This window comes from Mesorhizobium sp. M1006 (assembly GCF_040318825.1).
Lineage (GTDB): Bacteria > Pseudomonadota > Alphaproteobacteria > Rhizobiales > Rhizobiaceae > Mesorhizobium.
On the sequence record NZ_JAMYMZ010000037.1, the window covers coordinates 1 to 56576 of the forward strand.

Sequence of the window (56576 nt, forward strand, 5' to 3'; positions counted from 1 at the left end):
CCCCCCCCCCCCCCCCCCCCCCCCCCCCCCCCCCCCCCCCCCCCCCCCCCCCCCCCCCCCCCCCCCCCCCCCCCCCCCAAAAGACGGGCGCGGCGACCGACGGTCGCCCGCTCGTCTTCGGAATTCGCCCTGAAGACGTCTATCTCGAGACCGGCGCGCCGGTCGAGGCGCGGGTCCACGATGTCGAGAACCATGGCGTCGAAAAGATCCTGACGCTGCGGGTCGGCGACACCATGCTGCGCGCCACCGTGCCGGCCAGGACCGACGTGCAGATAGAGCAGCCGGTGCGCTTTGCCTGGAACCCGGACAAGGTGGTGCTGTTCGACAAGGGCAGCGGAATAAGCCTGCGTCACGCCGGCTAAGTACAAGCCTCTTTGCTGCAGCTAGAACGGATGCGTTCAAATCGAGCCGTGCATACCGCTCTAAACCATGTGTTTTAGCCGCATTTGTGCGACGTCGAGTGATTCCCTTGGCTGCTAAATGCTCGAGTCTTCCCGTCATCCCCCATACGGGGGATGCGGATGCTCCGATTTGTCGAATAGGCTGATCCTTTGGTCCCAAACGGGCTTTGCAAGCCCAATTTGGAGGCCCAAAACGGAGGGTTGGCTATGGGAACTCTATTTCGCGGTTTTGCGACGATCCTACTCGTCGCCGGTATGGGATTGTCGGCGGCGCATCTGGGCGAGGCGCAGGCAGCCAAGAAAGTTGTCGCCGGCGCGAAGGTCGACGCCAAGAGGATCAAGGATCTCAACGGCACGGTCAATCTGTCCACCAGCGACTGCAAGCTGTTGTTGAGCGGCACCGTCGTGGAAGTCTCGGATGGCAGGTGCGGGGCTTCCGGCAAATATTGCAAGAGCAGCGCCGGCTCGGCCTGCATCACCGAGCAATAACCCGGCCAACGTTTAGCCGGCCTGGCGGATATCAGCCTGTTCCTCGGCCCGGAAATGGCTAGGCGGCGATCCGATGACCCGTTTGAAGGCGCGGCTGAAGGAGGCGTCGGATTCGTAGCCGAGACGAGCCGCGACGACGGAAATCTTGAGCCGGTCGCGGACCAGCCATTGCCTCGCCTGGTGCATCCGCACCTGCGTGACGTACTTTGCCGGTGTTTCGCCGACAATGGTTGCGAAGCGCTCGGCGAAACCTGATCGCGAGGCACCCATCATCTTCGCCAGAGCTTCCACCGTCCAGTCGCGGTTCGGTTCCAGATGGATCGCGGCCAGCACCCGGCCGATCTCGCGGTCCCTGACCGCCGCAATCCAACCGGAAGAGTCGCCGCAGCCGCGCTCGACCCATGAGCGGATGACGGTCGCGGCGAGCACATCGGCCAGCCGCGCCAGGATGCCGCCGGAGCCGACGCGCTCCATCGTCACCTCGCGGGCCATCGCTTCCAGCAAATGCGGGATACCTGGCTCATAGGCCTCCAACTCATGTGCGCGCATCACGTCCGGCATCATGCCGAGCAAGGGGTGCAAGCCATCGAGATTGAAATACATGCTGCCGAAAAACAGCAAGGTCCCCGGACGGCAGCCGGGCATGCCGTCATTCGACATGCAATAGACACCCTTGCAGATTTCCTCGACCTCATAGCCGTGGATCGGCGCCGCCTCGGTACCCGGCTCGCTCGCCAGCGTGTGGGCTGAGCCGCGCGGCAACAATACCGCGTCGCCAGCCTTCAGTTCCACCCATTCGCCGGACGGCTGCAGCAACCAGCAGCCTTTGCGGCCGATGAAATGAAACCGTGCCGCCGCCTGAGCCGGAAAATGGATGCCCCAGGGTTCCTTCATCTCGCAACGGCCGTAATCGACGCCTTCGAGGCGCAATCCGCGCAATATGTCTGTCAGCGGATCACCGGTGACGGGGATTTTGGACGAACGGTCAAGCATAATGGTGTTTCTAGCATGGAAACTCCAGACAGTCACTCCCTATGTTGCACTGCAGCCAGATGCTGCGCTGCAACCAGATCGGAGATCCCTCATGACCGAACCCGCGACAGGCGTCATGGACGCCGTTCTCGACCCATCGGAAACCGGCGAACGATCCGAGCCCGCATGGGGGGCAGTGGTCTCCCTGGCGCTCGGAGTCTTCGGCCTGGTGACCGCGGAATTTCTGCCTGCCAGCCTGCTGACGCCGCTTGCGCAGGATCTCGGCATCACCGAAGGCGCCGCCGGGCAGGCGGTAACGGCAACCGCCGTCATCGGCGCGATTGCGGCGCCGACCATGGCCATTGTCACCAAGCGGCTGGACCGCAGGTTGGTCATGTGGGCGCTGACGGTGCTGCTTGTGCTGTCAAACCTGGTGGCCGCGTTTGCGTCCTCGCTTCCCGTTCTTCTGATTGCCCGCATCATGCTCGGGATCAGTCTTGGCGGCTTCTGGTCGATGTCGGCAGCCATGGCGATGCGGCTCGTTCCGATGCGGCTGATGCCGCGCGCCATGTCGATCATTCTCACCGGCGTTTCGGTGGCAACGGTCTGCGCGGCTCCGGTCGGCGCCTATGTCGGCGACATCTGGGGCTGGCGGACGGCGTTCATGATCGCCGCCGTGGTCGGAGCGCTGGCGCTGCTGGTGCAGGTGGCTACCATTCCGAAGCTGCCGCCTGCAGGTACGGCAGGTTTTCGCACGCTGCTGGAGGTGATGAAGCGGCCGATGATCAGGGTGGCACTGCTGGTGGTACTACTGGTCGCCTCGGGACATTTTGCCGGCTTCACCTATGTCCGCCCGTTTCTCGAGAAGGTGCCCGCGCTGGACATCGAGACGATCTCGCTTGTGCTGCTCGCCTACGGCATTGGTGGCTTCTTCGGCAATTTTGCCGGCGGCTTCATTGCCGAACGCAGCCTCAAGGCAGCCGTCAGCCTGGCGCCCCTGCTGATCGCGTTTTCGGCGCTCCTGCTGCTGGTGGTCGGAGGTTCACCCGTCGTGGCTGCAATAGCAGTGGCCAGCTGGGGCTTTGCCTTCGGCGCCGTCCCAGTCGGGCTGCAGACCTGGCTGGTGCGGGCCGCCCCCGATCAGGCGGAAAGCGCCGGTGGGCTCATGGTTATGACGTTCCAGGTCGCCATTGCGTTGGGCGCCGTCTTCGGCGGCCTGCTTGTCGACAATACCGGCGTTGCCACCGCCTTCGCCTATTGCGCGGCGGCGACGTTGCTTGCGGCACTGGCGGCGTTCTTCCTTGGCCCCAAGCCGATCGACGACCCCAAGGCCTAAACGGAACGGCCGTCGAAGTCGAAGACCGGCACGGCGGCGACGTCCAACGCCTCGATGCAATTAATATTGATATAGGCACTTCGCCCGCTCCCTTCGCCGACATCCTCGGCGAAGGGGTGAATGCCGCAGCTGCGGCAGAAGCGGTGGGCGATGACATGGTTGCCGAAGCTGTAGCGGCCGAGATCATCGCCCCAGGCAAGCACCCGCATGCTCTCATGCGGAACTGCCGATAGCAGTGCACCCTTGCGCGAGCAGATCGAGCAATTGCACCGAACGGCTCCGGTCAGCTCGCCTTCGACCTCGAACGCGACCTTGCCGCAGTGGCAGCTGCCTTGGTAGAGCATCGCGCCTTCCTCCTTCGGTTCGACAGGTGCAAATCCGACCGCGCCGGGCTATGTCTCCTGCGGCCAGTTTCTGGCTGCTACCTTAAGACGTTGCAAGCGCGCGGAGTCCGACACCGAAAAATGCAATCAGCCCGCGATCACCTCGAAGCAATTCTTTCGTCTCTTGCCGCTCGCGTCGACGATGAGAGGGTTTTCGTAAAGCTCTACCCGGAAGCCGCCCGGGCGGCGGCGGACGCCACCGATGCGCGGCGAAAAGCCGGCGTCACGCTCGGGCCGCTCGATGGGGCGATCGTCTCGATCAAGGATCTGTTCGATGTCGCCGGCGAGCCGACCACGGCGGGCTCTCTGCTGCTCGCCAACGCAGCGCCGGCGCTGCGGGATGCCATTGTCGTGCAAAAGTTGCGCCAGGCCGGTGCAATCATCCTCGGCAAGACCAACATGACCGAGTTCGCCTTTACTGCGATCGGCGTCAATCCACATTATGGCACGCCCGGCAATGCTAGCGATGCCAGCCGTATTCCGGGCGGCTCCTCCTCAGGCGCCGGCGTTTCGGTGGGCGAAGGCACCAGCGAAATCTCCATCGGTTCCGATACCGGTGGTTCGGTGCGCATTCCGGCATCGCTGAATGGCGTCGTCGGTTTCAAGCCGACTGCGCGGCGCGTGCCGCTTGCGGGTGCGTTTCCGCTGTCAGCCACGCTGGACTCGATCGGTCCGCTGGCCCGCACCGTCGCCGAATGTGCGGCGGCCGATGCAGTGATGTCGGGCGAAAACCTGGCGGCACTGTTGCCGCTGCCGCTGGACGGCCTGCGCATCGGTATTGCGCGCGGCGTGCTGTTCGATGATACGCACGAAGAGGTCGCGACGACGTTCGACCGGTGTCTGCGCAAGATGGAGCTTAGCGGCGCACGGCTTGTGGAGCTGTCGATCGACGACCTGCTTGCCGATCTGCGCGTGGCAACCCAACGCGCGTCTATCGCGGCGATGGAAGGGGCGGAGATCCATGCCGACTGGCTGGCGGCGGGAGCGACGAGGCCGGTCGATCCGCGGGTAAGCGGGCCATTGTCGCGCGCCGCCGCCATTCCGGCCACGGTCTATATCAGGGCAATGCGCCGCCGCACGGCGCTGGCCGCCGCGATGGATGACCGGCTGGCGTCGGTCGACGTGCTGGCCCTGCCGACCACACCGGTGACGGCGCCGACGATCGTGTCGATGACCAGCGACGAGGCGCTGTGCAACAGGATGGAAGGCCTTCTGCTGCGCAACACGCAGGTCGCCAACCAGTTCGATCTATCAGCCATCTCGCTGCCGATGCCGGGAATGACGCGTCCGGCCGGGCTGATGCTGGTGGCGCGCAATGGCCATGACCACCACCTGCTGCGCATCGCAGCCGGCGTGGAGGGGCTGCTTGCAAATTGATCGCACAGCGCGTGTCAGCGCGACGAGCAGTGGCCGCGTTCGCTGTCCTTGGCGGCGCGTTCGATGCTGGTGGCGACCAGCCAAGGCAGGGTGTACCGCTTGCCGTTGAAGGTCCGGGTACGGTTCTCGATCGAGCCGACAACAACGACCTTGCCGGCATAGAGCTTGTCTGAAAGATCGAGCGCCTTGTCTTGTTGCGGCAGGCGATCGATGTCGATTGAAACGCCTTTGATGAGCTTCCCAGCAGCAAGGTCGAGTGCGCTGTTCGATGGACAGGGCGCCGCCAGGCAGCGTATGCCGTTGTCGCAGAACACGTAGCTACCCTGTTCGTTGGCGAAGGCTTGCGCCGTCGCCACGCAGAAGCCGGCGGTCAGCAGGAATTTTGTGACGCTTGCCATGCCGGCACCATCGCCGGCGAATTCGGGAAAATTGGGGCGCTTTCAGAAATCGGCAGGGAACCGCCGCCGGTAGTGCTCGACCACTTCGGGGTTGCGCAGATTGACCGGCAATCTGTTGGCCAGCACCAGCAAGGCTTCGCCAGCCGCGCCGACGCCCATGCGCATCATCGACTGCTCGGTAATCCCAGCCATGTGCGGGGTGACGATGACGTTGTCGAAGCCAAAATAAGGATGGTTGGGCGGTAGCGGTTGTGTAGCAAAAACATCGAGCGCAGCGCCGCCGATGCGCCCCTTCTGCAAGGCCTCGATCAGCGCGTCGTCATCGATCACCGGCCCGCGCGAAACATTGATCAGCAGCGCATCCGGCTTCATCCGCTCAATGCGCTCGCGGCTGATCAGCCCCCGTGTTTCGGGCGTCAGCGGGCAGCACAGAACGATGATGTCGCTCTGCTCGATGAGTGCATCGATCGACAGGAAGCCGACCCTGTCCGGCGCCGGCCGCATGCTGCGCGTCGTCGCCACCACATTCAGATCGAACCCATGGGCGGCGATGTGGCCAACCGCCTGACCGATCGCGCCGAGGCCGACAATGCCGATCATCTTGCCCGCGAGCTCGCTGGCTACCACCGTGTGTTCGCGGCCCGCCAGCCAGCCCTTCGCACGCAAGTCGCGGTCCAACACACGGAAGCGCCTAAGCAGCGCCAGCGCCGCGAACATCACATATTCGGCGACAGATCGCGCGTTCACCCCCGGCACATTCGCCACCAGCACGCCGGCCGCATTGGCCGCTTCCATCGGTACCATGTCCAGCCCGGCGCCGTGGCGGATCGCGGCCCTGAGCTTCTTCGCGCCTTCGAAAAGCGCCGCAGGCAAGGGAGCGCGAACGATGATGACATCGGCGTTCCTTGCCTCGGCGGCCAGCGTGGCCGCATCGAGGGCGGAAGCAACGACGAGTTCGCCGGCCCCGGTCAGCATGGAAGCGGCACGAGGGTGCAGTCTGTGTGTTGACAGGATCTTGGGCATTTCAGGCCTTTTCGAGCGCAGGGCTTTCCGGTTCCGCCCCACGCCCCTCGATCAGCCCCTTCCAGTAGCTTTCCGCGCCTTGCAGGTGGGCGCTCATCAGCGCCTGGGCGAGATTGCCGTCGCGGCGCAGCAGCGCCTCGTAGATCTGGATATGCTCGGCATGGGAGCGCACGCTGCGTTCGGGATCGTTGAAATAGATCGGCAGGCGCAGTTCACCCATCATGTAGTAGACGCTGCAGATATTGTGGAAGACGCTGTTCTTGGTCGCCCGCACGATCTCGAGGTGGAACTCGCGGTCTTCCCGGGCAAGCCCTTCACCGGCGGCGATGCGATCCTCGGAGGCCTTCAGGATCTCGCGCAGCCGCTCGAAATTCTCCTCGGTGGCGCGTGAACAGGCAAGTTCGGCGGCCTTGATCTCGTGGATCTTGCGCAACTCGACCGTCTCGTAGATCTGGACGGGATCGAGCGGCAGGCCGGCGCGGGCGAACAGCGCCATCGCCTCGACGCTCGCCTGCTTCGTATCGATGTAGATGCCGGATTTCGCCCGTCGCTCGACGATGCGCATGGCCTCGAGAATGGCCAGCGCCTCGCGGATCTGGCCGCGGCTGACGCTGAAATGCTCTGCCAGTTCGCGCTCCGACGGCGTGCGGCCCGTCTCCTTGTCCGAATGGGAGAACAGATAGGCGGCGAGTTCCGCGAGAAGGTTCTTTTCTTTCATGTCAGCCGTGTTGCGCGTGCGCCTCCAGGAACCGCTCCGAAATGGTGAATCCCAGCCCGGGTCTATCAGGGATCGCTACCATACCGTCCTTTGCTTCGACAGTCTCTTCGATCAGATCGTGGATCATCGGGTTGGCGCCGAGCGAATATTCGACGGTGAAGCTCGCCGGCGAAGCGGCGCAGACATGCAGCCCGGCAAAGAAGCAGGGCGCGCCGGCCCAAAGATGCGGCGCAAAGCGCAGATTGAAGGCGCTGGCGATGGTGCCGATCTTCATCGCCTCGCTGATGCCACCGCAAAAGGCCGGATCCGGCTGGAAGATATCGGCGGATTTGAGCACGGCGAGGTCGCGGAAGGCATAGCGCGTCGCCTCGCTTTCGCCGGTGGCGATCGGGATCGAACCGCAGGCGCGCACCTCGGCCATGCCGGGCTTGTCGTCGGCGATCACCGGCTCCTCGAACCAGGCGAGATCGAGGTCGCCGGCGAGATGGATAAAGCGCTTGGCTTCGGCCACCGTGTAGGTGCCGTGCGCGTCGACCATCAGGTCGATATCGGGACCGAGCGCCCGTCTGGCGGCACGGACGCGAGCGGCCGAGATATGTGGGGCGCCGTCCATGGCGCCGACGCGCATCTTCAGCGCCTTGAAACCGCCCTTGGCGATGTAGGACTGCAGCTGGTCGCCGATGGCTTCCGCAGTGGCCCAGCCGCCGGAAGCATAGGCCGGCATGCGGTCCAGCTTGCGGCCGCCGAGCAGCCGCCAGACCGGAACGCCGAGCGATTTGCCAAGAATGTCCCACAATGCGATGTCGACGGCGCTGATAGCCGCGATGCTCATGCCGCGTCGCGCCAATTGCGGCATGGCGTGGCCGGCGCGAGCGGCGCTGTCGTGGCGCGTGCCATTATAGAGCATCTCCCAGATGACGCCGATGTCAGCCGGGTCGCGGCCGACCAGCTGCGGGCCGACCTCGTAGTTCAGCAAATGGACAAGGGCGCCGTAGCTGCCGGCGCTGCCGGCGGCATTCTTGCCCTCGCCCCAGCCGACCAGCCCGTCGTCGGTCTCGATGCGCAGGATGGCGGCGTCGAACGTCGCCACCTGACCGAAGTCGCTGCGGTGCTGCTTCGCGGCTTCGATCGGTATGCGGACCCACCAGGCTTGGACCGTCTTGATGCGCATGTTCATCCTCGGCCCGGCCGCGGTGAGGCGGAAGGGCTCTTTCCAAACGGCTCGGCTACTTGATCAGCGGCAGCAGCGTTTCCGCGTTGATGCGCATCTGGTCGGTGTAGAATTTCTCCGTGAGCACGCTGGAGCCGTGGTCCTGAATGAATTTCAGCTGCTCCGGCGAGATGTCGACGGGGTTGCGTTCGACCATGTCGGGATAGGGGGCAGCCGGCGTGCGGTCGACGGGGGCGACGAATTCATTGGTCAGCGCGCCGTCATAGCCGATCTCCTTCAGCGTGCCGACGATCTTCGGCCAGTCGATCTGCCCGAGGCCGGCGGCGAAGCGGTTGTTGTCGGCGACATGGAAGTCGTACAGGCGCTTGCCTACCTGCCGGATGGCGTCGTAGACGTTAAATTCTTCCATGTGGATGTGGTAGGCGTCGAGGCAGACGCCGCATTCGGGGCTGACCGCATCGGCCAGCGCCAGTGCCTGGGCGCCGCGGTTGAACAGATAGGTCTCGAAGCGGTTGAGTGGCTCGACCGCGATCTTGACGCCGACCTTCTTGGCGTGGGTGAAGCATTCCCGGGTGGCGTCGACCACCCATTTCCACTCCTCTTCCTCGGTGCCGTCCGGCACCACCTTGCCGACGGTGGCCGGAACCAGCGTGATGATCTCGCCATCAAGTTCGCTGACCATGGTCAGCACGTCCTTGACATACTGCACCGAGCGCTCGCGTTGGCCCTGGTCCTTGGCGGCGAGATTTCGCTCGCCCAGCATCAGCGTCACCGCTCCCCAGCAGCGAATGCCGTACTCGTTCAACAGTGCGCGCGTCTCCTTGGGCTTGTACTGATCGGGTTCGCCGGAGATCTCGATCGACTCGTAGCCGAATTTCTTGATGCGCTTGAGCGTCGTTTCCAGCGGCTCCGCCCGCATCCAATTGTGCGTCGAAAGATGCATGGTCTATCCTTCCCAGAATCGCCTGTACCAGTTCGCCTGCGGCGCACTCTGCCGAAGCGTGCCGCATGATTCTTCCCCAAGGCGTCCCAGCATTTTTTGCAAACTGGTTCGACCAATTGGGCCTGATGGGAGGTCTACAGTAATTTCATCTGGACGGCAAGAAGTGCTGCCATCAAGCGTTGGCTCCTGTCTATGCTATTGATTATACTTAAACATGTGGCCTAACTCGGCATGGTTGCAGGACCGCGGCAGCGCGTCAAATGGCTTGACCGGATTTCGGCATTTGGTAATACCAGAATAGCGGCGCTGAGCGCGCTGTGCAAAGAGACCAAAGACGCTGGCCCTGTTTTCAATCGGCGCTATGCTTGGTCGTGAAACATAGGGAGATGCCGATGCCGACGACGATGAAGGGGCCTGGTCTGTTCCTGGCGCAGTTTGCGGGCGACGCCGCGCCGTTCAATTCGCTGGCCTCGATCACCAAATGGGCGGCTGGTCTGGGCTACAAGGGCGTGCAGATCCCGACATGGGACGCCCGATTGTTCGATCTCGAGAAGGCAGCCTCCTCCAAGGCCTATTGCGACGAGGTGAAGGGCATCTGCGCCGATGCCGGCGTCGAGATCACCGAACTGTCGACGCATCTGCAGGGGCAACTGGTGGCGGTGCATCCCGCCTATGACGCGCAGTTCGACGGCTTCGCGCCGGCTGCGGTGCACAACAATCCAAAAGCAAGGCAGCAATGGGCGGTCGAACAGATGAAGTTCGCCGCCAAGGCGTCGAAGAATCTCGGGCTCAAGGCGTCGGTGTCGTTTTGCGGCGCGTTGGCCTTCCCATACCTCTACCCCTGGCCGCAGCGGCCGGCGGGATTGATCGAGGAAGCGTTTGCCGAACTCGGCAAGCGCTGGAAGCCGATTCTCGACGTTTATGACGAGAACGGCGTCGATGTCGGCTACGAAATTCATCCGGGCGAGGACGTGTTCGACGGCGCGACATTCGAGATGTTCCTCGATGCGGTCGGCGGCCATAAGCGCTGCAACATCAACTACGACCCGTCGCACTTCCTGCTGCAGCAGCTCGATTATCTCGAATTCATCGACATCTACCACGAGCGGATCAAGGCGTTCCACGTCAAGGATGCCGAGTTCAATCCGACCGGGCGGCAAGGTGTCTATTCCGGTTACCAGAGCTGGACCAACCGTGCCGGGCGTTTCCGCTCGCTCGGCGACGGGCAGGTGGATTTCGGCGGCATCTTCTCCAAGCTCACTCAATACAATTACGATTCATGGGCGGTGCTGGAATGGGAATGCTGCCTCAAGCACCCGGAGGATGGTGCGGCCGAAGGCGCTCCCTTCATCCAGCACCACATCATCAGGGTGACGGAAAAAGCATTCGACGACTTCGCCGGCGGCACGACCGATAAAAAGATGCTGCGCGGCATGATGGGGATCTAGCACAGATATCCCTCCCCCTCGAAGGGAGGGTCGATCCACGCAGCGGATCGGGGTGGGGTCGCCGGGCGTAGAGCTCGGCATGAACCAACCCCACCCGGCCGTGCGGGCCACCTTCCCCTCAGCGGAGGGGTATTTCAGTGACGAGGGAGAAAATCATGGTTGGCGCATCGAAGACGGAAACGGGAGGCGGTCCGATCCGCTACGGCATGGTTGGCGGCGGACAAGGCGCCTTTATCGGCGCGGTGCACCGCATCGCGGCGCGCATTGATAACGAGTTCGTGCTGGTTGCCGGGGCCCTCTCGTCGAATCCGGAGCGCGCCAAGGCCTCGGCGGCCGAGCTTGGGCTCGATCCGGCACGCAGCTACGGCTCCTATGCCGAGATGGCCAAGGCGGAGGCCAAGCGGCCGGATGGCATCGAGGCGGTGGCCATCGTCACGCCGAACAATGTGCACGTGCCGGCAGCCAAGGCTTTTCTCGAGGCCGGCATCCATGTCATCTGCGACAAGCCGCTGGCGACGTCGCTGGCCGAGGCGAAGAGGTTGGCCGCGCTGGTCGAGAAGACCGGCAAGGTGTTCGTGCTGACGCATAACTACACCGCCTATCCGATGGTGCGGCAGGCACGCGAGATGGTGGCCAAGGGACAGCTCGGCGATATCCGTATCGTGCAGTCGGAATATCCGCAGGACTGGCTGACCGAAGACCTGGCCGCCACCGGCCAGAAGCAGGCTGCGTGGCGCTCTGACCCGAAGCAGGCGGGTGCCGGCGGTGCGCTGGGCGATATCGGCACGCATGCCTACAACCTTGCCCGTTTCGTCTCCGGGCTGGAGCTCGATTCGTTGTCGGCCGATCTCGATGCCTTCGTGCCGGGGAGGCTGCTCGACGACAACATCAATGTGCTGCTGCGCTTCAAGCCGGTCGGCGGGTCGCACCCGGCGAAGGGAATGATCTGGGCAAGCCAGGTGGCGCCCGGCCACGAGAACGGGTTGAAATTGCGCATCTACGGCTCGAAGGGCGGCCTCGAATGGGTGCAGGCCGACCCGAACTATCTCTGGTACACGCCGTTCGGCCAGCCGAAGCAGTTGATTACCCGTAATGGCGCCGGCGCGCTCCCCGTCGCCGGGCGCGTCAGCCGCGTTCCGCCAGGGCATCCGGAAGGCTATCTCGAAGGTTTCGCCAACATCTATCAGGAAGCCGCGCGGGCTATTCGTGCAGCGCGCCGGAAGGGCGGGAAGCCGGCCAAGGATGTCGTCTTCCCGACCGTGCAGGACGGCGTCGAGGGCATGGCCTTCATCGAGGCCTGCGTGAAGTCGTCGAAGAAGAACGGAGCGTGGACGAAGCTTTAATCGCTGCGCCCGGTTAATGGGAAGTCCCCGTCACCCGGATTGCCAGCCGAATTGCAAGGCAATTCGGGGCAATCCGACCTTTCCTCGTGGGGAGAGGAGATCGTTGGCGCTGGCGTTCACCTCTTTTCCCCGGCGGGGAGAAGGTGGCCACGAAGCGGCCGGATGAGGGGGCTTGTGGCGAAGTCGCCGGAGGAGCAAGCCCGGCCGTAAAAAGGGGAGGGGCGTCGATGAAAATCGGCATGTGCATGTTGTTGTGGACGACCAGTGTCTCAAAAAAACACGAGCCGTTGTTGAGGGACATCAAGGCGACCGGCTTCGACGGCGTCGAGATACCGGTCTTCTCCGGCACGCCGGACAACTACAGGAAACTCGGCGAGCTGCTCGACCGTATCGGGCTGCAACGCACCGCCGTCTCGGCGATGGGCGATCCGGCGATGAATTTGATCTCGCCGGATGCCTCGACGCGCAAGGCCGGTATCGACTACATGAAATCGACGATCGACTGCGCTCAGGCGCTTGGCGCGAACACGTTGAGCGGCCCGCTCCATTCGACACTCGGGGTCTTCTCCGGCAGCGGGCCGACGGCGGCCGAGAAAAAACGTTCGGTCGCTTCGCAGCGCGTCATCGGTGACCATGCCGGCAACAAGGGTGTCACCATCGGGCTGGAGGCGCTCAACCGCTTCGAATGCTATCTGCTCAACACGATGGACGATTTGTCGGCGCATATCGACGCGATCGACCGGCCGCACATCAAGGCGATGTACGACACGTTCCATGCCAACATCGAAGAGGCTGACCCGATCGGGGCCTATACGCGCAACCGCAAGAACATCGTCCATATCCACATTTCGGAGAACGATCGCGGCGTGCCGGGCCGCGGCCACGTCCCTTGGAAAGAGACGTTCTCTGCCATCCGCAAGAGCGGTTATGACGATTGGCTGACGATCGAGGCGTTCGGCCGCTCGCTGAAGGATCTGGCCGCGGCCACCAAGGTGTGGCGCGACTTTTCCGAAGGCCCGGAAGCCGTCTACCGCGACGGCTACAGGCATATCAGGAATGGATGGAGGAAGGCGCCCTAACCGCACGCCTGCGCAACGCCTCTGTCAGCCCTGGCCGGCCTGGATCCGGTTGTAGTCGTGGATCGTCCTGCTCAAGCGGCGGCGCAGGAAATTGGAAATGTTGTCGAAGATGAAAACGACGAGCAGGACCAAGAGCACCATGTAGAAGACATTGGCCCAGTTGGAATTGGTGCGCATCGCCTCCCAGAGCTTCAGGCCGATGCCACCGGCACCGACGGCGCCGATGATCGTCGCGCCCCTGGTGTTGGATTCCCACTGATAGAGTGTCTGGCTGATGAAGACCGGGATCACTTCCGGCAGCACGCCATAGCGCTGCACCAGCAAGCCGTTGGCGCCGGTCGACTGGATGCCCTCGCGTGGCTTGTCGTCGATGTTCTCGAGGCCCTCCGAATAGACTTTGCCGAGCGTGCCGATCTCGGTGAAGAAAATCGCGGCGCTGCCGGCAAGCGGGCCCGGGCCGAAGGCGCGGGTGAAGAACAGCGCCCAGATCAGCATGTCGACCGAACGCATGAAATCGAAGAACCGCTTTAGCACCTGGCTAAGCAGGCCGCTCGGGGTGATGTTGCGGGCGGCGAAGAAGGCGAGCGGGAAGGCAACGATGCCGCCGAGCAAGGTGCCGAGAAACGCCATGACGATGGTCTGGAACAGCTTCGTCCAGACGTCGCCATGCTGCCATTGGGCGTTGTTCCAGATATTGTCGGCGGCCAGCGCAATGTTTGATGTGCCCGGCTTGAGCTGGGGTCCGGACATCAGCAACGAGACCACCTCGCCGGGCGACTTGCCGAAGAAGGGCGAGCGTGTGTCGAAGACGAAATTCGCCCAGCCGAGGAAGCGTTTGCGGACCTTGACGCGATCGACGGTTATGCGGACCTCGCCGGCAAAGCCCATCCTGGCGACGATCTCATCGTCATGCGCGGTGATCCACTCCGGCACCGGGCCGGATATTACCGGTTTGCCGCTGGTCAACGACATCGGCACCGCCTGGCCATTGGCGACAAGCGTCGCTTCGGCCTTGTCGAAGGTGACCGATTTGGCCCGGCCGTCGATCAGGACGGTGTAGGAGCCGTTGGCGTTGGTGATGACCCAATCGGGATGCGGGTCTTCGCCGAGCGCCGAAAAACGCGGATATCTGGGTGTGATCTGAGGCTGGTCGAGACGGAATTCCGGCTGCAGATCGTAGCTGATCCATTGCGTCAGGAAGAGCGGCAGGCGCTCCCAGTGCGATTCCCTCAGCACTTGCGGCAGGCTGAAGAACCACAAGGCGTAGAGGAGATAGAGCAGGATGCCGGTGAACAGGACCAGCGGGCCGAAGCGTTTGTACAAGGGCCGCCGGAACACTTGGGGGAAGCGCTCCTCGATCGACCGCATCTCATCGGCGGTCATTGCGGCCATGGGCAGTCTTCTTGTTGATTTGCCATGATCTTTTCCAAAAACGGGAATCCACTTTTTGGGATCATGGTCAGGCACCCATCATGAATGCCTGCTCGCCGACGAGCTTGCGGCGTAGCCAGGCGGAAAACTGGTCGACGAGGAAGATCGTCGTGAACAGCAGCAGCACCAATGCCAGCGTCTTGGCGCCGAAGCCGCGCGAGATGGAGAGCTTCAGTTCCTCGCCGATGCCGCCACCGCCGACCGCGCCGATAATGGTCGAGATACGCACATTGATCTCGATCCTGAGCAGCGTGTAGGACATGAAATTGGGCAGCACTTGCGGCAGGCCGGCAAAGCGCACGCGCTCGAACCAGTTGGCGCCGACCGCGCGCAGGCCTTCTTCGGCGCGCATGTCGATGTTTTCGTTGATCTCGTAGAAGAGCTTGCCGAGAGCGCCGATGGAATGCAGGCCGATGGCGATGATGGCTGCGACCGGGCCGGTCGAGAGGATGGCTGCGAACAGGCCGGCAATGACGATCTCGGGGAAGGCGCGAAGCAGTTCCATGAAGCGCTTGACGACGAGCCTGAGCACCGGACTGGGCGTCAAGTTGCGCGCGGCGATGAAGGAAAAGGGCACCGCAAAGACAAAGCCGATGAAAGTGGAAACCAGCGCCACGTTAAGCGTGGTGAGCATCAGCTCGAAATATTCGGGTAGATAAAAACCGCCCCAGAGATAGACGCGGCCAAGCGGGAAGTTGAACTCTTGGCTGCCCTTGTCGTGCGGCGATGCGATGTCGAACAGCGCCCGCCAGACGTCGTTCCAGTCCTTGGGAACAAGCCAACTAAGGAAATCCAGTATGTGCGGCAGCCGATCGAAGAAATGTCCGGCATTGGCCTCGTCGGCGAACCACATGGCTGTGCACATGGCGACAAGCAGTGAGCCGATGCCGAGCGCCGTGTAGAACCGGCGCAAGGACGTCTGGCGTCGCCAGGCGTCTGCTGCCTGCCGGACCGCGTCTGAACGAATTGTAGCGGCGAAGGTCATACGGGGTCACGAGCGGACACGCAAAAAGGGCGGCGCTGAAGGACGCCGCCCTTTCCGCAATTGTCGTCAGCCGCCGATCGCGGCTTTGCGGGCTTCGACGATGACGCTGTAGAAGTCCGGCTTCACCGGAACGTAGCCGGTGAAATCGCCGCCTTCGATGGCCTCGAAGCAAGGCTTGTCCTTGGCCGGCAGGCTGGTGAAGAAGTTGGCGAGCTTGGCGCTCATGTCGCCGCCGAGTGCGGTGCGCACGACCAGCGGGCCGTTCGGGATCAAGCCGGAGCGCCAGACTTCAACGAAATCGTTGGGGTCCACGGCGCCCTTGGCGACTTCCTTGTGGAAGGTGCCGGAGGTGTAGCCGTTCTTGAAGTCGCCGATGCCCGAGGAGTCGTCAACCGCAACATCGACCTTGCCGTCGCGAACCGCGAGAAGGTTGTTCTCGTGGCCGCCATTGAACTGGGTCGAGGCGAAGAAGGTTTCGTTCGAAGCGCCGGTGTCCTTCGGGATCTGGGTCAGCGGGATCAGGTAGCCGGAGGTCGAATCCGGGTCGGCATAGCCGAGCTTCTTGCCCTTGGCCGACTTGATGTCGGTGATGCCGGACGACTTCAGCGCAAGGCCGATCGAATAATAGCCGGTCGCGCTGTCGGTCTGCTGGGTGGTGAGGATCGGGGTCACGGCGTTCGGATCCTTGAGGTAGACGCTGGCATAGCCCGACGCGCCAAGCTCTGCGAAATCGAGCGTGCCGCCGAGCAGGCCCTGGATAACGCCGTCATAGTCGGCGGCCGGGAACAGCGAGACCTTCTCGAAGCCGAATTCGGACTTCAGGTGATCGGCGAGGCACTGAAAGTTGCGCAGCCGGTCCGCTTCGTTTTCACCGCCAAGGATGCCGATGCGGAATTCCTTGATATCCTGGGCGTGAGCGGCGCTTGCCGCGATGGCGAGCAATGAAACGGCGCCAAAAACCATCTTCCTGAACATTATCTCTCTCCTGTTGGTCCCGGCCTCGCGCCGGTAGCGTTAGAATTTTTTGACAGGTGCCTTTGACGCGGGCGGGCGATCAGGCCGTTCTCAATATCCCGGGAATGCGGGCTCGAGCGGTCCGGCGGATGCAGCGATTTTCTGTTTGATGGCGACACTGGTGGAGGTGATGGCCTCGGAGATTTCGCCGCCATTGCTGTCGGTGCCGTAGACCATGCGCACGGCCTCGCGGTTGAGGGCTTCGGGCGAGCCGTCGAAGACGACCTTGCCGGCGGCCATGCCGATGATGCGGTTGCAGTAGGTGCGGGCCGTATCCAGCGTATGCAGATTTGTGATGACGGTGATGCCCTCGCGCAAATTGATGTCCTGCAGCGAATCCATCACCACCTTGGCGTTGAGCGGATCGAGCGAGGCAATCGGCTCATCCGCCAGCAACACCTTCGGCTGCTGCATCATGGCGCGCGCAATCGCAACGCGCTGCTGCTGGCCGCCGGAAAGCGTGCCGGCCGGCTGCAGGGCGGTGCGGGCGATGTCGAGGCGCTCGAGGGCTGCAACCGCCTCGGCGCATTCACCGCGGGAGAACATGCCAAATAGGTTGGACAGCGTCGAGCGGTGGTTGAGCCGGCCGAGCAGCACATTGGTCAGCACATCGAGGCGCGGCACGAGATTGAACTGCTGGAAGATCATGGCGCAGTCGCGCTGCCATCGCCGGAGCGGCGAGCCGCGCAACCCGGAGACCTCGACGCCGTTGAACAGGATGGATCCCTGGCTGGGATCGATGAGGCGGTTGATCATGCGCAGAAGCGTTGATTTGCCGGCGCCTGAACGGCCGATGATGCCGACCATCTGGCCCTGCGGAATCGCGATGTGAACATTGCTGACGGCGGTGTTCTTGCCGAACCGGCGGGTGACGCCGCGGATTTCGAGCGTAGCTGACATGGTGCAGGCTCCAGTCCAATCGCAATTGAAGGTCTGTTAACCCTGGCTAGCGCAGCCGCATGAACCTGCGGTGTCGGAACGATGTCAGTTTTGTTACTGCCCACAGCCTGGAGCGGGGCGGGATCAACTCGGCGCGAGAAGCTCGAATGGTGAATGGTGATAAGAACGGCTTCCCTGAGTCTCGAAACCTGTCCGCTGCCCCCATTCACATTCACCGTTCACCATTCACGATCCCTTAGCCGCCATATTTCTCCAGAAACGCCTCCGCCGACAGCTCCCGAAAATCGTCGAGCGCGGCGCGCAGCCTTGCATGATCCCAGTCCCACCAGGCGAGCGCCTGGTAGCGTTCCGCGGTGCGGCGGTCGAAGCGTTCGCGGATCGGCTTGGCCGGTACGCCGGCGACGATGGTGTAGGGCGCGACGTCCTTCGACACCACCGCACCGGCACCGACCGCCGCGCCATCGCCGACGATGACGCCGGGCAGGATGGTCGAGCCGTGGCCGAGCCAGGTGTCGTGGCCGATGGTGACGCGTTTGGCGCGGCGCTTGGCGAAGAATTCGCTCTCGTGCTCGGCGTCGTCCCAATAATCCGAGGCGCGATAGGTGAAATGGTGCAGCGTCGGCCGCCAGGTCGGATGGTTGGTAGCGTTGATGCGCACGCTTGCGGCGATGTTGGCGAATTTGCCGATCGTTGCGCACCAGACGCCGCAGTCCTGCATCATGTAGGAATAGTCGCCGAGCGTGCTTTCGGAAACCCGGCAGCGCTCGGTGATCTCGGTCCAGCGGCCAAGCGTCGAGTTCTCGACTTGCGCCGTCTCGTGGATCACCGGCGCCTCCGACAGTTTCCTTGTCATGCGGCAATTTTTCCGGCGGCGAAGGCGGTCACGTCGATGATACGGTCGGCCACCGCCTCACGCACGTCGTGGTCGTGGAAGATGCCGAGCAAAGCGACGCCCGCCGCCTTCTTGGCGGCGATCAGGGAAATCACCACGTCGCGGTTCCTGGCGTCGAGCGAAGCGGTCGGCTCGTCGAGCAGCAGGATCGGGTGCTCGGTGATGAAGCCGCGCGCGATGTTGACGCGCTGCTGTTCACCGCCGGAGAACGTCGCCGGCGGCAGCGCCCAGAGCTTTTCCGGCAGGTTGAGCTGCGCCAGCAAGGCACGTGCCTTGCCGTGCGCGACCTCGCGCTCCTCGCCGCGCTCGACCAGCGGTTCGGCCACGACATCGAGCGCAGAGACACGCGGCACGGTGCGCAGGAACTGGCTGACATAGCCGATGGTAAGCCGGCGCACGGCAAGCACGGTGCGCGGGCTGGCCGAGGCGAGATCGATGAGCCCGCCCTCGTGCTGGACGATGATCTGGCCTTCATCGGCGGCATAATTTCCGTAGAGCATTTTCAGGATCGAGCTCTTGCCGGCGCCGGACGGGCCGCCGAGCACGGCGCATTCGCCGGCCCTGATCGCGAACGAGACACCGGCGACCACCGGCAGTTTGATGCCGTCGCGCAGATGCATGGTGAAGCTCTTCGCGACATCGGAGACAACGAGCGGGGTTGCCATCAGAGCGTTCTCCAATCGTCATTCGTCTGCGGGCCAACACCCCCCTCTGGCCTGCCGGCCATCTCCCCCTCAGGGGGGAGATTGGCTGTCGCATTCGGTTTCGCCATTCTCCTGTGTCGCAGAACGGGCGGGACATAAAAGCTGCTGATCTCCCCCCTTGAGGGGGAGATGGCCGGCAGGCCAGAGGGGGGTACGCCGGAGCAATCATCGTCACACCTGCAGAATCGAGGAGACAAGCAACTGGGTATAAGGCGCGCGCGGATCGTCGAGGACGCGGTCGGTGAGGCCGCTTTCGACGACGCGGCCGTCCTTCATCACCATCATGCGCTGCGACAGCAGACGTGCCACTGCAAGGTCGTGGGTGACGACGATGGCCGCCAGGCCGAGATCGGTGACCAGGCCGCGCAACAGATCGAGCAGGCGCGCCTGCACCGAGACGTCGAGGCCGCCGGTTGGCTCGTCCATGAACACCAGCCGCGGCCCGGTGACGAGGTTGCGGGCGATCTGCAGGCGCTGGCGCATGCCTCCGGAAAAGGCGCGCGGCTCGTCGTCGATGCGGTCTTCGTCGATCTCGACACGCGACAACCAGTCGACCGCGGTGGCGCGGATTTTTCCATAGTGGCGGTCGCCGACCGCCATCAGCCGCTCGCCGACATTGGCGCCGGCCGACACCGTCATGCGCAGCCCGTCGGCCGGGTTCTGATGGACAAAACCCCAATCGGTGCGCATCAGGAAGCGGCGCTCGGCCTCGCTCATGCGGTAAAGTTCGCGAAACTGGCCGCCGCGCATCCGGTAGCTGGCGGTGCCGGAGCTGGGCAGCAGTCGAGTTGACAGGCAGTTGAGCAAAGTCGTCTTGCCGGAACCGGATTCGCCGACCACCGCCAGCACTTCGCCCGACCAGAGGTCGAATGTGACGTTCTCGCAGCCGACGCGCGAGCCGTAGAATTTGGACAGCGCCGAAACGCGCAGCAGCGGTTCGTCTGTCATTGCGCCGGCTCCGTTTTTCCTGGGGCAAGATGGGTCTCGGGCGCGAGATGGCCGCAGTGGCCTTCCGCGCGCCGCCTCTCGCAATGATCGGTATCGGAGCAGACGAACATGTGGCCGCCATGGTCGTCGAGGATGACCTCGTCGAGATAGACGTTCTCGGCCGCGCACAGCGCGCAGGGCTGGTCGAAGGTCTGCACCTCGAACGGATGGTCCTCGAAATCGAGGCTGACCACATCGGTGAAGGGCGGCAGCGCGTAGATGCGCTTTTCGCGGCCGGCGCCGAACAATTGCAAAGCCGGCGAACGGTGCATCTTCGGATTGTCGAATTTCGGCGTCGGCGAGGGATCCATCACATAGCGGCCCTCAACCTTGACCGGGTAGGCGTAGGTGGTGGCGATGCGGCCATGCCTGGCGATGTCTTCGTAGAGTTTTACATGCATCAGACCGTATTCCTCCAGCGCATGCATCTTGCGCGTCTCCGTCTCGCGTGGTTCGAGGAAGCGCAGCGGTTCGGGGATGGGCACCTGATAGACCAGCACCTGGCCGGCACTCAGCGGATATTCGGGAATGCGGTGGCGCGTCTGGATGATGGTCGCCTTGGCCGTCTCGGTGGTGACGGCGACATTGGCGACCTTCTTGAAGAAGGCGCGGATCGAAACCGCATTGGTGGTGTCGTCGGCGCCCTGGTCGATGACCTTGAGCACATCGTCCGGGCCAATGATCGAAGCGGTGACCTGCACGCCGCCGGTGCCCCAGCCATAGGGCATCGGCATTTCGCGCGAGGCAAACGGCACCTGGTAGCCGGGGATGGCAATGCCCTTGAGGATGGCGCGGCGGATCATCCGCTTGGTCTGCTCGTCAAGATAGGCGAAGTTGTAGGTGGCGATGTCCGCTGGTTGTGCACTCATTCCGCTGCCTCCCTCTTTTCTTCGGCCTTGCCGGCATTTTCGCGGGCATCATGCTCGGCGCGCATGCGGCGCACGAGGTCGAGCTCGGCCTGGAAGTCGACATAATGCGGCAGCTTCAGATGCTCGACGAAGCCGGTCGCCTGGACATTGTCGGAATGCGAGATGACGAACTCCTCGTCCTGCGCTGCGGCGATGACATCCTCACCCAACTCCGAGGCGCGCAGCGCGCGGTCGCATAGCGCCATGGCCATGGCCTTGCGCTCGCTCTGGCCGAAGACGAGGCCATAGCCGCGGGTGAATTGCGGCGGCGCCTTGGCCGAGCCCTTGAACTGGTTGACCATCTGGCATTCGGTGACGCGGATGCTGCCGAGCGGCACGGCAAAGGGCAGTTCCGGCACGTCCAGTTCCAGTTCGACCTCGCCGATGCGAACCTCGCCGACGAAGGGATGGTTGCGCGCGTAGCCGCGCTGGGTGGAATAGCCGAGCGCCAGCAGAAACCCCTCGTCGCCGCGCGACAGCGCCTGCAGGCGGATGTCGCGCGCCATCGGGAATTCGAGCGGCTCGCGGGTGATGTCGCCGAGGGTATGATCCCCAGGCATGTCGCCGTCGGGCTCGATCAGGCCTTCGCGGGCGAGGATGGCCGAGACGCGCGGCATGGCTTCCGCCTCGCCTGCGCGCTGCTCCGGTTCGGCGACATCGCCGCCGGCGGCGAGCTCGGGATCGAGCAGGCGGTGGGTGTAGTCGAAAGTCGGGCCGAGCAGCTGGCCGCCGGGCAGGTCCTTGTAGGTCGCCGACACCCGTCGCTCGACCAGCATCGTGCCGGTGTCGATCGCCCTTGTGTAGCCGAAACGCGGCAGCGTCGTGCGATAGGCGCGAACCAGGAAGATCGCCTCGATCATGTCGCCGCGCGCCTGGACGATGGCGAGTGCCGCCAATTCCCGGTCGTAGAGCGAACCTTCGCTCATCACCCGGTCGACGCCGAGCGCCAGCTGCTCGACGATCTGGTCGAGGCGAAGTGCGGGCACCGAGCGGTCGCCGCGCCGGCGGTCGGCGAGCAGTTTGTGGGCGTTGCGAATGGCCGCTTCGCCACCCTTTACCGCGACATACATCCTATGCCTCCATCGTCTTGATGCGCGTCGTGCGCGGCAGGCAGGCAATTGCTTCGGACGTGGCGAGGATGATGTCGACGCCACGCGGAAAACGCTGGTTGTTCTGCTTCCATTGCTCGACGAAATGGCGCGGCATTTGCGCCGGCGCGATCGTCGCCGTCTTCTCGATGCCCGGGCCTTCGAGCAGCAGCGGAGCGCCGGAGACAAGATCGCTGACCTCGAGGATCAGCGTCGTGGAGCGATCGGGATAATCCTGGGTGCCTTGCGAAAACCCGTCGAGCGCCATCATCTCGGCCGGCGTGGCGATCAGCGCGAAATGCGCGTCGGCCGGGGTGTTGGCCAGCGGCGCGCCGGTATGAAAGCCAAGCCAGGATTTCACCGTCGCTGAAGCCTGCAAGGCGTGGTCGAGCCAGAGCGGCGTGTCGTTATCGCACAGCGCCAGCGCAACGGCCCCGGCGGTGGCCGACAGCGGCACCGGGGGGTGGGCGAGGGCCGGCAGCGGCTGCACACTGCCTGGCCGCGCCATCGCGTCCATCACGGCACGGAATACGGTCTGGGCATTGAATACCGGATCGGCGAAGCCGCCTTCAATGGATTGAGTGGCGATATCCATCAGTCTTCTCCGCGCACCATGGTGAAGAAATCGACCTTGGTCGCCGCCGTCTCGGCGCGGCGCTGTTCACGCGCCTTGGCCAGTGCCGCCTGCAATGGCGCAACGATCCTGATCTCGACCTCATTGCGGTGGGCCGGGTCCTGCCACAGCGCATCGGCGATCGCCGCCAGCCTTGCCTTCTGCTTGTCGCGACCAAGTGCGTAGCAGTGGCCGACATGGCCGGACGCAAGCCGCACCGTGGCACGGGTGACCGTCGCCTCGCCGACATTGAAAGGGGCACCACCGCCGCCGATGCGGCCGCGTACCGTAACCAGGCCGGTTTCGGGGCCACGCAGAAGTTCCGCTTCGCAAGGCAGGCCGGTTTCGTCCCACAGGCGGACGATGTCTTCGCCGGCCGATTGCGCCAGCGTCGCCATCACGGCCTTGCGCTCGGCCTGCTCTCGCGCTTCCCGTCCTCGCATGGCCGTACTCCTCGTTTGCGTGAATTTGTCTATTGATATAGACAACTATACAAATTATACTCGTTATCTAGCGCGTGTCCATGACGGGCACGTGACACCGGCCAAAAGATCGGCGCAAAGAATTGGGGCGGGAGATGATCGGACAAGCCAACCGCATCGAGCGGCGCAGCGGTGTCGCGCTGTGGCGGCAGATCGCCGACCAGATACTGCATTCGATCGCCGTCGGCGATTTTCCCGAGAATGCCGCGCTGCCGCCGGAGATCGCGTTGGCCGGACGCTATGGCGTCAACCGCCATACGGTGCGTAGCGCTATCGCAGCGCTGGTGCAGGAGGGCGTGCTCAGGGCGGAGCAGGGGCGCGGCACCTTCGTGCTGTCGCGCAAGCGGCTGTCTTATCCGATCGGCGCTCGCACCCGCTTTTCCGAGGGATTGCAAGGACAGGCGTCCGAGCGGCATATCACCTTACTCGCGTCATCGGTCGAGCCGGCCAACCGTCGTGTCGCAGAGGGCTTAGGCCTTGCGACGGGCGCCGATGTGATACGCCTGGAAACGCGCGGCGAAGCCGATGGAATGCCGGTGTCCCGCGCTGCCGGCTGGTTCGATGCCAAGCGCTTTGCCGGCATCGATGCCGCCATGGCGGAAACCGGTTCGATCACCGCATCGCTGGCACGTTTCGGCATCGACGACTATCTCAGGCAATCGACCGTGCTGTCGGCGCGCCATGCCGATGCCGCCGACCTTGCTGACCTCGAGCTGCAGCCCGGCGCCATCGTGCTAGTGACGGTCGCCGTCAACGTCACGCCCGACGGTCAGCCGATACAGTTTTCGGAGTCGCGCTTCCCGGCCGAGCGGATCGAGCTCAAATTGTCGGCGCTCTGAGATGCGGCAGCCCTGGCATCATCCGACTTGAATGACGGCCTTGATCAGGCCGGACTTCTCATGCGCCCAGCGGGCGAGGTCGTGCGGCGTCTCGCCAAGCGTGGTGCGGTGGGTGACCAGCTTTGCCAGCGGCAGCGCGCCGTTGCGGATCGAGGCGGCGACATGGTCGAAATCGGCACGCAGGGCGTTGCGGCTGCCGATCAGCATCATCTCGCGCTTGTGGAATTCGGGATCGGAAAAGGCGATGTCGTCCTTGACGACGCTGACCAGGACCAGCGCCCCGCCGTGCGCGACATGGGCGAAGGCCGACTGCACCGACCGGGTGTTGCCGGTGGCATCGAAAACCACGTCGAAGCCGTCGCCGCCGGTTGCTTCCCGCACCAGGTCGGCAGCAGCGCCCCGCGAGCCGTCGAGGGTCGCGAAGCCGAGTTCGCTTTCGGCGAAACCCAGCCTCTCCGCACTCATGTCGAGCAGCATCACGTCTAGCCCGGCGATGCGGGCGAACAGCGCCGTGCCGAGCCCGATCGGGCCTGCACCGATGACCAGTGTGCGCGCACCTGGATCAGCGAGCGAGCGCCGCACGGCATGGGCGCCGATCGCCAGGAATTCGACGGCGGCAGCATCGGCCAGCGACAGGCCGTTTGCCGGATAAAGATTTTGCGCCGGCACCAGGATCTGCTCGCACATGGCGCCGTCGCGGTGGACGCCGAGCACCTCGATCATGACACAGCAATTCGGCTTGCCTTGCCGGCAGGCGATGCATTTGCCGCAGGCGAGATAGGGATTGACGTTCACCGCTTCGCCGACGGCGAGATCGACGTCCTCGCCAACCTCGATCACGGTGCCAGAAACCTCGTGGCCCATGATGCGGGGATAGGCGAGGAACGGGTGCTTGCCTTCGAAGATGTGATAGTCGGTGCCGCAGATGCCGACATGGCTGACGGCGACCAGCGCCCAGCCGGCGGGGGGCGCGCCAGGCGCCGGACGATCTTCGAGGACAAGTTCGCCGGGCGAGCGGCAGACGACGGCTTTCATGCTTCAATCCAGTCGGTTCATGGCACCGCCGGCCCTGCTGTCGCGAGGCCGGCGGTTGTTGGGAGGCAGTCTATTTGCCGCGGCGGCGCAGCCCGTCGAAATAGACGATGACGATGATCAGCACGCCGGTGATGATGCGCTGCCAGAAGGCGTTGACGTTGAGCAGATTGGCGCCGTTGTTGATGGTGGCAAGGATGAAGGCGCCGAGCAGCGGTCCGTGCACGGAGCCGACAGCGCCGAACAGCGAGGTGCCGCCGATCACCGAGGAGGCGATCGCCTGCAATTCCCAGCCCTCGGCCTGCGTCGGATTGCCGATGCCGATGCGCGAGGCAAGCAGCACGCCGACGAAGGCCGCACACAGCCCCGACAGCGTGTAGGCCATGTAGATGGTGCGCTGGACGTTGACGCCTGACAGGCGCGACGCCTCGGCGTTGGAGCCGACCGAGAACAGATAGCGGCCCCAGCGGCTGTGGTGCAGGAAGATGTAGGCTGGGATGCCGACCAGGATCACCATCCAGAACAGATTGGGGACGCCGGCGAAGGAACTGCGCGAGAACGTCTGGAAGGCGTCGTTGTTGATCGAGATCGAGTTGCCATTGGTCATCAACAGACCGATGCCGCGCAGCGAGGTCAGCGTTGCCAGGGTGATGATGAAGGGCGGCAGGCCCATCTTGACGATGCCGAACCCATGGAACATGCCGATGGCGACGCCGACCAGTAAGGTGATCAGGATGGCGAGGAAAACCGGTGTGCCGGCGTTGATCAGCATCGCGACGATGACGGTGGCGAAGCCGACCACGGCGCCGACGGAAAGGTCGATGCCGCCGGTGATGATGACGAAGGTCTGGCCGACCGCCAGGATGGCGATCATCGACCCTTGCCGCAACAGGTTGGAGATGTTGTTGGCGGAGGCGAAGCTCGGCGTCGCCACCGACAGGATGATCCATAAAAGAACCAGCAGCGCCAGCAGTGTCAGCCCGAACAGGGCGTTGTAGTTGCGTTTCGGCCTTTCGGCAGCGATCGCCTCGGTGCTCATATCTTCCCTCCCGGTCTTTCTTGTTTCTCGGCCAGCGCCTGGGTGAGGATCTCCTCGTGATCAGCGGTACGAAAGCCGTGCGTGGCCACCAGCTTGCCGCGCCGGAACACGTGCAGCGTGTCCGCGAGTTCATAGACCTCGGGCAGGTAGGACGAGATCAGGATGATGCCGGCTCCCTTGGACAACAGCGCGCCGAACAGGCGGTAGATCTCGGCCTTGGTGCTGACGTCGACGCCGACAGTCGGCTCGTCGAAGATGAATAGCTTGGCGCCATGGGCGAGCCATTTGCCGATGACGATCTTCTGCTGGTTACCGCCGGACAGGCTGGAGGCCAGCGCGCCGCGCGTCGGCGTCTTGATGCGCAGGTCGGCGATCTGGCGATCGGCTTGCGCCTTTTCCTGCGCGCGGGAGATCAGCAGATTGCTCGAGATGCGCTTGTAGATCGGCAGATTGAGGTTGAGTCCGACCGGCAGGTTGAGGCAGAGGCCCTGGTCGCGGCGGCTTTCCGGGGCCAGCGCCATGCCGAGCCTGATCGCGTCATGTTCGGAATTGACCTTGACCTCCTTGCCCTCCCAGAGGATCTGGCCGGCCGATTTGCGGTGCCGGCCATAGAGCGTGGTGACGAACTCGCTGCGCCCGGCGCCGATCAGGCCGTAGAGGCCGACGATCTCGCCGGCGCGGACGGACATCGAGACATTTTCGAAACCCTTGCCGGACAGGTTCCTGGTTTCGACGATGGTCGCGCCGGGGGTGAAATGCTCCTTGTGGTAGACCTGCTCGATCGAGCGGTTGATCATCATCTTGACCAACTCGGCGTCATTGGTCTCGGCAATGTCCCTGGTGCCGACCAGCGTGCCGTCGCGCAGCACCGAGACGCGGTCGGCGAGCTCGAACACTTCTTCCATGCGATGGCTGATGTAGATGATGGTGACGCCTTCGCCCTTCAGCCGGCGGATCAGCGTGAACAGCTGGTCGGCCTCCTTGCGGGTAAGATAGGCGGTCGGCTCGTCGAAGATCAGGAATGTGGTGCCGCGCACTGTGGCGCGGGCGGCGGCGATCAGCTGCTGCTGGCCGATGGTCAGGTCACCCAGCATGACATGGGCCGGCAGGTCGAAGCCGAGATCGTCGATGATCTTCTGCGCCTGCCTGACCATCGCCCGCTGCTGCAGGATGCCGAAGCGGGAATCCTCCTCGCCGAGGAACATGTTGGCGGCGACGGTGAGATGGCGGCACAGGACGACTTCCTGATGCACGGCATTGATGCCGAGCGCCATCGCCTCATGCGGCGTTGCCAATGCGGCAGGCTTGCCCTCCCAGATGACGTCGCCGGAGGTGCGCGGCATGACGCCGGTCAGAAGCTTGATCAGGGTGGATTTGCCGGCGCCGTTCTCGCCGACGATGGCGTGGATCTCGCCGGCCTTGAAGGCGAGATCGACCGGCTTCAGCGCATGGGTGCCGGGATAGCGCTTTTCCAGCCCGCGGAGTTCGAGGATGGTCCTGCCCGGTTCCAGCGTTGGGGCCGGATGGAGTTCCTGCGCCGTCGACATCATGACAATCCTCCCAGATTGGCCCCCAAAGATTGGCCTCGCGATTGGCACGAGTGGGATGTTTCCGGGGCGAAAAGGCCCCGGAAACAGTTCACTTGCGGCTATGCTCAGTCGAGCTTCGGGTTGAGCAGCGCGTCGATCTTCGGATCCTTCATGTTGGCCTTGGTGACCAAATTGGCGCCCGTGTCGACATTGGCCTCGACCTTCTCGCCCTTCGAGGCGGCAAGCGCCGTCTTGATGCCGTCATAGCCCATCCGGTACGGATCCTGGACGACGAGCGCCGAAATGACGCCGTCATTGAGGAACTTGATCAGCTTCTCGTCGCTGTCGAAGCCGACCAGCCCGACCTTGCCTGAGAGGCTGTTCTCGGCGATCGCCTGACCGACGCCCTGCGCCATGATCAGGTTGGAGGCGAAGATGCCCTTGAGATTGGGGTTGGCGGTGATCAGGTCGGTGGCAATGTTGAGGCCGGTGGTGGCCTGGCCGTCGGCGTATTTGTCGGCGACCAGCTTGAGGCCGGGATATTTGGCGGCGAGCTGTTCCTTGAAACCCTGGGCGCGCTGTTCGAGCGAGCCGGCGCCCGGAAGCGCGGTGATCAGGGCGACGTCGCCCTCGACCTTGCCGCCATTGGCTTCGCCGATGGCTGCGGCAAGGCCGTCAGCGGCAACGCGGCCGCCCTGGATGTTGTCGGTGGTCAGGAACGACGTGAAGGCCTTGGAGTCGGCACCGGAGTCGATACCGATGATCTTGACCTTGGTGGCGGCCTCGTCGATCGGCTTGCCGAGCGCCTTGGCTTCGGTCGGCGCGATGACGACGGCGGCCGGGTTGCCGGCGACGGCATTTTCGAGGATCGAGATCTGGCCGTTGACGTCGGTCTCTGCCTGGGCGCCGAGTTCCGGCACGTTGACGCCGAGGTCCTTGCCAGCCTTGCGGGCACCGGCCAGAACGATCTGCCAGTAGAAGGACGTGGTGTCCTTGACGATGATCGGAATGGTCACGTCGGCCGCGGATGCCGGGGCCGAATGCATCACGCCGGCAAGCATCGAGGCGGCTGCGAGTGCCACGAAGGCGCGGCGATTGAGAATGCTGGTCACGAATTTCATTAGGAGTCCTCCCTAAGTCGCCCGGTGAATGTTACGGAAGCTCCATTCGGATGGCGCGGCCCAAACGGAACTTTATCAATAAAAAACATTTACCGCATTTTGATAGTGTATCATCTCGGTCGGCGCAAGCGCTGTTTGATGGCCGCTTCGAATGGCTGGACGGAAGAGTTTTTTCTGTCGGAACTCCGCTGCCAATCTCCTCCAATATGCTGCATGGAATATTAATTCCATCATCCAGTCAATATGGAATGTTCATTCTTTTTCGGGAGCGTTGGAACTGTGACACCTGGCGATCACGTCAGGTGTTCGCGACTGTTGCGCATGGTCCGGCTTAGAGCGTCGCTCCGAGGTGCCACGGCACGAACTCGTTGTCGCCGTAGCCGAACTCTTCGCTCTTGGTCTTGCGGCCCGAAGCCGTCTCGACGATCAGTTCGAAGATCTCGCGGCCCATGCCGGCGATGGTCTTTTCGCCCGAGGCGATGACGCCGCAATTCACGTCCATGTCCTCTTCCATCGTGTGATACATGGTCGAGTTGCTGGCGACCTTGATCGACGGCGTCGGCCGGCAGCCGAAGCAGGAGCCGCGGCCTGTGGTGAAGACGATGACGTTGGCGCCGCCCGCCACCTGGCCGGTGGCCGAGACCGGGTCGTAGCCGGGCGTGTCCATGAACACCAGCCCGTGCCCGGTGACCTTTTCGGCATAGCCGAAGACGCCGTTGAGCGGCGTCTGGCCGCCCTTGGCGACCGCGCCGAGCGACTTTTCCAGGATGGTGGTCAGGCCGCCGCGCTTGTTACCCGGTGAGGGATTGTTGTCGATCGATGCGCCATGCTTGGCGACGTGGTCTTCCCACCATTTCACATAACCGTCGAGCTTGGCGGCGATCTCGGGGGTTGCGGCGCGATAGGCGAGCAGGTGCTCGGCGCCATAGATCTCCGTCGTCTCGGAAAGGATGCCGATGCCGCCGACGCCGGCCAGGATGTCGACCGCGGCACCCAGCGCCGGATTGGCGGTGATGCCGGACATGCCGTCGGAGCCGCCGCATTGCAGGCCGACGACGATCTCGCTGACCGGGATCGGCTCACGCTGAAGCTTGCCGACCTCCTCGGCGATCTCGGCCAGCACGATCAACGCCTTCTCGACCGATTTGCGCGAGCCGCCGGCTTCCTGGATGTTGAAATGACGTTTTCCCGCGGCAACGCCCTTCTGGCCGTAGAGGGTGAGCTGGTTGACCTCGCAGCCGAGCCCGACCATCAGCACGCCGCCGAAATTCGGGTGACGGGCGTAGCCGGCCAGCGTGCGGTGTAGCACCATCATGCCGTCGCCGGTGGCGCTCATGCCGCAGCCCTGGCCGTGGACGATCGGGACGAAGCCGTCGATGCCGGGATATTGCGGCAGAAGGGTGCGGTTCGCGGCGTCGGCGATGGCATGGCAGACGGTGGCCGAGCAATTGACGCTGGCGAGAATGCCGACGAAGTTGCGCGTGCCGGCGCGGCCGTCGGCGCGGCGGTAGCCCATGAAGGTGCGGGCGCGGTCGGCCTCGGTCGCATGCACTGCCTCGCTCGGCGGCACCACCGGCAAACGCCCGCTTTCGAAGACCAGATTGTGCGAATGGACATGCTCGCCGGGCGCGATGTTTTGCGTGGCGCGGCCGATCGCCTGGGCGTATTTGACCACGGCCTCGCCGGCCGCAATCGGCTTGATCGCCACTTTGTGGCCCGGCTCGATCACTGCGGCGGCGACGGCGCCGCCCGGCAGCACGGTGCCGATCTCGATGCGGCCATTGGCGACCGCGACATTGTCGGCGGGAGACAGAAGAATGCTGTTTGCGGCGTTCACGGGAGCTTCCTGGGTGTGTTCCTGGGTGCGCGAGCGGATTGACACGCGGCTCTTAACATATAATGTCTTTTATCGTGAAAAAACATTTTTGCGTCAATTGTTTTTTCGCCAGAGCGCGACGCGTCTTTTGGATGCGAGAAGTAGGCTCTACAACCAAAACTAGCGTTGCGCATGATGTTTTCCGAAAAGGTACCGGTTTCATGCGCGAGAAACGCTTCACACTGGCCGCAAACGCCGATGCGCCACGGGGCAGGGGATGTCGAAGAGCAACAACGTTTACAAGGACGCCTATAATCGCGGTCTGAGGCTGCTCGACGAAACCAGGAGCCTGCCTTCGGAGCCGGAGCTGGGTACGCTGCTCGGCGTCAGCCGCACGACGGTCCGCACTATCCTTGCGCGCATGGAAGAAACCGGGCTGATCGATTGGAACAAGCGCAGCAAGACGGTCCTGCGCGAACCGCGACCGGACGATTTCTTCCCCGAGGAAGAAACCGACACGCTGGCCGAGATCATCGAGCGCTCCTTCATGCGGCGGCTGCTTGCCAGCGGTGCCGAAGCCGGCATGCAGATCAACGAGCTCGAACTGGCGCGTGAGATCGGCGTCGGCACCACCAGCGTGCGCGAATTCCTGATCCGCTTCTCGCGCTTTGGGCTGATCGAGAAGCGCCGCAACAGTCACTGGGTGCTGAAAGGCTTTACCCGCGCCTTCGCGCTGGAGTTGACCGAAATCCGCGAGATGTTCGAACTGCGCTCGGCCGCAGCCTTTGCCGCTCTGCCCGAGGACAGCCCGGTGTGGGCCGACCTCGACCGCCTGGAAGACGAGCATCACCGGCTGGAGCGCGAGATCGCCGTGCGCTTCAACGAATTCTCCGAGCTTGACGAGCGCTTTCACCGGCTGATCCATCGGGCGTCGCACAACCGCTTCATCGTCGATTTCTACGACGTCATCGCCATGATCTTCCACTACCACTACCAGTGGAACAAGGCGCAGGAGCGCGAGCGCAACGAAGTCGCGGTCCAGGAGCATCTCGCCTATATCGCCGCGCTCAAATCGCGCGATCTCGCCAAGGTCGACGCCGCCTGCCGCAAGCACCTGAAATCGGCCCGCCACACGCTGCTGACGTCGATTCCCGAGGGCAGGCAGCCGCAACGCGCGTGATTGTGTTGCGTTGCCGCAGCAACGTTTTGGCGATTTTCCGGCCGCCGGCTCCGTGCTAGAGAGCTGACGTTGCTGCGTGAAGAGGCTGGTTCTTGACCATACGCCGGAGACGATGGAGCATGCCGGTCGCGTTCGCCGCGGCCTGGCTTTTCATGCTCCAGTCGATGTTCGGCGCGTTTGCGTCCGGCGTCGCGCCGAACGCCTCGCAATTCGATGCTTTCGGCAACACGATCTGCACCCATGACGGTGCGGCGCAACTCCCCGCCGGCGATCCGCATCAGCAGCACATGCCGGCTTGCTGCATGCTTGGCTGCAACCTCGTTTCGGCGGTCTACGCGCCACCCGATGCCGCCGGGAGCCTGGCTCGCAGCCTTTCCGTCGAAACCATCGCCTTTATCCTGCCGGCCTTCCGGCATCGCGATTTCGCCCGCGCCCGCACTCCATCCAATCCGCGTGCACCACCGGCGACGGCCTGATCCGTTCTGGTTCGCGCCGCGCAACGCTTTGCCGGCGCGTTTATTGACATCGTTCGCGACCGGCCATCGGCGCGATCCCCCTTAAAGTCCACGGAGCAATCATGTCTCACTCTTTTCGCGCTGCCGCATCCAGCCGCAGGCGCTTCGCACTGGGTCGTTTCGAGCAGCGTCTCGGCATCGCCCTTTGCGTTCTTGCCGTCCTGTTCGCCAGCGCCCAGACGGTGTTGGCACACGAGTTCAAGCTTGGCGATCTCGAGATCGGGCACCCCTGGTCGCGCGCCACGCCAGCCGGCGCCAAGGTGGCCGGCGGCTACTTCACCATCACCAACACCGGCAGTGCGGCGGATCGCCTGCTGTCGATCACCTCCGACATTTCGGCCAAGGCCGAACTGCACGAGATGGGCGTCAGCAATGGCGTCATGACCATGCGGCCGGTCACCGGCGGCCTCGAAATCCCGGCTGGCGGCAAGGTCGCGCTGGCGCCTAACGGCTATCATTTGATGTTCATGGATTTGAAGCGGCAGCCCAAGGAGGGCGAAACGTTCTCCGCCACGCTGACCTTCGAAAAAGCCGGGCCCCTGCAGATTGAATTCGCCGTGCAAGGCATCGGCAGCGCGGCGCCCCAGGACGACGACTGACTTGGCCGCTTCGAGAGGTAGCATCATGAAGAAATCTCTTTTGCCCGGCTGCGTGCTTCTTGTCCTCGGGACCAGCGCGGCCTTTGCCCACATCACGCTCGAAACGCCGGAGGCGGCGGTGGGCTCGACCTACAAGGCGGTTCTTCGGGTGCCGCATGGTTGCGAGGGCAAGGCGACGACCGCCGTGCGCGTGCAGATCCCGGAAGGGGTGCTTTCGGTCAAACCGATGCCGAAGCCGGGTTGGACACTGCAGGTCAAGAACGGCAAATACGAAAAGTCCTACCAGCTCTACGGCCAGGCAGTGACCAGCGGCGTCAAGGAGGTCGACTGGAGCGCCGGCAGCCTGCCGGACGAATTCTAGGACGAATTCGTCTTTCGCGCGACACTGGCGTCCGACCTGCCGGCAGGCCAGATGCTGCATTTCCCGGTGGTGCAGGAATGTGACGGCATTGCAGATCGCTGGATCGAGGTTCCGGCGGCCGGGCAGGCTGAGGACGCGCTGGAATTTCCGGCGCCCGGCCTCAAGCTGCTGCCGAAGAAGTGATCCTTACGCGGCGCGCTCTATCCGAAAGAGCGCGCCGCTGTCTTTGTGGCGGTGACATGAGCGCGGCATCCATCGTGCGAACGGCCTGCACAACCGGCCGGCTTGCCATCGGCCTGCTGGCCGCGATTGTGCTGCTTGCCACCATTGCCGCGCCAAACGCAGCCTTCGCCCATGCGGCGCTGATCAAGGCCGAGCCGGCTGACGGTGCGGTGCTGGCGCAGAGCCCGTCGCAAATGTCGCTGACCTTCAGCGAGCCGGTTTCGCCGCTGGTGCTGACGCTGGTGCGGCCCGACGGCACGGCGGTCCCGCTGAGCTCTTTCCGGCTCAGCGGCCAGACCGTCGAGATCGACAATCCGCAGGCGCTGAAATCCGGCTCGCATGTGCTGAGCTGGCGGGTAATCTCCGCCGACGGGCATCCGGTCGGCGGCTCGGTGCTGTTCTCGGTCGGTGCACCGAGTGCTGCGCCGGCCGCCTCCGAAGCTGTCGACCGGGCGCTTCGAACGGCGATCTGGATCGGCAAGGTTTTTCTATACATCGGCCTGTTTTTCGGTGTCGGCGGTGCCTTTGCGCTAGGCTGGCTGGCGCAAGGCGGTCGATCCGGCCGGAACATGATCGTCGCTGCGATCCTGTGCGGGTTGGCGGCGGCACCGCTGTCGCTCGGTTTCCAGGGGCTGGATGCGCTCGGTGCGCCGCTTGCCCGGCTGGCGCAGCCGGTCATCTGGCAGACCGGGCTTGGCACCAGCTTCGGCTGGACGGTGCTGATCGCGCTGATGGCGCTCGGCCTGAGCCTATTATCGCTGGTCGTGCCGCCCGCCGACGCAAAGCCGCTGGCCTTGGCCGGACTGGTTGGCGTTGGCGCAGCACTTGCCGCCAGCGGGCATGCCAGTGCCGCCGAGCCGCAATGGCTGACCCGGCCGATGGTGTTTCTGCACGCCACTGGTATCGCGATTTGGTCCGGGGCGCTGGCGCCGCTCGGTCTTGCCTTGAAACGGCAGCCGGACAAAGCCGGGCCGTTGCTGCGCCGGTTTTCACGAGCGATCCTGTTCGTCGTGGCGGTGCTTGCGGCAGCCGGCATCGTGCTCGCCGTCATCCAGGTGCAAACGCCGTCGGCGCTGGTCCATACCGCTTACGGCAGGCTGCTGCTGCTCAAGCTGGTGCTGCTCGTCTTTCTGTTCACGCTCGCCGCCGTCAATCGCTTCAAGCTTACGGCCCCGGCTGAGGCGGGCGAAACGGAAGTCCAGCGGCGGCTGGCCCGCTCGATCGCCATCGAGGTGCTGGTTGTGCTGGCGATCTTCGGCGTTGCCGCCGGCTGGCGCTTCACGCCGCCGCCGCGGGCGCTGGCGATCGCCGCGGCACAGCCGGCATCGGTGCATATCCACACGCTGCAAGCGATGGCCGACCTCAGCATTGCGCCCGGGCACACCGGACCTGTTGCCGCTTCGATCTTCATCATGACCGGCGATTTCGGCCCGCTCGACGCCAAGCAGGTAACGCTGGTGCTGTCAAAGCCCGATTCCGGCATCGAACCCATCAAGCGCCCGGCGACGAATCCCGGCGACGGCACCTGGCGCGTTGACGATCTCGACATTCCGGTCGCCGGCCGGTGGACGGCGCGGCTCGATATCCTGGTCTCGGATTTCGAGATGGTGAAGATAGAGGCGCCGATCGACATCAGGCCGGAGTGACGTGCTGATATTCAGGTGGTGCCGGCCTGCAAATGGCGGTATCCTGCGCTTCCGGTGATCACGTACTTAAGTACGCTCCGCTCCGGTTCTCGGAAACCACCTGTTTGGTCGCTTACGCGCCCGTCTTCGACCCCGGCTCGGCCTGACCTGCATCTCAACACGCCCCGGCTGCAAGACAATTCGGCGAGGCGGTTGACGCGGCCGCGAACCCCCGTCAATCATCGCCATCAAGAATGGGCGTCCAACCCAATCGCGGGCTCAAACCAACAAGATCCGAAAGCAGGGAAGAAACGATGGAAAAAGCCGAAATAGGCCTGATCGGCCTTGGCACGATGGGCTCCAATCTGGCGCTCAACATCGCCGAGAAGGGGCACCGCATCGCCGTCTTCAATCGCACCGCGGCGCGCACCGATGCCTTTGTCGAAAATGCCGGCGCGCTTCGGGATAGGGTGGTGCCCTGCTACAGCCTCGAAGAACTGGCCGCCGCGATCCGGCCGCCGCGGCCGATCATCATCATAGTGCTGGCCGGCAAGCCGGTCGACGAGCAGATCGCGGCATTGCGCGGCGTGCTGTCGGCCAACGACATCGTCATCGACGCCGGCAATGCCAATTTCCGCGATACGATGCGGCGCTTCTCCGAGCTTACCGATTCGGGCCTGACCTTCATCGGCATGGGCGTGTCCGGCGGCGAGGAGGGCGCACGCCACGGTCCCTCGATCATGGTCGGCGGCACCGAAGAGTCCTGGAAGCGCGTCGAAAAGGTGCTGACCGCGATCTCGGCCAAGTTCAAGGGCGAGCCTTGCGCGGCGTGGCTTGGCACCGACGGCGCCGGCCATTTCGTCAAGACCATCCACAACGGCATCGAATATGCCGACATGCAGATGATCGCCGAGATCTACGGCATCTTGCGCGACGGGCTCGGCATGGGGCCGAAAGAGATCGCTGAGGTGTTTTCCCAGTGGAACACGGGCAGGCTCAATTCGTACCTGATCGAGATCACCGCCAAGGTGCTGGCCGCCGACGATCCCAAGACCGGCAAACCGGTGGTCGACATCATCCTCGACCGCGCCGGCCAGAAAGGCACCGGCAAATGGTCGGTGATCGAGGCGCAGCAGCTCGGCATCCCGGCCACCGCGATCGAGGCGGCTGTGGCGGCACGCGTACTGTCGTCGATCAAGGACGAGCGGCTTGCCGCCGAAAAGGTCTATGGCGGCGGTGTTAGCAAGATTTCCCGAGACAGGGACGCCGTGCTCGCCGATCTCGAGCTGGCTCTGTTTGCCGGCAAGATCGCCGCCTACGCGCAAGGCTTCGCGGTGATGAGCGGCGCGTCGAAGGAATTCAACTGGAACCTGCCGATGCCGGTCATCGCCAAGATCTGGCGGGCCGGCTGCATCATCCGCTCGCAATTGCTGGATACGATGGCGGAGGCCTTCGGCGGCGGCGGCGCAGCCACCAACCTGTTGATGGCGCCGGCTTTCGTCTCATTGATGCAGGAGGCGCATCCGTCGCTTCGCCGTGTCGTCGCAAGGGCGGCCGAAGCCGGCTCGCCGGTGCCGGCCCTGTCATCTGCACTTGCCTATTTCGACAGTTACCGGCAGGGCCGCGGCACTTCGAACCTGATCCAGGCGCAGCGCGATTTCTTCGGCGCGCACGGCTTCGAGCGCATCGATGGGCAGGGTGCTTTCCATGGCCCGTGGGGGAGCGGAGCGGCGGGTTAGCGCCCTCATTCTGGACGCCAACGCTGATGTCCAATATCACAAAACAGCCGTTTGTTCATCATTGCCCGAAGCCTGTTTGAACCATTTTTTGTGTCTTACCGGCAGGCATCATCCTTAAGCACTTGACCTTCAGACGGGCTCCCGTCAACTTCGTCTTTAGGGGTGGGAGTCTTGGCAAAGTCCGCAGTATCTTCAGTATCGGATGCATCGCGTCCGCAACTCTTCGGCCAACTCGGCCCGGACGTCTTTACGGTGTTCTCTGGCGGGAACCGGCTGCTCTATGAGCGGGCAATCCTTGCCGTCTACGACGGCCTCTACCGGTCGGACCTGCTGTTCCCGACCGAGGCGGAGGTGGTCGGCGTGATCTACGACTGTGTCTCGCGGGAGCCCGGCCTTTGGGCTGAGGACGAAGCTGCCGTCGACCTAGACCGTCTCATCACGCGAACCGGCCGACGGGTTAGACGTCGCCGCGTCGCAGGCGTTGATGATGAGGCCACCGGGAGCGCGATTAGCCGCTCTCGCCATATCTATAACCGGATGTTGCAGACGGGCTGGCTGGACGAGGCGAGCTATGGGCTTAAGACGACCGTAGAGATGCCGTCCGGCGCGATGCGTCTCGCCGAATTCCTGTGCTCCCTGAAGGAGGGCGGCGCCGAGCAACTCGGCGGCCTAGTGGTGGAGGTGAGGAACGCGATCCGCGCGGTACGCGAGAAGCCAGCCGAGAACGCTCTGGGCCTCAACAAGGCCGCCCAAGACTCGGCACGTTTCGGACGGTACCTAAGAAGCGTGCTCGCGGCCCTGCGGGAAGTTGACCGGCAGGTGCTCTCCTCGGACACGCTTGCCGAGCGGCTGCGGCACTACTTCGAGGACTTCGTCGAGCGGGTGCTACTGCGCGACTACACGTCCATCTCGACCACGGCGCATCCCTATCGGCATCGGCGGACCATTATCGCCTCCCTCGATGAGTTGGAGGATTCCGAGATTGATCTGGCAGCAATCGCAGACGCGTACCTTGAGGCCAGGCTGGTTCCTGATGGGCAAGCGGCGCGCGACCTCGTGCAGGAGGACGTGTTCCGGATCCGCCGCGTGTTCGAGCGCATCGAGGAATCCTTCGAGGCGATCCAGCAACACCGGTCCAGGCTCGAGACGCGGCTGCGCAACGTGGTCAGATATGCCGGGCGCCGAACCAACTTCGTTCAGCGCAGCGAGCATGCGATCCAGGGCCTCGATGACGCTCTTTCGCGGGGCGTTGACGATCTTACGGTCCGAGGATTGATTGAGCCTCGGTTGACTGTGGTCGCTCCCGAGCTCCTCGCGAAGCCACGCGGGGCGCGGCCAGAGATCGCCGACGCAGACCTAGCTCTTCCGGCGCCCGATCCGATACGCGAATTCAGACGTCAACTCGAGCGGGCATACTTGGATCGCCTGACCATCACGCCGGCAAAGGTTAGCCGTTTCCTCGAAAGGCGGGTCCCGCCCTTTGGCGAAACTACGGCCGCCTCCATGTGGATCGAAACCGTAGACGACTTCCTCGCCTTCGAAGCCGTCCGAATGATGGTTGCAGGTGGCCTCGGTGCTGACGCCGGCTCGCGACTCGCGAAAGTGCTTGAGGGCAGGTTCGAGCTCGCGGCGTTCGACGAGGCGGTGTCAAACGAGTGGCTAGACTGCGGCGGCTTTCACGTGAAGCGCCTCGATGACAGCATCACTTTCGAGGTCGAGTATGCTGCTTGAGTTCAACGCCCTCGAAAATTCGAATCCCCGTGGCTTCCTACGGGTCACGCAGTTCATTGCGCATCTAATGCGGAACCAGTTCGTCCACGTTGAGGACCGTGGGGCCGCAACGTTGCTCGAAACGCTTTACCGTCCTGAGCTCGCGAAGCTCGTCGAGGCTTATTTTGAAGTCGCCGGCTATCGTCTCGTCCACCGGGAGACTGAAGGCTGGGCGGGGATCCTACCCGATCCGGAGCGCACGTCGCTGCCGAGGATGCGCATTGATGAGACGATTGCCCTACTCCTCATGCGACGGCTCTGGGAAGAGGCACTCCAACTCGGCGAAATCTACACCAACGGCACCGTCCGCACGACGCTTAACGAGGCTTATGTGGCCTATCAGGGCATAGTCGCCGGAAGTCGGCGCGCGGCCCTTGCGCCAAACGAGTTCCGGGATGTGCTTCGGATGCTCGAACGGAAGGCGATTGTTTGCCTCGGTGAGTTCGACGCAGACGCGCAGGATATGAATCTCGACATTCGCGCGCTCGTTACGAGCATCGCCGGCGACGACTTCGTCGCGTCGCTCGAGCAGATCCTGTCGCGCCCGACTGCCCCGAACCCGGACGCGGACGATCAGCCCACGGTGGGAGGCGAGGCATGATAGAACTGCGGCGCATCGTCCTCGTTAACTGGCACATGATGGTAAGGGCCGACCTCGATCTGGCCGGCGATGCGGCCATCCTCGGCCAGAACCGATCCGGCAAGTCTACGATCATCGATCTGATACAGGCGATCATGGCGGGCGGTTCGTCTCGTCTGTACCGGTTCAACCGATCGGCGGCGAGAGCAGCGGCCGTTCAGACCGCACCCTCGGGGGCTACTGCCTCGGCCAACTCAACGAGGACACTTTCCTCAGGAACCAGGCAAGGAGCTACATCGCGCTTGTCTTCGAGGATTCGGAAAGGCGGCGGATGCCTGTGAGCCTCGGGCTGTGTGTTGAGGCCGCACGCGGACAACAGACAGAGGTAGTGGGACGGTTTGTAGCCGAGGGGATCAGCGTCGACACCTCGATGCTGCTGGATATCGGCCAAGACGGATCCCGGCCAACCGTCTGGCCCGTAGTCCGCCGTCGACTCGATCAGGCCTGCGGCGAAGCGGGCGGTCAGTTGCACACGCCGGACGATGCCAAGACATTCATCCGTGAGTACATGCGCGCGTTGTTCACGGGGCGCCGGGCGTCAGATCCCGAGCGGTTCGTTCGCACTTTCGTGGCCGCGCTCTCCTTCACAGACATCTCGTCTGTCGAACAGTTCGTGCACCGCTATCTGCTCGAGCCCAAGCCGATCGACATCGCCGAGCTACGCGATTCTATCCGCCGCTACCGTGAGATCCAAAAGACCATTGCCGACCTCAACCGAAGACTAGAAGCACTTCGCGCAATCCGCGCCCAAATAGTGGAGTTCGACCGACTTCTCGCCGAGGAGCTCACCTGCCGCGCGATCGAGAAGACCGCCATGCTGATCGAAGGATTCGCCAGGCTGTTGACGAACATCCGTGAACAAAAGTCGAAGTCGCACGAGTTGCATGTAGTCATGGAGGAGTTCGCGCGGGTGGAGGAGGAGATTGAGCGCGAGACCGAGGTGCTCGCGTCCGTTCAGCGACAGCTTGCCGCGACCGGCGCGCAGGGACAGCGCGCCATCGTCGAACAGGAGATTAGGGGGCTGGAGCGAGACCGTGCTGACATCATGGAGCGTCTGTCAGCTCGACACCTCCGCGCTGCGCGCGCGATCCAGCTCCTGGGGCTGCGCGACAAGCTGAGCGTCATAAACCCGGGCGAACTGCTCCGCGCGCTCGAACGCGTCGAGGAGGACAGCCGCGGGCTCGCACCGCCCGATTGGCCACGCGATCCGGCGAAGATGGATGAGCTGCTGGACGCGGTTTCTGAAGCGGCGATCGCCCGGACAGAAAAGGCGACCGACCAGCGAGACGACGCCATCGTATGGGTCAAGCAGCTTGAGGCCGAGACAGCCGAGGACAGCAAACAGCTCGCCAACGCCAAACGGGGACAGATTACCCTTAGTACCGCAACGTCGAAACTTATGGAGGCTCTGCGCCGCGAAGGCATGAAGCCGCGCACACTCTGCGAGGTCGCCGAGGTAATCGACGAACGTTGGCGCAATGCACTTGAGGCGCTACTCACCCGCGACCGCGAGGCCATAATTGTCGATCCGGAGCACGCCTACCGTGCAACCGAGATCCTGCGGCATGGACGGGACACCTATCCGGGATGCCGCGTAGCCAACACCCGCAAGCTGCAGTCGAGGCCGACCGTGGCCGAGGGCGGCACACTAGCTTCGATGATCGGCAGTGACGACAAGCTGGCCATGGCGTTCGTAGTCTTCAGAATAGGCAATGTACGACTTGCGGAGAACCAAGATGAGCTTCTATCCAGCGGCCGCGCCGTTATGGCTGACGGTGCATATTACGACGGCCTGATTACCGAGATACGCCGGCCGGATGGCCTCAAGATTGGGCGGGCTGCGGCACCACTAATGGAGTCCACACTACGGGAGCGGATAGAACAGCGGGCGCAGCTTTTGAGGATTCATCTTGAGAAGAAGCGCTTCTTCGAGGACACGATCCGACGCCTCGAAGATTGCAGTAGACCGGTCGGCGAAAAGGACAAGTTCGAAGCGCTCGCATTCGCACAGGGGGATTTGGCCGACAGGCTGGCCGATGCGCGGCGACGACTTGATCGGATATCGGCCCAGGTCGACCCTGAACTACTTGACGCAGAGAAGCGGTCGCAGACCTTGTTGAGCAGTCTCAGGGCAGATCGCGATGAACTAATCGACAATCGCGCGTCGCTCAGATCGAAGATTGAGGAGGTCAAGACAAGACTAGGCGCGGGCGAGCAGAGTGTCGGCTCTTATCTGTGCCTCGGCCATCGCCGTCGACAATTCCGTAGTGTCGTGACCTCCGCGGCACAAATTCGATCGCTCCGCGAGCGATATAAAGGCCATCCCGCTAGAAACCCGGCTCGGATTGCTTCCGATATGGAGAAGGCAGCGGACGACGCGAAGCAGGGATATCGGGAGCTCGGTCACGAGATCAGGGCGGCTCTAGGAAGGTATGCGATTGACTTCCCCGACGCACTCGAGGGCTACGCGGACGTGCCGATCATCGGCACGGTGAAGCCATGGGTGTCGACTGGCATAGCGATGCTCGAAGGAAATGAGCTCATTCGGTACCGCGAGCAAGCGGACGAGGCGGCAGATCGGATTTCGCGTCTCTTCAAGACGACCTTCATTCATGAGCTGAACAGCCGTTTCGGGCAGCTTCATTCAGAGATGGAGAAGCTATCAGCGGCGCTCCGTACACGTCCCCTTCACGGCGAGATCTATCGTTTGGCGGAGCTCGTCAAACCGGAGTTCGACGACCTCTATCATCTCGCCAAGGACAGCGAGACCGACGAGCGCGTGCTCGATGCCCTGTTCGACCGGGCCGCGCCTCGCGACGAGCGGCACGCGCGAGCGCTGAGACAGATAGAGCAGCTCCTCGCCGACGAATCCTTCGACTTTACAGTCTTTCAAGATTACCGCAGCTATTTCACCTATGATCTCAGGATGCGCGACGTCGCGACCGGACGGACAACGAGCTTCGACCGCCGACGCGGCGTGGCCAGCGGTGCTGAACGCCAGGTGCCATTCTACGTCGTCATCGGAGCGGCCCTCGCCAGCTCCTATCACGGCGTCCGCCAGGCGACTTCTCCAAGTGATCTCGGAATGGGCCTTGCCGTATTCGACGAGGCCTTCAGCAAGATGGATGGCCCCAACCAGCGGACACTGCTGGACTTCTACCGCGCGATCGGCCTCCAGGTAGTCATCGCCGCGCCGACCGAGAAACGTGCGGTCGTCTACGAGAATCTAAACTATATCATCGACGTATTCCGCGGCGGTGACATTTCCCTGGCCGAATCCATCCAAATCAAGGACCGTGTCCGCGAGGAGATGCGCGCTGCCAATCCGCAGCACGCGACGGATGAAGAACTCGCGGAACGCCTCGGCCTCAAGGCGAGCGCCGCCGAATGAGCCGGCACGGGTATTCCACCATCAGTTCACTCGTCGACGATCTGCTGACGCGGCACGAACGCAATCCGGCCGCGAGAAACCTGATTGCCTCGATCGATAATGACGGGTTCGCCAACATGGACCGGCGGGACACCTTCGACGAGGAACTCGCAGCGCTGGAGCGAGCAGGCGGGATCGAGCGGGTCCAAACCGGTCCAAAGACGGAACGTCGGGTAACAGGTGCAAGGCTGAAGGATGCCGGGGTACTCTACCGGAAGCTCCAACGGCGGCCGGCTAGCGAGCTAGCATACCAAGCCGCTGCAGAACTCCGGTCGCAACCGGGGCTACCGGTCGGCGCCGCCAGCTTAATCGATGACGCCGTCGCGGCCTGGACGCGGGGCGTGTCCCACATCGGAGTCCGGAATGGGGACGGGCGAACGCTTGCAAACGTGATCGGCCTCGCCATCGCAGTACGCAGTCGCATGTCGGGCGATCCGCAGGAGGAGCAGGACTTCCGGACGTTCTCGCGGCTGACGGTCGGCGACAGTAAGGCGCTGGAGAGGAATGTCCGGCAAGTCGCCGCAGCAATGGCGAAGATCTTCGCGAGCATGGACGAGCAGACTCGGCTCGATCCGGAGGAGCTGCTTGCCAGCGCCGGTATCAGGCGCTTGCCGCAACCAACCCTCATGCACGGTGACGTATCTCTGGACGGGCGGTCGTTTCCGGCGATTCCCTATGTCGGAATACCGACCGACTGCGTTGGCGGAATCAGTCTCCTGACGAAGCCCGACTACGTCCTGACGATCGAGAACTTCACGTCATTCGTCCGGCACATCCGGGAGGTCGCACGGTCCGAACGGGCCCTCGTCATCTATTCCGGTGGCTTCCCCTCGCGGCCGACGCTCGCGACAATCACAAGACTGGCGGCCCAGGCGCAAGCGCCAACGTTTCACTGGGGAGATATGGACACCGGAGGCATCCGCATATTCCGGCACCTCGAAAGACATCTTGCCGACGTCAACATTCCGCTGCGCCCCCATATGATGGACGCCGATCTGCTCCGCCGCTTCGGGAGACCGACGCGGGGCGTGGCCGGTCCTATCGGCGACATGCACGCGAGCGTGATCGCTGGCTTGGCGGATCTCCTCGCCGCTAGTGGTCTCGTGCACGAGCAAGAGGAACTCGATCCGAGAAGTCCGCTTACGATCACAACTGCTACTCCGGAGCCCGGAAAAACTTCTGACGCTTTGGGTGGAGGAACTCCGCGATAGGCTGGAACTGCCGAACGGCGGTTCTTCGGCAAAGTGCCGACAAATCTCAGGTGGCGGAATGGACGATCTCTCATGACAACGCCCTCGGCATTCCGCAATCTGGCATATGCTTGATTACAATGTTCTTGATTTGTTCTTCACGTAGCCCTACCAGTTTTCTACGTCCGCTAATCGCGATTTGGATGCCCGGAACCGCCAGTCGGCAATCGGCCCCAAGGTTGCCAGCCAGCAGCGCGCATTGGAGCCGGAGCCCAGTTCAATTTGAACGTATCCCGCTCTAGTCGGGGCGGCGATAGGCCTGCACTTCGCCCGGCTCGCTCAGGCTCTGCAGGGTGCCGGGTGCGGCGCCGCCGATCCAGCCCAGCACCGAGCGGGCGAGTTCGGCGCCGGCCAGCCGGAAGTTCTCGTTGACGACCAGCAATTCGCTGCGAAACAGGTGCAGAAGCTCCGACGATTGTTTGGACACCACATCGACATCGCGGCCAAGCTTGAGGCCGGCGTCTTCGATGCCGGCGACGATGGCGAGCGTCGCGGCGGCGGCGCTGCTGATGAAACCGTCCGGGCGGCTTTCGCGGCGCATCAGCTGCGCGGTCCGCATTCTGATCTGCTCGATCGAATGATCGATCGAAACGGTGTTGAACGGAATCTCGCTGGCGCCGACCTCGCTCAGCGCATCGGCAAAGCCTGCGAGCGTGTGGCCGTGATAGGTCAGCTCGACCGGCGGCGCCAACAGAGCCAGGCGGCGACGGCCGAGGCCGGCCAGATGGCGCACTGCCTCGGCTGCGAAAGCGTAATTGTCGAAATCATGGTAGGGATGGATCAGCCCCATATCGGTGCGGCCATGCGTGGCAAAGGGGATGCCGCGCTCCAGCATATAACGGGCCCTCGGATCGTTCGGCTGCGTGCGCGAAATGATGACGCCGTCGGCTGAACCGGTTTCCACGAGGTAACGGATCGGGTCGAGCGGATCCTGCGAGCGCGAATAGGGCGTCACGATCAAATGATAGGGCGTGTCGGCGATGACTTCCGAAACGCCGTAGATGATATCCGAGACAAAGCTCATGATCTCGTGCTCGGTGTTGAGCACCAGGCTGATGACATTGGTCTTGCCGGTGCGCAGGCGGACGCCGGCACGGTTGGGCCGATAACCGATCTGCTTGGCGACAAGCTGGACGCGCCGCCTGGTCTCGGCGCCGATCTCGGGCGCATCCTTTAGCGCGCGCGACACGGTGGTGACGCCCAGCCCGGTCATGAAGGCGAGCGTCTTCAGTGTCGGCCGGCCCGGGCCCGACGCTTCGTCGGCCTTCTCTTTTTGATGCCTGTTCATTCATCCCGCCCCGTCAGGCGCATAGCAGTTGCCGGGCAGGCCGGCAATCGGCGGGCCGCGGGTACGCCGCGGGCCTTCACCGAATGAGACCGCTATATACTGAAACGTTACAGATTGTCACTGCCGTGGCGATATCACTGGTGACAGGCGCAAAACGAGCGGCACTCCGGTCGGCGCAAAAAGAGCGACAGAAGGGGCTTTTCCGATTTTTTGGCGTCGCAGCATTCCATTTTGCATTGCAACCCCTCTTGTTGCGATGCGGTAGGCCGACGAGCCGCGCGATTTTATTCGCGCTTCGAAAAAACTTGATGCCACCTTCGCCCGAGGGGTTGCGCGCCTCAAGCAATTGCCGTATCGAAAATCTGTAACGTTTCAGATTCTGGGAGGAACGAAATGCGATACCAACTCATGACTGCTGCGCTGGCTGCGACGGTCGCGCTGCAATTTGCCGGCCCGGCGGCCGCGACGGATCTGGAAGTCACCCATTGGTGGACCTCCGGCGGCGAGGCGGCGGCGGTCGCCGAACTCGCCAAGGCTTTCGACGCAACCGGCAATCACTGGGTTGACGGCGCCATCGCCGGCTCCGGCGGCACGGCGCGGCCGATCATGATCAGCCGCATCACCGGCGGCGACCCGATGGGCGCGACCCAGTTCAATCACGGCCGGCAGGCGGAAGAATTGGTGCAGGCCGGGCTGATGCGCGACCTTACCGATCTCGCCACCAAGGAAAAGTGGACGGAAATCGTGCAGCCGAAGAGCCTGCTCGACGGCTGTACCCTCGACGGCAAGATCTATTGCGTGCCCGTCAATATCCACTCCTGGCAGTGGCTGTGGCTGTCGAACGCGGCCTTCAAAAAGGCCGGCGTGCCGGTGCCGAAGAACTGGAATGAATATGTCGCTGCGGCGCCCGCGCTTGAAAAAGCAGGCATCCAGCCGCTCGCGGTCGGCGGCCAGCCCTGGCAGGCCTCCGGCGCTTTCGACGTGCTGCTTGCGGCGGTCGGCGGCACCGACGCCTTCCTCAAGGTCTACAAGGACAAGGACGCGGAATTCGCCGCCGGGCCCGAGGTCGCCAAGGTCTTCAAGGCCGCGGACGATGCCCGCAAGATGGCCAAGAACACCAATGTGCAGGACTGGAACCAGGCCACCAATCTGGTCATCACCGGCAAGGCGGGCGGCCAGATCATGGGTGACTGGGCGCAGGGCGAGTTCCAGGTTGCCGGTCAGGTCGCCGGCAAGGACTATACTTGCCTTCCGGGCCTCGGTCTCAACGAGATGATCGCCACCGGCGGCGACGCTTTCTACTTCCCGCTGCTGAAGGATCCCGAAAAATCGAAGGCACAGGAAGTGCTGGCCCACACGCTGCTCGATCCCAAGACGCAGGTCGCCTTCAATCTCAAGAAAGGTTCGCTGCCGGTACGCGGCGACGTCGACCTCAAGGCGGCGAACGACTGCATGAAGAAGGGGCTCGAAATTCTCGCCAAGGGCAATGTCATGCCCTGGACCGACCAGCTGCTTTCGCAGGATACCCAGAAGCAGAAGGAGGATCTTTTCTCCGAGTTCTTCGCCAAGCAGGACATGACCGTGGAAGATGCGCAGAAGCGCTTCGCCGCCATTGTCGGTTCGGCCGATTGAGCGATCGACCGACCGCCTCACTCCCGCCCCTGCAAACGCAGGGTCGGGAGCTCGGGTCAAGGCCTCTTGACCCTCCGGCCCTTACCCGATCCAAAGCGGCTGTGCAGATGAGCAAGAGCGAACGCCCTAGCCAACTCTTTCGCAACCTCAATGCGAAGATCGCCTCGATCCCAATGATCCTCACAGCGCTGGTGATCTTTGTCGGCGGCAGCGCGTGGACGGTGCTTTATTCCTTCACCAGTTCGAAGCTCCTGCCACGGCTGAATTTCGTCGGGCTCGACCAGTACTACCGGCTGTGGTCGGTGCCGCGCTGGCTGGTCTCGATCGAGAACCTGCTGATCTACGGCGTGCTGTCGCTGCTGTTCTCGCTGGTGATCGGCTTCCTGCTTGCCGCCCTGCTCGACCAGAAGATCCGGTTCGAGGACACGTTCCGGACCATTTTCCTCTATCCCTTCGCCCTCTCCTTCATCGTCACCGGCCTCGTCTGGCAGTGGTTGCTCAACCCCGAGTTCGGTGTCCAGGGAGTGGTGCGCAGCCTCGGCTGGACGAGCTTCAGCTTCAATCCGCTCTATGATTCCAGCATCGTCATCTACGGCATATTGATCGCCGCTCTCTGGCAGGGCACCGGGCTCATCATGTGCCTGATGCTGGCCGGCCTGCGCGGCATCGACGAGGACATCTGGAAGGCAGCGCGGGTCGACGGGATACCGACCTGGAAGACCTATCTGTTCATCATCATACCGATGATGCGGCCGGTCTTCATCACCACGCTGGTCATCATCGCTGCCGGTATCGTCAAGATCTATGACTTGGTTGTCGCCCAGACCAGCGGCGGGCCCGGCATCGCCTCCGAAGTCCCGGCCAAATATGTCTATGACTACATGTTCTTCGCCCAGAACCTCGGTCAGGGGTTCGCCGCCTCGACCATGATGCTGCTGTCGGTGATCATCGTCATCGTGCCGTGGGCCTATCTCGAGTTTGGAGGCAAGAAGCGTGTCTGACCATACCGTTTCATTGCCGGCCGGCCCCGGCACGCTCGAAGCGTACGGGCCGAGCGGGCCGAAGCCGCGGCATATGTTCTCGCGCCGCAACATCTTCCTCTACGGCACGCTCATCGTGGTGGCGCTCTACTATCTTTTGCCGCTCTATGTGATGGTGGTGACGTCGCTCAAAGGCATGCCCGAGATACGCCTCGGCAACATCTTCTCGCCGCCGATGGAGATCACCTTCGAGCCATGGGTCAAGGCCTGGTCGAGCGCCTGCACCGGGCTCAACTGCGACGGGCTGTCGCGTGGCTTCTGGAATTCCGTGCGCATCACGATCCCGTCGGTGATCCTGTCGATCGCGCTCGCCTCAGTGAACGGCTATGCGCTTGCCAACTGGCGCTTCAAAGGTGCCGACACCTTCTTCATCATCCTGATCGTCGGCGCCTTCATCCCCTATCAGGTGATGATCTATCCGATCGTCATCATCCTGCGCGAAGTCGGCCTCTACGGCAGCCTCAGCGGCCTGGTGATCGTCCATTCCATCTTCGGCATGCCGATCCTCACACTGTTGTTCCGCAACTACTTTACCTCCATGCCGGAGGAGCTGTTCCGGGCAGCGCGTGTCGATGGCGCCGGCTTCTGGGGCATTTATTTCCGCATCATGCTGCCGATGTCGCTGCCGATCTTCGTCGTCGCCATCATCCTGCAGGTGACCGGCATCTGGAACGACTTCCTGTTCGGCGTCGTCTACACCCGCCCCGACACCTATCCGATGACGGTGCAGCTCAACAACATCGTCAACTCGGTGCAAGGCGTGAAGGAATACAACGTCAACATGGCAGCCACCATCCTGACCGGCCTGGTGCCGCTGATCGTCTATTTCCTGTCCGGAAAATTGTTTGTGCGCGGCATCGCCGCCGGCGCGGTGAAAGGATGATGGCGATGAACGCAAACGGCAGCATTGCGGCAAACGGCACCAGCGTCTCGATCCAGAACCTGTCGCTGAATTTCGGTGCGATATCGGTGCTGCAGACGCTCAACCTCGATGTTGCCGAAGGCGAATTCATCGTGCTGCTCGGCCCGTCCGGCTGCGGCAAGTCGACCTTGCTAAACTGCATTGCCGGGCTGCTCGACGTTTCCGAAGGCCGCATCTTCATCAAGGGCAAGAACGTCACCTGGGAAGAGCCCAAGGATCGCGGGATCGGCATGGTGTTCCAGTCCTACGCGCTCTATCCGCAGATGACGGTGGAGAAGAACCTGTCGTTCGGGCTGCGCGTTGCCGGCCTCGCCAAGGAAGAGATCGCCAAGCGCATCGCCCGGGCCGCCGAGATCCTGCAGATCGAACCGCTTTTGCATCGCAAGCCGGCGGCGCTGTCCGGCGGCCAGCGCCAGCGCGTGGCGATCGGGCGCGCACTTGTGCGTGACGTCGATGTCTTTCTGTTCGACGAACCGCTCTCCAATCTCGACGCCAAGCTGCGCGCGGAATTGCGCGTCGAAATCAAGCTGCTGCATCGCAAGCTCGAGAACACCATGATCTATGTCACCCACGACCAGATCGAGGCGATGACGCTGGCCGACCGTATCGCGGTGATGAAGGGCGGCGTCATCCAGCAGCTCGATGCGCCGCAGACCATCTATAACCGGCCGGTCAACCGGTTTGTCGCCGGCTTCCTCGGCTCGCCGGCAATGAACTTCCTCGACGGCAGACTGGAGCAAGCGGCAGGCGACTGGCACTTCGTCGCCGAGGATGTGCGGATACCGCTTGCCACCTATGCTTTCGAGAAGGACCCGGTGCCAGGGCCGGCCGTGTTCGGCATCCGCCCCGAGCACGTGGCGTTCAACAGCGGCACGGGATGGCCGTTCGCAGCCACGGCAAATGTCGAGGTCGTCGAGCCCATGGGTTCCGACACGCTGGTCTGGCTGAAGCTCGCCGGCCAGAATTTCACGGTGCGGGTGACGGCCGAGCGCACGCCAAACAACGCCGAGGCGGTCGGCATCGGTTTTGACCCGATGCGCGCCTCGCTTTTCGACGCCGCCACAGGTAACCGCCTCTAGAGCATGATTTAGCCTCCCAAGACTCTTCCACTCCCGCAAGACTCATCCCCCCAAAACTAACCATCCACAAGAAAACGGACAGAGACGATGAACTGGTCATTCCAACTTTACAGCGCCCGCAATTTCCAGCCCTGGGAGGGCGTGCTCAAGATGCTGGGGGAGCTTGGTTACAGCCAAGTCGAAGGGTTCGGCGGCGTCTATGACGATCCCAAGGCGTTCCGTGCCGAGCTCGACAAGAACGGGCTCGCCATGCCGACCGGGCATTTCTCGATCGACGCGCTCGAGAAGGATTTCGACGGCGTGCGCAGGACGGCCGACGCGCTCGGCATCACGCTGCTCATCTGCCCGTTCCTGAACGCCGAGTTCAGGCCGGCCGACACAGCCGGCTGGCGCGGTTTCGGCGAACGCCTGGCCAAGGTCGGCGAGACGGCCAGGAAAGCCGGCTATGGCTTTGCCTGGCACAACCATGATTTCGAGTTCAAGGCGCTTGCCGACGGCTCGGTGCCGCAGGACCATATCCTGTCCTCCGCGCCCGACATCGGCTGGGAGATGGACGTCGCCTGGGTGGTGCGCGGCGGCGTCGATCCGCTGCCCTGGATCGAGAAGCACGGCAAGCGCATCGTCGCCGTCCATGTCAAGGACTTGGCCAAGCCGGGCGAGGGCCTCGACGAGGACGGCTGGTCCGACGTCGGCCACGGCACCATCGACTGGCCCGGCCTGATCAAGGCGCTACGCGCCAAAAGCGCCGCAAAATACTACGTCATGGAACAGGACAATCCCAACGATATCGAGCGCTTCGCCCGCCGCTCGATCGCAGCCGCCAAGACCTATTAGGAGCACATCAGCATGGCAACAAAACTTGGCATCGGCGTCATCGGCTGCGGCAACATCTCGAAGGCGTATTTCTCGCTGGCGCCGCTGTTTCGCGGCATCGAGATGCGCGCCTGCGCCGACATCAACATGGAAGCGGCGAAAGCGCGGGCAAAAGAGTTCAAGCTGCGCGCCGAGACCGTCGAGGGGCTGCTCAAGGCCGACGATATCGACATCATCGTCAACCTGACCATTCCGGCGGTGCATTACGAGGTGTCGAAGCAGATCCTCGACGCCGGCAAGCACGTCTATTCGGAGAAGCCCTTCGTGCTGTCGGTCAAGGAAGGGCTCGACCTGAAAAAACGGGCGGAAAGCAAGGGGCTGCGCATCGGTTCGGCGCCCGACACCTTCCTCGGCGGCGCGCACCAGCTTGTCCGCGACCTGATCGACACCGGCAGGCTCGGCAGGATCACCAGCGGCACCTGTCATGTGATGAGCCATGGCATGGAGCATTGGCACCCCAATCCGGACTTCTTCTTCCAGCCGGGCGCCGGGCCGGTGCTCGATATCGGACCGTATTACATCACCAACCTGATCCAGCTGATCGGGCCGGTGAAGCAGGTCGCCGCCTTCGCTTCGATCCCGATGACGGAACGCATCATCAGCTCGAAGCCGCGCGCCGGCGAAAAGATCCCGGTCTCCACGCCGACGACGATCCATGGCGTGCTGGAATTCGAGAACGGTGCCGTGGTGACGCTCAACACCAGCTGGGACGTCTGGAGCCACGGCCACGCGCCGATGGAACTCTATGGCGAGGCGGGCACGGTGTTCGTGCCGGATCCGAATTTCTTCGGCGGCGACGTGCGTTTCACCGAGGCCGCCAAGCCGGTGAAGAAGCTGCCGAAATGGCCGCATCCGTTCGGCGTGCCCAACGAGATGCATTCGCAAGGCATGATGGCCAACTACCGCACCGCCGGTTTGGCCGACATGGCGATCGCGATCAGGGAAGGTCGGCCGCACCGCTGCTCGATGGAACTGGCGCTGCATGCCGTCGACGTCATGACCGGACTGTTGCGTTCGGGCGAGACCGGAAAGTTCGTCGCCATGCAGACCAGCTGCGAGCGGCCCGCGGCACTCGGCGTCAAGGCGGCGAAGGAGCTGCTGGCGAAGAAGAAAACCAAGTAGGCGGCGCGCCTCCCAAGCACCGCAAAAAGCCTCTCCCCGTTTGCGCGGGGAGAGGCTAAGGGTGAGGCTGGAGCCGACTTGCCCGTCATCGCGTCGGCAGCCGTCGGGCGCGTTTCGATATGAGATATGAGGATTTCCCATGCCCTATGTCCCCGCCGAGAACCGCTACAAAAAGATGGTCTACAATCGCTGCGGGCGGTCCGGCCTGAAGCTGCCGGCGATCTCGCTTGGGCTGTGGCACAATTTCGGCGACGACACGCCGCATAGAACCAAGCAGGCGATCGCGCGCAGGGCGTTCGATCTCGGCATCACGCATTTCGATCTCGCCAACAATTACGGCCCGCCGCCCGGCTCGGCGGAGCGGGCGTTTGGTGAGATCCTGCGGACGGACTTTGCCGGTTATCGCGACGAGCTGATCATTTCGACCAAGGCCGGCTACGAAATGTGGGCAGGGCCTTATGGCGAGTGGGGCGGCCGCAAATATGTGCTGGCCAGCCTCGACCAGAGCCTGAACCGGATGGGGCTCGACTATGTCGACATCTTCTATTCGCACCGCTTCGACCCCGACACCCCGCTGGAGGAAACGATGGGCGCGCTCGATCACGCGGTGCGCTCGGGCAAGGCGCTCTATGCCGGCATTTCCTCCTATAATTCGCAGCGCACCCGCGAGGCCGCCGACATATTGAAGCAGCTCGGCACGCCTTGCGTGATCCATCAGCCGAGCTATTCGATGCTCAACCGCTGGGTCGAGGATGATGGCCTGCTCGATACGCTGGAGGGGCTTGGTGTCGGCTCGATCGTGTTCTCGCCGCTGGCGCAAGGCATGCTGACCGACAAATATCTCGGCGGCATCCCCGATGGCAGCCGCGCCAGCCAGGGCAAGTCGCTGCGCCCGGCATTCATCAACGACAAGTCGATCGCCAATATCGAGGCGCTGAACGTCATCGCCCGTCGCCGCGGCCAGACGCTGGCGCAGATGGCGCTGGCCTGGGTGCTGCGCAGAGGCAGGGTGACGTCGGCGCTGATCGGCGCCAGCCGGCCGGAACAGGTCGAGGATTGCGTCGGCGCGCTGAAGGCGCTCGACTTCAGCGATGCCGAGCTCGCCGAGATCGACAGCTTTGCCCGCGAGTCGGACATCAATCTCTGGGCGGCATCGGCCGAGCGCAAGGGGCCGCCGAGGAAGTAGGCGACGACGGTCTGCGGTCCGGTTTCATCGAAAAGACGCGGCAGCGCGAACTGGTAGCTGTCTTCGACACGGTGGCCAGCGGCTAACTTTCGGCTGCCTTGAGGTTCCGCGCGGCTTGCTCGAGCGTCGCCCTGTCGTTGCCCAGCCTGTCGATCAGCTCTTGCGCCTGATCACCGGTTATCCCGGTGCGCATCGCCAGTGCCTCGACCGTCAGAACGTCGGAGCTGGCGATCGTTCCCGCCGGACCGTCCGCGTCGTCGAGGCCAAGCTCTTGCTTCGCCTGCTGCCAATGACGCTCATGCGCGCCATCCGGGCGGCCCTCGCGCATCCAGATTTCATAGGCTCGCTGCCGAATCTTTTCATGCCGGTCATTGTCCATGACGGTTCCTCCCTTGTGGCGTTTTCACCAACGCGGGGAGCGCCGGAACGATCCTATGTTCAAGCCGATTTTGCAGGCAGAGCCGCGCTTCCAACGAACAAACACCGGACAGAATCGTTTTGCGGAGGAACCTGCACAGCGGGCACGCCGTTGATCCTCACCTGAGCAAAGGAGATTACCATGGCCGACGAACCAAACGAATCCGCAGCACCCAAGATGACTCAACGCGAAGCTCAGGAAGCCCTGGAGAAGCAGGTCGCGCAGCTGAGGCGCGAGATCAGCAAGATCAATCGGACCTTGGCCGAACGCGCGGAAGAGGCGATCGAAGACGCCGGCGGCTGGTATGACAACGCTGCCGAGCGCGCCTCTCGGACAGCACAAGCCCTGCGCAACAGGGCGCAGACGGTGTCGGGGGTGGTCCAGGAGAATCCCGGCACAATATCGTCGGCATTCATCCTCGGAGCGGCCGTAGGAGCGCTACTCGGCCTCACCCTGGCCGCCACAGATCAGCGCCGCGATCGCTGGTTCTAGTCCCGACCCCAGGTTTTTGGGACAGAACCGGGTTTTGGGACAGAAACAGAGGGACTGCTCCCGCTGTTCATTGGTTCAGCAATGACACCGGTCAGGGCGTGGCGGGCTTCTGCGCCGTGCCGAGGGCTTTGGGCGCTGCGGGCGCCGCCGTCTTCATCTTCTCCTCGATCCAGCCGGTGTAATTGGCCAGCCGCGTGTAGATGCCGTAGGCGTTCTTGTGGCCGCAGGCGGTACCGCCGTCGGCCGGACCTTCGCCCCAGCTGACGACACCGACCTGCACCGGACCATCGGCGCCGGTCACGAACAGCGGTCCGCCGCTGTCGCCATTGCAGGCGTCGCGCTCGCCGCTGGCCGTGCCAGCGCAGATCATGTTGCCGGTCAGCGGATCGGCCATATCGGCCGCAATCGCGTTGGCGGCCGCCTCGATGCCCCTTTCCGAATAACGCATGCGGCGGGCGAGTTCGCCGAGCGCTGCCTTCAAATCATGCGCATAAATCGCCTTGATGCCGCTGTTGCAGGTTGCGTTCGGCTGGAGGTCCAGGTCGGCGACCATCAGTGCGGTGGGAAACGTTCCGTCCTGCATCTTGCCCCAGCCGGTGACCGTCGTCTTGCCGGCGTCTGGTGTCGGCTCACGGGCAATTTTGATGGTCGGGGCATCGGCCGGCGCGGCCAGCCGGATCAAGCCGAGATCGTTGTCCAGCGTCTGCTCGCTGTAGCCCTCGTTGACGATGATCTCCACCGCCTTGTAGCGCTTGCCCTCGCTCAGATCGGTGGCGCCGGTGAGCACGGTGACCACATCAGGCGAAATCGGCTCGCCGTCGTCATTGAGGCAGTGCGCCGCCGTCAGCACCCATTGCGGCGCGATCAGGCTGCCGCCGCAGAACTGCGCATTCGCCTGCGAGGCCGGGCTTTTGTCCAGTTTGCCGGTGGTCAGCAATGCCACCTGGAACGGGTAAGCGCCCTTCTCGGCCTCTTTGCCGCCGTAGACGCGATCGGCGCCGTCGGGGTTCTCCGCCCTGGCCTTGGCCCTGGCCTCGGCCACGCGTTTCATCGGCGAGATCGCCGCCTCCGGCCGAGCGGCCGCGTCCGTGGCATGAACGGATTTGACGGCCGGCAAGGCCGCCGCGATGCCGAGCAGCGCGGCGGCGGCAATCGGTCTGAACCTATGGATGATCTTCACCTCGAACCCCCTGAGACGATGTTCCCGACAGGTCAGTCGCCGACGCATGGTCCACTGAAATGGAACCGGCCGGTGAGATCATGCTCCACGGCGAAGCACGATCCGTCACAAAGCCGAGCACCATTTCTGCTAGTCGTGCTGTCGAGCCGACCCGCCCAAAATCCTATAGCCCCCCACGGGCTATGTGGAAGCAATTTGTCGTTGCCAATGTTGGATTATTTTAGGCAGTATACCGTTGCAGGCATTTTTGGCGGGGACCTAAACTGGCTGCACTGAATAATGGCCCGGTAAAGGCACCGGTAACCAATTTCATTTTTTTGCGCCACCACGATCTCGACAATATTTCTGTATCTTGATCCAGTCCTTGCTGACTTTTGGGAGAGTCTCACCATGACAAAACTGACACATAGCATTATTGCGTCCGCGTTGCTTTCCACCGCAATGTGGGCGGTTCCTGCCTTGGCTGCCGATCCAGGTTCCGCCAATGCCGGCAACGGCGAAAGCATGCGGGATGTAACATCGGGCGATTACAAGCCCGGCCGGGCGAAACCAATCGCCCCGCCGAAACTGACCGACGACGAGGCCAACCGCGCCGCGCCGCTCACCGACGAAGCAACGGCCGTCAAATCCTATGGCATCGTCGGCCGCTCCGCCGATGGCAAGGACATCAAGATTGACCCGAACGAGACGCTGAAGGACCTTGTCATCAAGGACATGAACGCGCCCGCCGACGGGCAGAAGTCCGACAATTCCGGACTGAGCGGAGGCGAAGAGGCTGGCCGTCAGGTGTTCGGCACGGACGACCGCGAGCAGATCAAGAATACCAAAACCTACCCGTTCACCGCGATCGGCTATCTCGAAGGCAAATCGAAGAGCGGCAGCTATGGCAGCTGCTCGGCGACGCTGATCGGCCCGCGCACGGTGCTCACCGCGGCGCACTGCCTCTACAGCCACGAGGACAAGGCCTGGCTCGACGATATCCTGTTCGTGCCGGCTCTCAACGGCAAGACTGCCGACGACGCGCCGTTCGGCGCCTTCACCTATGAAAGCGCTTATGTCATCCAGGGCTTCATCGACAATTACCAGGGCTTTTACGGCTCGGTCGTGCCGTGGGATCTCGGCATCGTCACCCTGAAGCAGGATGTCGGCACCAACCTCGGCTGGCTCGGCTATGCCAATTATGACGACCTCGGCGATTTCACCGCCAACATCATCGGCTATCCCGGCGACAAGCCGATGGGCACGATGTGGAAGGCGACCTGCGAAGTGCACGCCGAAAACATCGCCACCGAGTATTTCCAGTACGACTGCGACACCTATCCCGGGTCGAGCGGCAGCTCGGTCTATGCCTATGACAATGGCTCCAAGCAGCGCGTCATCACCGGCGTGAACGTGGCCGAGAGCCCGGATGCCAATACCGCCGTGCGTCTGAACGCCATCAACGTCCAGTGGATCAACAGCCTGTACAAATAGGCCTGCAGAGTTTCCGCCGCGATCGTCGCGGAAAACCGGCCGGCGGCGGAGCATTTCCGTCGCCGGCTTTCGCATTTTC

52 protein-coding genes and 2 pseudogenes are annotated in these 56576 nt (G+C 63.4%); 28 read left to right on the forward strand and 26 right to left on the reverse strand.

Annotated features, from left to right (window positions below; genetic code table 11):
• Positions 1–86 precede the first annotated feature (86 nt).
• Positions 87–362, forward strand: a pseudogene (locus NKH60_RS26050) (TOBE domain-containing protein); the annotation flags it as partial.
• Positions 363–608: 246 nt separating this feature from the next.
• Positions 609–890 carry a hypothetical protein gene (locus NKH60_RS26055; RefSeq protein WP_352834299.1) on the forward strand — a complete coding sequence of 94 codons (282 nt, stop codon included), beginning with the start codon at positions 609–611 and terminating at the stop codon, positions 888–890.
• Positions 891–902: 12 nt separating this feature from the next.
• Here NKH60_RS26055 and NKH60_RS26060 read toward each other — a convergent pair whose 3' ends face one another.
• Positions 903–1883 carry an AraC family transcriptional regulator gene (locus NKH60_RS26060; RefSeq protein ID WP_352474069.1) on the reverse strand — a complete coding sequence of 327 codons (981 nt, stop codon included), beginning with the start codon at positions 1881–1883 and terminating at the stop codon, positions 903–905.
• Positions 1884–1974: 91 nt separating this feature from the next.
• Between NKH60_RS26060 and NKH60_RS26065 the strand changes: the two genes are divergently transcribed.
• Complete coding sequence (locus NKH60_RS26065; protein WP_352448398.1) at positions 1975–3198, forward strand: MFS transporter; 1224 nt, start codon at positions 1975–1977, stop codon at positions 3196–3198.
• Here NKH60_RS26065 and NKH60_RS26070 read toward each other — a convergent pair.
• Entirely contained in the window at positions 3195–3542 is a 348-nt protein-coding gene (locus NKH60_RS26070; protein ID WP_352834302.1) for a GFA family protein, read from the reverse strand. The two genes, NKH60_RS26065 and NKH60_RS26070, sit on opposite strands and share 4 nt — an antisense overlap.
• 120 nt (positions 3543–3662) lie before the next feature.
• On the opposite strand from NKH60_RS26070, the gene NKH60_RS26075 reads away from it, so the two are divergent.
• Positions 3663–4958 carry an amidase gene (locus tag NKH60_RS26075; RefSeq protein WP_352474071.1) on the forward strand — a complete coding sequence of 432 codons (1296 nt, stop codon included), beginning with the start codon at positions 3663–3665 and terminating at the stop codon, positions 4956–4958.
• Between the two features lie 14 nt (positions 4959–4972).
• On the opposite strand, the gene NKH60_RS26080 is transcribed toward NKH60_RS26075, so the two are convergent.
• Genes NKH60_RS26080 through NKH60_RS26100 form a run of 5 tightly spaced genes read right to left on the reverse strand, consistent with a single transcriptional unit; the run spans position 4973 to position 9211 of the window.
• Entirely contained in the window at positions 4973–5356 is a 384-nt protein-coding gene (locus NKH60_RS26080) for a hypothetical protein (RefSeq protein ID WP_352474072.1), read from the reverse strand.
• Between the two features lie 42 nt (positions 5357–5398).
• Positions 5399–6379, reverse strand: a complete 981-nt coding sequence (locus NKH60_RS26085; protein ID WP_352474074.1) for a hydroxyacid dehydrogenase — start codon at positions 6377–6379, stop codon at positions 5399–5401.
• Between the two features lies 1 nt (position 6380).
• Positions 6381–7097, reverse strand: coding sequence for a FadR/GntR family transcriptional regulator (locus NKH60_RS26090; protein ID WP_292661187.1), 717 nt, complete (start codon positions 7095–7097; stop codon positions 6381–6383).
• 1 nt (position 7098) lies between these two features.
• Positions 7099–8268, reverse strand: a complete 1170-nt coding sequence (locus NKH60_RS26095) for a mandelate racemase/muconate lactonizing enzyme family protein (protein ID WP_352474076.1) — start codon at positions 8266–8268, stop codon at positions 7099–7101.
• 55 nt (positions 8269–8323) lie between these two features.
• Complete coding sequence (locus NKH60_RS26100; protein ID WP_352448392.1) at positions 8324–9211, reverse strand: sugar phosphate isomerase/epimerase family protein; 888 nt, start codon at positions 9209–9211, stop codon at positions 8324–8326.
• Positions 9212–9603: 392 nt separating this feature from the next.
• Between NKH60_RS26100 and NKH60_RS26105 the strand changes: the two genes are divergently transcribed.
• The 3 genes from NKH60_RS26105 to NKH60_RS26115 all read left to right on the forward strand — a co-directional run bounded on the left by NKH60_RS26105 (position 9604) and on the right by NKH60_RS26115 (position 13081).
• Positions 9604–10659 carry a sugar phosphate isomerase/epimerase family protein gene (locus tag NKH60_RS26105; protein ID WP_352823336.1) on the forward strand — a complete coding sequence of 352 codons (1056 nt, stop codon included), beginning with the start codon at positions 9604–9606 and terminating at the stop codon, positions 10657–10659.
• A gap of 155 nt (positions 10660–10814) precedes the next feature.
• A complete protein-coding gene (locus NKH60_RS26110) occupies positions 10815–12002 on the forward strand; it encodes a Gfo/Idh/MocA family protein (protein ID WP_352814567.1) in 1188 nt (395 codons plus the stop codon).
• A gap of 227 nt (positions 12003–12229) precedes the next feature.
• On the forward strand, positions 12230–13081 hold the full coding sequence (locus NKH60_RS26115) for a sugar phosphate isomerase/epimerase family protein (protein ID WP_352823333.1): 852 nt from the start codon (positions 12230–12232) through the stop codon (positions 13079–13081).
• Positions 13082–13105: 24 nt separating this feature from the next.
• On the opposite strand, the gene phnE (NKH60_RS26120) is transcribed toward NKH60_RS26115, so the two are convergent.
• From phnE (NKH60_RS26120) to phnG, 11 genes are all read right to left on the reverse strand, one after another.
• Positions 13106–14473, reverse strand: a complete 1368-nt coding sequence (phnE, locus tag NKH60_RS26120; RefSeq protein WP_352613131.1) for a phosphonate ABC transporter, permease protein PhnE — start codon at positions 14471–14473, stop codon at positions 13106–13108.
• Positions 14474–14540: 67 nt separating this feature from the next.
• On the reverse strand, positions 14541–15497 hold the full coding sequence (gene phnE, locus NKH60_RS26125; protein ID WP_023675195.1) for a phosphonate ABC transporter, permease protein PhnE: 957 nt from the start codon (positions 15495–15497) through the stop codon (positions 14541–14543).
• A gap of 66 nt (positions 15498–15563) precedes the next feature.
• The gene (phnD, locus tag NKH60_RS26130; protein WP_352834308.1) at positions 15564–16472 is read right to left on the reverse strand and encodes a phosphonate ABC transporter substrate-binding protein; all 909 of its coding nucleotides are present in this window, start codon (positions 16470–16472) and stop codon (positions 15564–15566) included.
• A gap of 90 nt (positions 16473–16562) precedes the next feature.
• The gene (gene phnC, locus NKH60_RS26135; protein WP_352613127.1) at positions 16563–17411 is read right to left on the reverse strand and encodes a phosphonate ABC transporter ATP-binding protein; all 849 of its coding nucleotides are present in this window, start codon (positions 17409–17411) and stop codon (positions 16563–16565) included.
• A 235-nt stretch (positions 17412–17646) separates the two neighbouring features.
• Entirely contained in the window at positions 17647–18264 is a 618-nt protein-coding gene (locus tag NKH60_RS26140) for a DapH/DapD/GlmU-related protein (RefSeq protein ID WP_352823326.1), read from the reverse strand.
• Entirely contained in the window at positions 18261–18968 is a 708-nt protein-coding gene (phnL, locus tag NKH60_RS26145; protein WP_352539450.1) for a phosphonate C-P lyase system protein PhnL, read from the reverse strand. The genes NKH60_RS26140 and phnL overlap by 4 nt, the downstream gene beginning before the upstream one ends.
• 210 nt (positions 18969–19178) lie before the next feature.
• Positions 19179–19955, reverse strand: a complete 777-nt coding sequence (gene phnK / locus NKH60_RS26150) for a phosphonate C-P lyase system protein PhnK (RefSeq protein WP_352818408.1) — start codon at positions 19953–19955, stop codon at positions 19179–19181.
• Positions 19952–20863 (reverse strand): alpha-D-ribose 1-methylphosphonate 5-phosphate C-P-lyase PhnJ, encoded by a 912-nt coding sequence (locus tag NKH60_RS26155; protein WP_352834312.1) that lies wholly within the window; start codon positions 20861–20863, stop codon positions 19952–19954. The genes phnK and NKH60_RS26155 overlap by 4 nt, the downstream gene beginning before the upstream one ends.
• Complete coding sequence (locus NKH60_RS26160) at positions 20860–21972, reverse strand: carbon-phosphorus lyase complex subunit (protein WP_352818401.1); 1113 nt, start codon at positions 21970–21972, stop codon at positions 20860–20862. The genes NKH60_RS26155 and NKH60_RS26160 overlap by 4 nt, the downstream gene beginning before the upstream one ends.
• Before the next feature lies 1 nt (position 21973).
• Positions 21974–22585, reverse strand: coding sequence for a phosphonate C-P lyase system protein PhnH (gene phnH / locus NKH60_RS26165; RefSeq protein WP_352502612.1), 612 nt, complete (start codon positions 22583–22585; stop codon positions 21974–21976).
• Positions 22585–23046: a phosphonate C-P lyase system protein PhnG gene (phnG, locus tag NKH60_RS26170; protein ID WP_352539446.1), complete on the reverse strand. Its 462-nt coding sequence runs from the start codon at positions 23044–23046 to the stop codon at positions 22585–22587. Before phnG ends, phnH begins: the two co-directional genes overlap by 1 nt.
• 134 nt (positions 23047–23180) lie before the next feature.
• Here phnG and phnF point away from each other — a divergent pair, with 134 nt between their 5' ends.
• Positions 23181–23924, forward strand: a complete 744-nt coding sequence (gene phnF, locus NKH60_RS26175; protein ID WP_352834316.1) for a phosphonate metabolism transcriptional regulator PhnF — start codon at positions 23181–23183, stop codon at positions 23922–23924.
• A gap of 18 nt (positions 23925–23942) precedes the next feature.
• On the opposite strand, the gene NKH60_RS26180 is transcribed toward phnF, so the two are convergent.
• The 5 genes from NKH60_RS26180 to NKH60_RS26200 all read right to left on the reverse strand — a co-directional run bounded on the left by NKH60_RS26180 (position 23943) and on the right by NKH60_RS26200 (position 30482).
• Positions 23943–24959: a zinc-binding alcohol dehydrogenase family protein gene (locus tag NKH60_RS26180; protein WP_352873882.1), complete on the reverse strand. Its 1017-nt coding sequence runs from the start codon at positions 24957–24959 to the stop codon at positions 23943–23945.
• Positions 24960–25029: 70 nt separating this feature from the next.
• Complete coding sequence (locus NKH60_RS26185; protein ID WP_352448376.1) at positions 25030–25995, reverse strand: ABC transporter permease; 966 nt, start codon at positions 25993–25995, stop codon at positions 25030–25032.
• Positions 25992–27545 carry a sugar ABC transporter ATP-binding protein gene (locus NKH60_RS26190; protein WP_352834319.1) on the reverse strand — a complete coding sequence of 518 codons (1554 nt, stop codon included), beginning with the start codon at positions 27543–27545 and terminating at the stop codon, positions 25992–25994. Before NKH60_RS26190 ends, NKH60_RS26185 begins: the two co-directional genes overlap by 4 nt.
• 104 nt (positions 27546–27649) lie before the next feature.
• Positions 27650–28645 (reverse strand): ABC transporter substrate-binding protein, encoded by a 996-nt coding sequence (locus NKH60_RS26195; protein ID WP_352491760.1) that lies wholly within the window; start codon positions 28643–28645, stop codon positions 27650–27652.
• Positions 28646–28976: 331 nt separating this feature from the next.
• Entirely contained in the window at positions 28977–30482 is a 1506-nt protein-coding gene (locus NKH60_RS26200) for a UxaA family hydrolase (protein WP_352743024.1), read from the reverse strand.
• Positions 30483–30738: 256 nt separating this feature from the next.
• On the opposite strand from NKH60_RS26200, the gene NKH60_RS26205 reads away from it, so the two are divergent.
• The 11 genes and pseudogenes from NKH60_RS26205 to NKH60_RS26255 all read left to right on the forward strand — a co-directional run bounded on the left by NKH60_RS26205 (position 30739) and on the right by NKH60_RS26255 (position 43753).
• Positions 30739–31641, forward strand: a complete 903-nt coding sequence (locus NKH60_RS26205; protein WP_352448373.1) for a GntR family transcriptional regulator — start codon at positions 30739–30741, stop codon at positions 31639–31641.
• A gap of 119 nt (positions 31642–31760) precedes the next feature.
• On the forward strand, positions 31761–32117 hold the full coding sequence (locus NKH60_RS26210; protein WP_352766986.1) for a DUF2946 family protein: 357 nt from the start codon (positions 31761–31763) through the stop codon (positions 32115–32117).
• A 101-nt stretch (positions 32118–32218) separates the two neighbouring features.
• Positions 32219–32755, forward strand: coding sequence for a copper chaperone PCu(A)C (locus tag NKH60_RS26215; RefSeq protein ID WP_352834322.1), 537 nt, complete (start codon positions 32219–32221; stop codon positions 32753–32755).
• Positions 32756–32780: 25 nt separating this feature from the next.
• Positions 32781–33299: pseudogene (locus tag NKH60_RS26220) on the forward strand (YcnI family copper-binding membrane protein).
• Between the two features lie 56 nt (positions 33300–33355).
• Complete coding sequence (locus NKH60_RS26225) at positions 33356–34984, forward strand: copper resistance CopC/CopD family protein (protein WP_352850953.1); 1629 nt, start codon at positions 33356–33358, stop codon at positions 34982–34984.
• A gap of 293 nt (positions 34985–35277) precedes the next feature.
• Positions 35278–36702, forward strand: a complete 1425-nt coding sequence (gnd, locus tag NKH60_RS26230; RefSeq protein ID WP_352873886.1) for an NADP-dependent phosphogluconate dehydrogenase — start codon at positions 35278–35280, stop codon at positions 36700–36702.
• A gap of 171 nt (positions 36703–36873) precedes the next feature.
• Positions 36874–38433 carry a Wadjet anti-phage system protein JetA family protein gene (locus NKH60_RS26235; RefSeq protein ID WP_352873888.1) on the forward strand — a complete coding sequence of 520 codons (1560 nt, stop codon included), beginning with the start codon at positions 36874–36876 and terminating at the stop codon, positions 38431–38433.
• A complete protein-coding gene (locus tag NKH60_RS26240; RefSeq protein ID WP_352834336.1) occupies positions 38423–39073 on the forward strand; it encodes a DUF4194 domain-containing protein in 651 nt (216 codons plus the stop codon). The genes NKH60_RS26235 and NKH60_RS26240 overlap by 11 nt, the downstream gene beginning before the upstream one ends.
• Entirely contained in the window at positions 39070–39393 is a 324-nt protein-coding gene (locus NKH60_RS26245) for an ATP-binding protein (protein ID WP_352873890.1), read from the forward strand. The genes NKH60_RS26240 and NKH60_RS26245 overlap by 4 nt, the downstream gene beginning before the upstream one ends.
• A gap of 89 nt (positions 39394–39482) precedes the next feature.
• A complete protein-coding gene (locus tag NKH60_RS26250; protein ID WP_352873892.1) occupies positions 39483–42503 on the forward strand; it encodes an SbcC/MukB-like Walker B domain-containing protein in 3021 nt (1006 codons plus the stop codon).
• Positions 42500–43753, forward strand: a complete 1254-nt coding sequence (locus NKH60_RS26255) for a Wadjet anti-phage system protein JetD domain-containing protein (protein WP_352834342.1) — start codon at positions 42500–42502, stop codon at positions 43751–43753. Before NKH60_RS26250 ends, NKH60_RS26255 begins: the two co-directional genes overlap by 4 nt.
• Positions 43754–44030: 277 nt before the next feature.
• Here NKH60_RS26255 and NKH60_RS26260 read toward each other — a convergent pair whose 3' ends face one another.
• Complete coding sequence (locus NKH60_RS26260) at positions 44031–45080, reverse strand: LacI family transcriptional regulator (RefSeq protein WP_352767839.1); 1050 nt, start codon at positions 45078–45080, stop codon at positions 44031–44033.
• 393 nt (positions 45081–45473) lie between these two features.
• Here NKH60_RS26260 and NKH60_RS26265 point away from each other — a divergent pair, with 393 nt between their 5' ends.
• From NKH60_RS26265 to mgrA, 7 genes are all read left to right on the forward strand, one after another.
• On the forward strand, positions 45474–46712 hold the full coding sequence (locus NKH60_RS26265; protein WP_352448364.1) for an ABC transporter substrate-binding protein: 1239 nt from the start codon (positions 45474–45476) through the stop codon (positions 46710–46712).
• Positions 46713–46819: 107 nt separating this feature from the next.
• Positions 46820–47713: a carbohydrate ABC transporter permease gene (locus tag NKH60_RS26270; protein WP_352474879.1), complete on the forward strand. Its 894-nt coding sequence runs from the start codon at positions 46820–46822 to the stop codon at positions 47711–47713.
• Positions 47706–48635, forward strand: coding sequence for a carbohydrate ABC transporter permease (locus NKH60_RS26275; RefSeq protein WP_023675222.1), 930 nt, complete (start codon positions 47706–47708; stop codon positions 48633–48635). Before NKH60_RS26270 ends, NKH60_RS26275 begins: the two co-directional genes overlap by 8 nt.
• A 5-nt stretch (positions 48636–48640) precedes the next feature.
• The gene (locus tag NKH60_RS26280) at positions 48641–49753 is read left to right on the forward strand and encodes an ABC transporter ATP-binding protein (RefSeq protein ID WP_352834346.1); all 1113 of its coding nucleotides are present in this window, start codon (positions 48641–48643) and stop codon (positions 49751–49753) included.
• Between the two features lie 87 nt (positions 49754–49840).
• Entirely contained in the window at positions 49841–50587 is a 747-nt protein-coding gene (locus tag NKH60_RS26285) for a sugar phosphate isomerase/epimerase family protein (RefSeq protein WP_023675224.1), read from the forward strand.
• A gap of 12 nt (positions 50588–50599) precedes the next feature.
• Entirely contained in the window at positions 50600–51748 is a 1149-nt protein-coding gene (locus NKH60_RS26290; RefSeq protein ID WP_352834348.1) for a Gfo/Idh/MocA family protein, read from the forward strand.
• 139 nt (positions 51749–51887) lie between these two features.
• Entirely contained in the window at positions 51888–52934 is a 1047-nt protein-coding gene (mgrA, locus tag NKH60_RS26295; protein WP_352834351.1) for an L-glyceraldehyde 3-phosphate reductase, read from the forward strand.
• Between the two features lie 82 nt (positions 52935–53016).
• Here the strand turns inward: mgrA and NKH60_RS26300 are convergent, their stop codons facing one another.
• Complete coding sequence (locus tag NKH60_RS26300; RefSeq protein ID WP_352502631.1) at positions 53017–53313, reverse strand: DUF2934 domain-containing protein; 297 nt, start codon at positions 53311–53313, stop codon at positions 53017–53019.
• A gap of 180 nt (positions 53314–53493) precedes the next feature.
• Here NKH60_RS26300 and NKH60_RS26305 point away from each other — a divergent pair, with 180 nt between their 5' ends.
• Positions 53494–53844 carry a hypothetical protein gene (locus NKH60_RS26305; protein ID WP_352502632.1) on the forward strand — a complete coding sequence of 117 codons (351 nt, stop codon included), beginning with the start codon at positions 53494–53496 and terminating at the stop codon, positions 53842–53844.
• A gap of 91 nt (positions 53845–53935) precedes the next feature.
• Here the strand turns inward: NKH60_RS26305 and NKH60_RS26310 are convergent, their stop codons facing one another.
• Complete coding sequence (locus NKH60_RS26310; protein WP_352474873.1) at positions 53936–55024, reverse strand: S1 family serine peptidase; 1089 nt, start codon at positions 55022–55024, stop codon at positions 53936–53938.
• A 390-nt stretch (positions 55025–55414) separates the two neighbouring features.
• Here NKH60_RS26310 and NKH60_RS26315 point away from each other — a divergent pair, with 390 nt between their 5' ends.
• Positions 55415–56497: a trypsin-like serine peptidase gene (locus tag NKH60_RS26315; RefSeq protein ID WP_352474872.1), complete on the forward strand. Its 1083-nt coding sequence runs from the start codon at positions 55415–55417 to the stop codon at positions 56495–56497.
• Positions 56498–56576: the final 79 nt, after the last annotated feature.

Coding starts and splice junctions, on each gene's coding strand:
- NKH60_RS26055 (WP_352834299.1), top strand. CDS start 609: ATGGGAACTCTATTTCGCGGTTTTGCGACGATCCTACTCGTCGCCGGT.
- NKH60_RS26060 (WP_352474069.1), bottom strand. CDS start 1,883: ATGCTTGACCGTTCGTCCAAAATCCCCGTCACCGGTGATCCGCTGACA.
- NKH60_RS26065 (WP_352448398.1), top strand. CDS start 1,975: ATGACCGAACCCGCGACAGGCGTCATGGACGCCGTTCTCGACCCATCG.
- NKH60_RS26070 (WP_352834302.1), bottom strand. CDS start 3,542: ATGCTCTACCAAGGCAGCTGCCACTGCGGCAAGGTCGCGTTCGAGGTC.
- NKH60_RS26075 (WP_352474071.1), top strand. CDS start 3,663: ATGCAATCAGCCCGCGATCACCTCGAAGCAATTCTTTCGTCTCTTGCC.
- NKH60_RS26080 (WP_352474072.1), bottom strand. CDS start 5,356: ATGGCAAGCGTCACAAAATTCCTGCTGACCGCCGGCTTCTGCGTGGCG.
- NKH60_RS26085 (WP_352474074.1), bottom strand. CDS start 6,379: ATGCCCAAGATCCTGTCAACACACAGACTGCACCCTCGTGCCGCTTCC.
- NKH60_RS26090 (WP_292661187.1), bottom strand. CDS start 7,097: ATGAAAGAAAAGAACCTTCTCGCGGAACTCGCCGCCTATCTGTTCTCC.
- NKH60_RS26095 (WP_352474076.1), bottom strand. CDS start 8,268: ATGCGCATCAAGACGGTCCAAGCCTGGTGGGTCCGCATACCGATCGAA.
- NKH60_RS26100 (WP_352448392.1), bottom strand. CDS start 9,211: ATGCATCTTTCGACGCACAATTGGATGCGGGCGGAGCCGCTGGAAACG.
- NKH60_RS26105 (WP_352823336.1), top strand. CDS start 9,604: ATGCCGACGACGATGAAGGGGCCTGGTCTGTTCCTGGCGCAGTTTGCG.
- NKH60_RS26110 (WP_352814567.1), top strand. CDS start 10,815: ATGGTTGGCGCATCGAAGACGGAAACGGGAGGCGGTCCGATCCGCTAC.
- NKH60_RS26115 (WP_352823333.1), top strand. CDS start 12,230: ATGAAAATCGGCATGTGCATGTTGTTGTGGACGACCAGTGTCTCAAAA.
- phnE (WP_352613131.1), bottom strand. CDS start 14,473: ATGGCCGCAATGACCGCCGATGAGATGCGGTCGATCGAGGAGCGCTTC.
- phnE (WP_023675195.1), bottom strand. CDS start 15,497: ATGACCTTCGCCGCTACAATTCGTTCAGACGCGGTCCGGCAGGCAGCA.
- phnD (WP_352834308.1), bottom strand. CDS start 16,472: ATGTTCAGGAAGATGGTTTTTGGCGCCGTTTCATTGCTCGCCATCGCG.
- phnC (WP_352613127.1), bottom strand. CDS start 17,411: ATGTCAGCTACGCTCGAAATCCGCGGCGTCACCCGCCGGTTCGGCAAG.
- NKH60_RS26140 (WP_352823326.1), bottom strand. CDS start 18,264: ATGACAAGGAAACTGTCGGAGGCGCCGGTGATCCACGAGACGGCGCAA.
- phnL (WP_352539450.1), bottom strand. CDS start 18,968: ATGGCAACCCCGCTCGTTGTCTCCGATGTCGCGAAGAGCTTCACCATG.
- phnK (WP_352818408.1), bottom strand. CDS start 19,955: ATGACAGACGAACCGCTGCTGCGCGTTTCGGCGCTGTCCAAATTCTAC.
- NKH60_RS26155 (WP_352834312.1), bottom strand. CDS start 20,863: ATGAGTGCACAACCAGCGGACATCGCCACCTACAACTTCGCCTATCTT.
- NKH60_RS26160 (WP_352818401.1), bottom strand. CDS start 21,972: ATGTATGTCGCGGTAAAGGGTGGCGAAGCGGCCATTCGCAACGCCCAC.
- phnH (WP_352502612.1), bottom strand. CDS start 22,585: ATGGATATCGCCACTCAATCCATTGAAGGCGGCTTCGCCGATCCGGTA.
- phnG (WP_352539446.1), bottom strand. CDS start 23,046: ATGCGAGGACGGGAAGCGCGAGAGCAGGCCGAGCGCAAGGCCGTGATG.
- phnF (WP_352834316.1), top strand. CDS start 23,181: ATGATCGGACAAGCCAACCGCATCGAGCGGCGCAGCGGTGTCGCGCTG.
- NKH60_RS26180 (WP_352873882.1), bottom strand. CDS start 24,959: ATGAAAGCCGTCGTCTGCCGCTCGCCCGGCGAACTTGTCCTCGAAGAT.
- NKH60_RS26185 (WP_352448376.1), bottom strand. CDS start 25,995: ATGAGCACCGAGGCGATCGCTGCCGAAAGGCCGAAACGCAACTACAAC.
- NKH60_RS26190 (WP_352834319.1), bottom strand. CDS start 27,545: ATGATGTCGACGGCGCAGGAACTCCATCCGGCCCCAACGCTGGAACCG.
- NKH60_RS26195 (WP_352491760.1), bottom strand. CDS start 28,645: ATGAAATTCGTGACCAGCATTCTCAATCGCCGCGCCTTCGTGGCACTC.
- NKH60_RS26205 (WP_352448373.1), top strand. CDS start 30,739: ATGTCGAAGAGCAACAACGTTTACAAGGACGCCTATAATCGCGGTCTG.
- NKH60_RS26210 (WP_352766986.1), top strand. CDS start 31,761: ATGCCGGTCGCGTTCGCCGCGGCCTGGCTTTTCATGCTCCAGTCGATG.
- NKH60_RS26215 (WP_352834322.1), top strand. CDS start 32,219: ATGTCTCACTCTTTTCGCGCTGCCGCATCCAGCCGCAGGCGCTTCGCA.
- NKH60_RS26225 (WP_352850953.1), top strand. CDS start 33,356: ATGAGCGCGGCATCCATCGTGCGAACGGCCTGCACAACCGGCCGGCTT.
- gnd (WP_352873886.1), top strand. CDS start 35,278: ATGGAAAAAGCCGAAATAGGCCTGATCGGCCTTGGCACGATGGGCTCC.
- NKH60_RS26240 (WP_352834336.1), top strand. CDS start 38,423: ATGCTGCTTGAGTTCAACGCCCTCGAAAATTCGAATCCCCGTGGCTTC.
- NKH60_RS26245 (WP_352873890.1), top strand. CDS start 39,070: ATGATAGAACTGCGGCGCATCGTCCTCGTTAACTGGCACATGATGGTA.
- NKH60_RS26250 (WP_352873892.1), top strand. CDS start 39,483: ATGCTGCTGGATATCGGCCAAGACGGATCCCGGCCAACCGTCTGGCCC.
- NKH60_RS26255 (WP_352834342.1), top strand. CDS start 42,500: ATGAGCCGGCACGGGTATTCCACCATCAGTTCACTCGTCGACGATCTG.
- NKH60_RS26260 (WP_352767839.1), bottom strand. CDS start 45,080: ATGAACAGGCATCAAAAAGAGAAGGCCGACGAAGCGTCGGGCCCGGGC.
- NKH60_RS26265 (WP_352448364.1), top strand. CDS start 45,474: ATGCGATACCAACTCATGACTGCTGCGCTGGCTGCGACGGTCGCGCTG.
- NKH60_RS26270 (WP_352474879.1), top strand. CDS start 46,820: ATGAGCAAGAGCGAACGCCCTAGCCAACTCTTTCGCAACCTCAATGCG.
- NKH60_RS26280 (WP_352834346.1), top strand. CDS start 48,641: ATGAACGCAAACGGCAGCATTGCGGCAAACGGCACCAGCGTCTCGATC.
- NKH60_RS26285 (WP_023675224.1), top strand. CDS start 49,841: ATGAACTGGTCATTCCAACTTTACAGCGCCCGCAATTTCCAGCCCTGG.
- NKH60_RS26290 (WP_352834348.1), top strand. CDS start 50,600: ATGGCAACAAAACTTGGCATCGGCGTCATCGGCTGCGGCAACATCTCG.
- mgrA (WP_352834351.1), top strand. CDS start 51,888: ATGCCCTATGTCCCCGCCGAGAACCGCTACAAAAAGATGGTCTACAAT.
- NKH60_RS26300 (WP_352502631.1), bottom strand. CDS start 53,313: ATGGACAATGACCGGCATGAAAAGATTCGGCAGCGAGCCTATGAAATC.
- NKH60_RS26305 (WP_352502632.1), top strand. CDS start 53,494: ATGGCCGACGAACCAAACGAATCCGCAGCACCCAAGATGACTCAACGC.
- NKH60_RS26315 (WP_352474872.1), top strand. CDS start 55,415: ATGACAAAACTGACACATAGCATTATTGCGTCCGCGTTGCTTTCCACC.